Source organism: Litoribacter populi, from assembly GCF_007483685.1.
GTDB lineage: Bacteria > Bacteroidota > Bacteroidia > Cytophagales > Cyclobacteriaceae > Litoribacter > Litoribacter populi.
This window is the reverse complement of the sequence record NZ_VMKN01000001.1, coordinates 3,025,478-3,083,148: the sequence shown is the minus strand read 5'-3', so window position 1 is coordinate 3,083,148 and position 57,671 is coordinate 3,025,478. Positions and strand designations below refer to the sequence as shown.

At 41.4% G+C, this 57,671-nt stretch carries 49 protein-coding genes (2 of these 49 running past the window's edge); 29 read left to right on the top strand and 20 right to left on the bottom strand.

The window, feature by feature from the left end:
• From FPL27_RS13375 to hisIE, 9 genes are all read left to right on the top strand, one after another.
• Positions 1-589, top strand: partial view of a phosphoribosylanthranilate isomerase gene (locus FPL27_RS13375; RefSeq protein WP_143961566.1) — the 3' portion only. The gene continues 59 nt to the left of window position 1, outside the view; only the last 589 of its 648 coding nucleotides appear in the window; its start codon lies beyond the left edge, outside the window; it ends in the stop codon at positions 587-589.
• Entirely contained in the window at positions 579-1,760 is a 1,182-nt protein-coding gene (trpB, locus tag FPL27_RS13370; RefSeq protein WP_143961565.1) for a tryptophan synthase subunit beta, read from the top strand. Before FPL27_RS13375 ends, trpB begins: the two co-directional genes overlap by 11 nt.
• A gap of 157 nt (positions 1,761-1,917) precedes the next feature.
• Positions 1,918-2,733, top strand: coding sequence for a tryptophan synthase subunit alpha (gene trpA, locus FPL27_RS13365; protein WP_235893437.1), 816 nt, complete (start codon positions 1,918-1,920; stop codon positions 2,731-2,733).
• Positions 2,711-3,724 carry a 3-deoxy-7-phosphoheptulonate synthase gene (gene aroF, locus FPL27_RS13360; RefSeq protein ID WP_143961564.1) on the top strand — a complete coding sequence of 338 codons (1,014 nt, stop codon included), beginning with the start codon at positions 2,711-2,713 and terminating at the stop codon, positions 3,722-3,724. Before trpA ends, aroF begins: the two co-directional genes overlap by 23 nt.
• Before the next feature lie 475 nt (positions 3,725-4,199).
• Positions 4,200-4,994, top strand: coding sequence for a phenylalanine 4-monooxygenase (locus tag FPL27_RS13355; protein WP_143961563.1), 795 nt, complete (start codon positions 4,200-4,202; stop codon positions 4,992-4,994).
• A 243-nt stretch (positions 4,995-5,237) separates the two neighbouring features.
• Positions 5,238-5,819: an imidazole glycerol phosphate synthase subunit HisH gene (gene hisH / locus FPL27_RS13350; RefSeq protein ID WP_143961562.1), complete on the top strand. Its 582-nt coding sequence runs from the start codon at positions 5,238-5,240 to the stop codon at positions 5,817-5,819.
• 9 nt (positions 5,820-5,828) lie between these two features.
• Positions 5,829-6,551, top strand: coding sequence for a 1-(5-phosphoribosyl)-5-[(5-phosphoribosylamino)methylideneamino]imidazole-4-carboxamide isomerase (hisA, locus tag FPL27_RS13345; RefSeq protein WP_143961561.1), 723 nt, complete (start codon positions 5,829-5,831; stop codon positions 6,549-6,551).
• Positions 6,552-6,637: 86 nt separating this feature from the next.
• Positions 6,638-7,399, top strand: coding sequence for an imidazole glycerol phosphate synthase subunit HisF (gene hisF / locus FPL27_RS13340; protein WP_143961560.1), 762 nt, complete (start codon positions 6,638-6,640; stop codon positions 7,397-7,399).
• Between the two features lie 131 nt (positions 7,400-7,530).
• Positions 7,531-8,133: a bifunctional phosphoribosyl-AMP cyclohydrolase/phosphoribosyl-ATP diphosphatase HisIE gene (gene hisIE, locus FPL27_RS13335; RefSeq protein WP_143961559.1), complete on the top strand. Its 603-nt coding sequence runs from the start codon at positions 7,531-7,533 to the stop codon at positions 8,131-8,133.
• Between the two features lie 21 nt (positions 8,134-8,154).
• Here the strand turns inward: hisIE and FPL27_RS13330 are convergent, their stop codons facing one another.
• Positions 8,155-9,444 (bottom strand): S41 family peptidase, encoded by a 1,290-nt coding sequence (locus tag FPL27_RS13330; RefSeq protein WP_235893436.1) that lies wholly within the window; start codon positions 9,442-9,444, stop codon positions 8,155-8,157.
• Positions 9,445-9,655: 211 nt separating this feature from the next.
• Between FPL27_RS13330 and FPL27_RS13325 the strand changes: the two genes are divergently transcribed.
• Positions 9,656-10,321, top strand: coding sequence for a TetR/AcrR family transcriptional regulator (locus tag FPL27_RS13325; protein WP_143961557.1), 666 nt, complete (start codon positions 9,656-9,658; stop codon positions 10,319-10,321).
• Positions 10,322-10,323: 2 nt separating this feature from the next.
• Complete coding sequence (locus tag FPL27_RS13320; RefSeq protein WP_143961556.1) at positions 10,324-11,655, top strand: ABC1 kinase family protein; 1,332 nt, start codon at positions 10,324-10,326, stop codon at positions 11,653-11,655.
• A gap of 65 nt (positions 11,656-11,720) precedes the next feature.
• Here the strand turns inward: FPL27_RS13320 and FPL27_RS13315 are convergent, their stop codons facing one another.
• Both FPL27_RS13315 and FPL27_RS13310 read right to left on the bottom strand, forming a co-directional pair.
• Positions 11,721-12,368, bottom strand: coding sequence for a hypothetical protein (locus FPL27_RS13315; RefSeq protein WP_143961555.1), 648 nt, complete (start codon positions 12,366-12,368; stop codon positions 11,721-11,723).
• 83 nt (positions 12,369-12,451) lie between these two features.
• Positions 12,452-13,639: a PQQ-dependent sugar dehydrogenase gene (locus FPL27_RS13310; protein ID WP_143961554.1), complete on the bottom strand. Its 1,188-nt coding sequence runs from the start codon at positions 13,637-13,639 to the stop codon at positions 12,452-12,454.
• Between the two features lie 95 nt (positions 13,640-13,734).
• Here FPL27_RS13310 and FPL27_RS13305 point away from each other — a divergent pair, with 95 nt between their 5' ends.
• Entirely contained in the window at positions 13,735-15,663 is a 1,929-nt protein-coding gene (locus FPL27_RS13305) for an ABC-F family ATP-binding cassette domain-containing protein (RefSeq protein WP_143961553.1), read from the top strand.
• Positions 15,664-15,746: 83 nt separating this feature from the next.
• Positions 15,747-17,009 carry a type IX secretion system plug protein gene (locus FPL27_RS13300; RefSeq protein WP_143961552.1) on the top strand — a complete coding sequence of 421 codons (1,263 nt, stop codon included), beginning with the start codon at positions 15,747-15,749 and terminating at the stop codon, positions 17,007-17,009.
• A 147-nt stretch (positions 17,010-17,156) separates the two neighbouring features.
• Here the strand turns inward: FPL27_RS13300 and cas6 are convergent, their stop codons facing one another.
• From cas6 to FPL27_RS13275, 5 genes are all read right to left on the bottom strand, one after another.
• A complete protein-coding gene (cas6, locus tag FPL27_RS13295; RefSeq protein WP_235893435.1) occupies positions 17,157-18,044 on the bottom strand; it encodes a CRISPR-associated endoribonuclease Cas6 in 888 nt (295 codons plus the stop codon).
• A gap of 102 nt (positions 18,045-18,146) precedes the next feature.
• On the bottom strand, positions 18,147-19,244 hold the full coding sequence (gene ychF / locus FPL27_RS13290) for a redox-regulated ATPase YchF (protein ID WP_143961551.1): 1,098 nt from the start codon (positions 19,242-19,244) through the stop codon (positions 18,147-18,149).
• A 14-nt stretch (positions 19,245-19,258) separates the two neighbouring features.
• Positions 19,259-20,341: an AI-2E family transporter gene (locus FPL27_RS13285; protein ID WP_143962168.1), complete on the bottom strand. Its 1,083-nt coding sequence runs from the start codon at positions 20,339-20,341 to the stop codon at positions 19,259-19,261.
• 107 nt (positions 20,342-20,448) lie between these two features.
• Positions 20,449-20,787: a DUF3276 family protein gene (locus tag FPL27_RS13280; RefSeq protein WP_143961550.1), complete on the bottom strand. Its 339-nt coding sequence runs from the start codon at positions 20,785-20,787 to the stop codon at positions 20,449-20,451.
• A gap of 188 nt (positions 20,788-20,975) precedes the next feature.
• Positions 20,976-21,323, bottom strand: a complete 348-nt coding sequence (locus tag FPL27_RS13275; protein ID WP_143961549.1) for a 4Fe-4S dicluster domain-containing protein — start codon at positions 21,321-21,323, stop codon at positions 20,976-20,978.
• A gap of 157 nt (positions 21,324-21,480) precedes the next feature.
• On the opposite strand from FPL27_RS13275, the gene FPL27_RS13270 reads away from it, so the two are divergent.
• The 4 genes from FPL27_RS13270 (at position 21,481) to FPL27_RS13255 (ending at position 29,444) form a co-directional block, all read left to right on the top strand.
• Positions 21,481-22,500, top strand: coding sequence for an aldehyde dehydrogenase family protein (locus tag FPL27_RS13270; RefSeq protein WP_317129447.1), 1,020 nt, complete (start codon positions 21,481-21,483; stop codon positions 22,498-22,500).
• Positions 22,497-23,798 (top strand): short-chain fatty acid transporter, encoded by a 1,302-nt coding sequence (locus FPL27_RS13265; RefSeq protein ID WP_143961548.1) that lies wholly within the window; start codon positions 22,497-22,499, stop codon positions 23,796-23,798. Before FPL27_RS13270 ends, FPL27_RS13265 begins: the two co-directional genes overlap by 4 nt.
• 135 nt (positions 23,799-23,933) lie before the next feature.
• Positions 23,934-26,198, top strand: coding sequence for an aconitate hydratase (locus FPL27_RS13260; protein WP_143961547.1), 2,265 nt, complete (start codon positions 23,934-23,936; stop codon positions 26,196-26,198).
• Positions 26,199-26,477: 279 nt separating this feature from the next.
• Positions 26,478-29,444, top strand: a complete 2,967-nt coding sequence (locus FPL27_RS13255) for a PAS domain-containing hybrid sensor histidine kinase/response regulator (RefSeq protein ID WP_143961546.1) — start codon at positions 26,478-26,480, stop codon at positions 29,442-29,444.
• Here the strand turns inward: FPL27_RS13255 and FPL27_RS13250 are convergent.
• Positions 29,437-30,375, bottom strand: coding sequence for a tetratricopeptide repeat protein (locus FPL27_RS13250; RefSeq protein ID WP_143961545.1), 939 nt, complete (start codon positions 30,373-30,375; stop codon positions 29,437-29,439). The genes FPL27_RS13255 and FPL27_RS13250 overlap by 8 nt on opposite strands.
• A 143-nt stretch (positions 30,376-30,518) precedes the next feature.
• On the opposite strand from FPL27_RS13250, the gene FPL27_RS13245 reads away from it, so the two are divergent.
• The 3 genes from FPL27_RS13245 (at position 30,519) to FPL27_RS13235 (ending at position 32,160) form a co-directional block, all read left to right on the top strand.
• Positions 30,519-30,704 carry a CsbD family protein gene (locus FPL27_RS13245; RefSeq protein WP_143961544.1) on the top strand — a complete coding sequence of 62 codons (186 nt, stop codon included), beginning with the start codon at positions 30,519-30,521 and terminating at the stop codon, positions 30,702-30,704.
• 63 nt (positions 30,705-30,767) lie between these two features.
• The gene (gene arsC, locus FPL27_RS13240) at positions 30,768-31,106 is read left to right on the top strand and encodes an arsenate reductase (glutaredoxin) (protein ID WP_143961543.1); all 339 of its coding nucleotides are present in this window, start codon (positions 30,768-30,770) and stop codon (positions 31,104-31,106) included.
• Between the two features lie 58 nt (positions 31,107-31,164).
• The gene (locus FPL27_RS13235) at positions 31,165-32,160 is read left to right on the top strand and encodes a cation diffusion facilitator family transporter (RefSeq protein WP_143961542.1); all 996 of its coding nucleotides are present in this window, start codon (positions 31,165-31,167) and stop codon (positions 32,158-32,160) included.
• Positions 32,161-33,021: 861 nt separating this feature from the next.
• Here FPL27_RS13235 and FPL27_RS13230 read toward each other — a convergent pair.
• Both FPL27_RS13230 and FPL27_RS13225 read right to left on the bottom strand, forming a co-directional pair.
• Positions 33,022-35,049, bottom strand: a complete 2,028-nt coding sequence (locus tag FPL27_RS13230; protein ID WP_143961541.1) for a M3 family metallopeptidase — start codon at positions 35,047-35,049, stop codon at positions 33,022-33,024.
• A gap of 230 nt (positions 35,050-35,279) precedes the next feature.
• Positions 35,280-36,632 (bottom strand): M20/M25/M40 family metallo-hydrolase, encoded by a 1,353-nt coding sequence (locus tag FPL27_RS13225; RefSeq protein WP_143961540.1) that lies wholly within the window; start codon positions 36,630-36,632, stop codon positions 35,280-35,282.
• 69 nt (positions 36,633-36,701) lie between these two features.
• Here FPL27_RS13225 and FPL27_RS13220 point away from each other — a divergent pair, with 69 nt between their 5' ends.
• Entirely contained in the window at positions 36,702-37,223 is a 522-nt protein-coding gene (locus FPL27_RS13220) for a DinB family protein (protein ID WP_143961539.1), read from the top strand.
• A 2-nt stretch (positions 37,224-37,225) separates the two neighbouring features.
• Complete coding sequence (locus FPL27_RS13215) at positions 37,226-37,738, top strand: acyl-CoA thioesterase (protein WP_143961538.1); 513 nt, start codon at positions 37,226-37,228, stop codon at positions 37,736-37,738.
• A 4-nt stretch (positions 37,739-37,742) separates the two neighbouring features.
• Here FPL27_RS13215 and FPL27_RS13210 read toward each other — a convergent pair whose 3' ends face one another.
• Together FPL27_RS13210 and FPL27_RS13205 are read right to left on the bottom strand one after the other, a co-directional pair.
• On the bottom strand, positions 37,743-38,360 hold the full coding sequence (locus tag FPL27_RS13210; protein WP_143961537.1) for a DUF4230 domain-containing protein: 618 nt from the start codon (positions 38,358-38,360) through the stop codon (positions 37,743-37,745).
• A gap of 149 nt (positions 38,361-38,509) precedes the next feature.
• A complete protein-coding gene (locus FPL27_RS13205; protein ID WP_143961536.1) occupies positions 38,510-39,055 on the bottom strand; it encodes an HAD family hydrolase in 546 nt (181 codons plus the stop codon).
• A 117-nt stretch (positions 39,056-39,172) separates the two neighbouring features.
• On the opposite strand from FPL27_RS13205, the gene FPL27_RS13200 reads away from it, so the two are divergent.
• The gene (locus tag FPL27_RS13200; RefSeq protein WP_143961535.1) at positions 39,173-40,330 is read left to right on the top strand and encodes an acyl-CoA dehydrogenase family protein; all 1,158 of its coding nucleotides are present in this window, start codon (positions 39,173-39,175) and stop codon (positions 40,328-40,330) included.
• Between the two features lie 142 nt (positions 40,331-40,472).
• Positions 40,473-42,149 carry an AMP-binding protein gene (locus tag FPL27_RS13195; RefSeq protein ID WP_143961534.1) on the top strand — a complete coding sequence of 559 codons (1,677 nt, stop codon included), beginning with the start codon at positions 40,473-40,475 and terminating at the stop codon, positions 42,147-42,149.
• A gap of 15 nt (positions 42,150-42,164) precedes the next feature.
• On the opposite strand, the gene FPL27_RS13190 is transcribed toward FPL27_RS13195, so the two are convergent.
• Positions 42,165-42,722: a DinB family protein gene (locus FPL27_RS13190; RefSeq protein WP_143961533.1), complete on the bottom strand. Its 558-nt coding sequence runs from the start codon at positions 42,720-42,722 to the stop codon at positions 42,165-42,167.
• Positions 42,723-42,823: 101 nt separating this feature from the next.
• Here FPL27_RS13190 and FPL27_RS13185 point away from each other — a divergent pair, with 101 nt between their 5' ends.
• Positions 42,824-44,209: an exonuclease domain-containing protein gene (locus tag FPL27_RS13185; RefSeq protein ID WP_235893434.1), complete on the top strand. Its 1,386-nt coding sequence runs from the start codon at positions 42,824-42,826 to the stop codon at positions 44,207-44,209.
• Here FPL27_RS13185 and FPL27_RS13180 read toward each other — a convergent pair.
• Together FPL27_RS13180 and FPL27_RS13175 are read right to left on the bottom strand one after the other, a co-directional pair.
• Entirely contained in the window at positions 44,206-45,330 is a 1,125-nt protein-coding gene (locus FPL27_RS13180) for a pyridoxal phosphate-dependent aminotransferase (protein WP_143961532.1), read from the bottom strand. The genes FPL27_RS13185 and FPL27_RS13180 overlap by 4 nt on opposite strands.
• Positions 45,331-45,383: 53 nt before the next feature.
• Positions 45,384-49,481 carry a response regulator gene (locus FPL27_RS13175; RefSeq protein ID WP_143961531.1) on the bottom strand — a complete coding sequence of 1,366 codons (4,098 nt, stop codon included), beginning with the start codon at positions 49,479-49,481 and terminating at the stop codon, positions 45,384-45,386.
• 557 nt (positions 49,482-50,038) lie between these two features.
• Between FPL27_RS13175 and FPL27_RS13170 the strand changes: the two genes are divergently transcribed.
• Complete coding sequence (locus tag FPL27_RS13170) at positions 50,039-50,830, top strand: hypothetical protein (RefSeq protein WP_143961530.1); 792 nt, start codon at positions 50,039-50,041, stop codon at positions 50,828-50,830.
• 45 nt (positions 50,831-50,875) lie between these two features.
• On the opposite strand, the gene FPL27_RS13165 is transcribed toward FPL27_RS13170, so the two are convergent.
• From FPL27_RS13165 to topA, 4 genes are all read right to left on the bottom strand, one after another.
• A complete protein-coding gene (locus FPL27_RS13165; RefSeq protein WP_143961529.1) occupies positions 50,876-51,319 on the bottom strand; it encodes an OsmC family protein in 444 nt (147 codons plus the stop codon).
• A gap of 13 nt (positions 51,320-51,332) precedes the next feature.
• Positions 51,333-52,025, bottom strand: a complete 693-nt coding sequence (locus FPL27_RS13160) for a Sir2 family NAD-dependent protein deacetylase (RefSeq protein WP_143961528.1) — start codon at positions 52,023-52,025, stop codon at positions 51,333-51,335.
• On the bottom strand, positions 52,022-52,993 hold the full coding sequence (locus FPL27_RS13155; RefSeq protein ID WP_143961527.1) for a hypothetical protein: 972 nt from the start codon (positions 52,991-52,993) through the stop codon (positions 52,022-52,024). The genes FPL27_RS13160 and FPL27_RS13155 overlap by 4 nt, the downstream gene beginning before the upstream one ends.
• A 99-nt stretch (positions 52,994-53,092) precedes the next feature.
• Positions 53,093-55,417: a type I DNA topoisomerase gene (gene topA, locus FPL27_RS13150; protein ID WP_143961526.1), complete on the bottom strand. Its 2,325-nt coding sequence runs from the start codon at positions 55,415-55,417 to the stop codon at positions 53,093-53,095.
• A gap of 149 nt (positions 55,418-55,566) precedes the next feature.
• Here topA and FPL27_RS13145 point away from each other — a divergent pair, with 149 nt between their 5' ends.
• The 3 genes from FPL27_RS13145 to FPL27_RS13135 form a co-directional block, all read left to right on the top strand.
• The gene (locus FPL27_RS13145; RefSeq protein WP_143961525.1) at positions 55,567-56,043 is read left to right on the top strand and encodes a SixA phosphatase family protein; all 477 of its coding nucleotides are present in this window, start codon (positions 55,567-55,569) and stop codon (positions 56,041-56,043) included.
• 97 nt (positions 56,044-56,140) lie between these two features.
• Positions 56,141-57,421, top strand: a complete 1,281-nt coding sequence (speE, locus tag FPL27_RS13140) for a polyamine aminopropyltransferase (RefSeq protein ID WP_143961524.1) — start codon at positions 56,141-56,143, stop codon at positions 57,419-57,421.
• 8 nt (positions 57,422-57,429) lie between these two features.
• Positions 57,430-57,671, top strand: the start of a protein-coding gene (locus FPL27_RS13135; protein ID WP_143961523.1) for an agmatinase family protein. Its footprint extends 826 nt past the window's final position; the window shows 242 of its 1,068 coding nt (coding positions 1-242); the start codon lies at positions 57,430-57,432; the stop codon falls past the right edge of the window.

The following is a 57,671-nucleotide window of genomic DNA, read 5'->3' as shown; positions in this document are numbered from 1 at the left end:
CTGCAGTCCGGATCTGTTGGGGATGATTTTTTATTCCAAGTCACCCCGATTTATAGGGGATACAGTGCATAAAAACAACCTTTTCAGTTCCCATGCTCAAAAACGCATCGGGGTTTTTGTAGACAGTCCTTTTTCAGAAATATTGAAGAAGGTGCAGGAGTTCGAGTTGGACGGTGTACAGCTTCACGGTAATGAAGGGGCTGATTTTGTTAAAAACATCAAGGAGGCCTTGGATGTGACGGTCATTAAGGTTTTCCGTATTGGGAAAACACTTGATTTGGAAGTTTTGAGGCCATTTGAAGGGTTGGCTGAATACTTTCTCTTTGATACTGAGACGAGCTCTTTTGGGGGGTCGGGTGAAAGATTTGATTGGCAGCTTTTGGAAGGGTATGACCTCCAGACTCCCTATTTGTTGAGTGGGGGTATTTCAGCCGAGGATGCTGAGGAGCTGGTTGATTTTCAAAAGCGGAATCCCAAAATGGCCGGTATTGACATCAATTCCAGGTTTGAATTGGAGCCAGGCATCAAGGATGTGGACATGGTAAAGACATTTATGGAAAAACTTACAGGATACGAGAATGAAGATTGAGGTAGATAAAAACGGCTTTTACGGGAAATTTGGCGGAGCTTATATACCCGAGATGCTTTATCCCAACATCGAGGAATTGAAGGAAAAATATTTGGGGATAATTGAGGATGAGGATTTTAAAAAGAAATTCAGCGAGCTACTCAGAGACTATGTGGGAAGGCCGACGCCCCTATATTTTGCCGCTAGGTTATCAGAGAAATATAAAGCGAAAATCTACCTCAAACGGGAGGATCTTTGCCATACTGGCGCCCATAAGGTAAATAACACCATCGGGCAGATTCTTTTGGCCCAAAAGCTAGGTAAAAAAAGAATCATTGCAGAGACCGGAGCGGGACAACATGGTGTGGCCACTGCTACCGTTTGTGCCCTTATGGGGATGGAGTGTACCGTCTACATGGGTGAGGTGGATATGGAAAGACAGAAGCCAAACGTAGAGCGGATGAAACTTCTCGGGGCAACTGTAGTTCCTGCAACTTCGGGCAGCAAAACCCTAAAGGATGCTACCAATGAAGCCATGCGCCAATGGATCAATAATCCTGTGGATACGCATTATATCATTGGCTCGGTAGTAGGACCGCACCCATACCCTGAAATGGTGGCGAGGTTTCAGTCTGTGATCAGTGAGGAGATCAAAATCCAACTTAAAGAAAAAGAAGGAAGAGAAAACCCAGACATCGTCATCGCCTGCGTAGGTGGTGGGAGTAATGCAGCTGGGGCATTTTATCATTATTACAATTCACCTGATGTCAGACTTGTGGCTGCCGAAGCTGCTGGTTTGGGTATCAGCAGCGGAAAGTCTGCCGCTACTACTGTGCTTGGTAAACTTGGGATTCTGCATGGTAGCAGGACTTTGCTGATGCAGACGGAGGATGGGCAGGTGGTGGAACCGCACTCCATTTCAGCAGGCTTGGATTACCCTGGTATTGGTCCCGTTCACGCCCATCTTTTTGATGTGGGAAGGGGAGAGTTTGTGGCTGTAGAAGATAAGGACGCGATGAAGGCAGGTGTAGAGCTAAGCAAGCTTGAGGGAATCATCCCCGCCATCGAATCCGCCCACGCCATACACGCCCTCAACCAGATTAAATACGGCCCCGATGACGTTATCGTGATCAATCTTTCCGGCAGGGGGGATAAGGATTTGGAGACGTATATTAAGTGGGGGGAGTACTAAGTACGAAGTACTGCTTCATGGCGAGATGAAGGTGGCTTGTACGCGGCAAAATGGTAGAATAGAAACGCAAAATGCTAGTAAAAGGCCAAAATTATATAAGAAAACAGTGAATGATGCAATGTACATAGTACATAGTACTTAGTACCCAAAAAGATGAATGATGAAGACTTCGAGAATAGACCACCTTTTTAAAGACAAGCAGGAAAACATCCTTGCTATATACTTTACAGCCGGATATCCAGAGTTGGAGGATACGGTGCCGGTGATGGAGGCGATAGAGGAAGGTGGGGCAGATATAATTGAGGTGGGGATGCCTTTTTCCGACCCGGTGGCTGATGGGCCGACTATACAGGAGAGCAATAAGATCGCCTTGGACAATGGCATGTCGCTGAAAAAGCTTTTTGAGCAACTGGCTAAAATGAGAGAAACTGTCACCCTTCCGGTAATCCTGATGGGGTATCTGAATCCCATTATCCAGTATGGAGTGGAAGAGTTTTGTAAAAAATGCCAAGAGGTTGGCGTGGATGGACTCATACTGCCTGACCTGCCTATGCAGCAGTATTTGGAGGAGTATAAGGATATTTTTTCCCAATATGGGTTGAAAAACACATTTTTGATCTCTCCACAAACAAGTGAGGAGAGAATAAAAGCCATAGACCAGAACTCGGACGGGTTTATCTATATGGTTTCTTCTCACAGTATCACGGGCGCTAAATCCGGGATTTCTGAGGAACAGGAAAGGTATTTTGAAAGAGTGGCGGAACTGGGCATACAGAATCCAAGGCTTATCGGTTTTGGAATCAGTGACCATGAGTCATTTGGCAAAGCTTCCAAACATGCGCATGGAGCAATTATAGGGAGTGCTTTTATCAAAGTGTTGAACAATGCTGACAGGGCCAACCTAAAAAGGGACATCGGCAATTTTATCAAAGGAATAAAAAACGGAGAATATGATTATACAAGTAAAGCCTGACATCTCGGACTCCCAGAAGGATAAAATTATCCTGGAGGCCAATCAGAGCGGCTATAAAATAACCGAGGTTAAAACGCAGCTTTCAACCTACCTCATCGGCATTGGTAAAGCCAATTTTGACATCCGCAAACTTGGACTGCAGGAGGGTATCCAGGATATCCATATCGTATCTGACGATTATAAGTTGGTGTCCAAAAAATGGAAGGCCAAGCCTACTTCCATCGACCTTGGCGACGGTGTGCGAATCAAGGACGGGGATATGGCGCTAATGGCCGGACCTTGTTCCATCGAAACAGAAGAGCAGATAGTTAAAACCATTGAGCACCTGAAAGCCTGCGGGATACAGATCATGCGTGGAGGGGTTTACAAACCCAGAAGCAGCCCGTATGCATTTAGAGGTTTAGGCATCGATGGGCTTAAACTTTGGTATCAACATGCCAAGGCAGCGGGTATCAAAATAGTGACTGAGGTGATGCAGGTTTCCCAGATCGAGGAAATGTATGATTACGTGGACATCTACCAAGTAGGGGCTAGAAACACACAGAATTTCAACTTGCTTGACGAACTCGGTCGTGTAGATAAGGCCGTGATGATCAAAAGGGGGATTTCAGGGACTATTGAGGAGCTGTTGCAGTCGGCTGAGTATGTTTTTTCAGGAGGTAATGAAAAGCTGATCCTTTGCGAACGTGGGATCAGGACCTATGAGAAAGCCAGCCGAAATACCTTAGACCTGAACGCTGTTCCTATCTTAAAACACAAATCTCATCTTCCTGTGGTAGTGGATCCATCTCATGGTATCGGAATTCGGCAGTTTGTTCCCCAAATGGCCTTGGCAGGGGTGATGTGTGGTGCAGATGGGATTATCTTCGAAACTCACGAGACTCCGGACCTAGCCTACTCTGATGGACAGCAAACCTTGGATTTTGACCAGAGCACGAAACTGGTGAAGCAGGTTAAGGAGGCGTTTGAATTGAGGAAGTCGTTTTTGTAAATGGTTGTCCGCTGCGCTGTTGTCACCCGTAGCCCCGCTTCGCAGGGACGGGTTTGTTGTCAAGTTGTCATTGTTCTATTCGGGGTTGTACGGGGAGGGATGAAGGTGGCTATTGTGGTCCCTGCCTCAGCTCACCCTTAAGTAATTTTCCTGCTGGGCGCCAAGGTAGAACAATGAAAACCCTGACAACAGTCCCGGGAAGGCGCAGCCGACCCACGGGGCGGACAACAGCGAAGCGGACAACCCCGCATCAAAAAGCTTGCATAAATAGCAATATCTTCTTACTTTAGGGACATGAATCAGACCTATCACAGCTATAGCCATCATCATACTTCCTTTTGGGGATGAATGTTTGCTATTGCCTGTGAGTAATAATATCAAGCCTAATCCCTCATTGCATGGATTGGGCTTTTTTTATTTAAACTTAGCTATTGGATGAACGTTGAATTAATATGAACATAAACCCAATTAAGAAATGACTGCAAAACCGAAAGACTGGGTCTTTACCGACCCGAGGTTACAAGACATGAGGCAGGAATACGATGCCTACACGGAGGAGGATTTTGAGGTATGGAGGATTCTTTATGAAAGACAGATTGTCAACCTTCCTAAGGCCGCTTCCAAGGCATATCTGGAGGGTATAAAGGAAATCAACTTCACCGCCGACAAGATTGCTAATTTTGAGGAGGCCAACCAAAGACTCGCCAAATCCACCGGTTGGGCCATCCAAGTGGTGCCTGGTCTGATTGACGATGACCTTTTCTTTGGATTATTGAACAACAGACGCTTTCCTTCATCTACCTGGATGAGGAAAATGGAGCAGTTGGATTACCTGGAGGAGCCGGATATGTTTCATGATGCTTTTGCGCATATGCCACTTTTGACCAACCAGCCATACGTGGATTTTTTGGAGAAATTGAGTGGGATAGCATTGAAGCACATCGATGACCCTTGGGCCATACAGCTTCTATCCAGAATTTATTGGTTTACCATCGAATTTGGTTTGATCCGGGAAAACGGGGAACTGAGAATTTACGGTGCTGGAATCCTGAGCTCAGCAGGTGAGACCAAGTTTAGTCTTTCCGATGAGCCGGCTCATTATGAGTACGACGTTGAAAAAATCATGAGCACAGCCTATTGGAAAGATAAATTCCAGGACAAATACTTCATCATAGAAGGATACGAGCAGCTATATGAGTCTTTGCCAGAGATTGAGCGTGTCCTAGAAAAAATGCTCGCCGAAACCCCTGAAGAAGAAAGAAAGTTTTAAGCGCAAACGCTTAATGTCTGGAGAACCTCGGAATGAAGACAATTTCGAGGTTCTTTTGGTAAGGGAATTAACCGCAAAGACGCAGAGAGGCGCAGAGAGAAATTTGACTAATTTTGCGAAAGGGAATATAACCCGGTTTAAATAAAAAATAAGGTTAAAAAGGTACCAGAAAGCGGTAAAACTTTCGATGTACTTGGTACCTGGTACTTCGTACTTAGTACCCATAAAAATTTTCTAAAATAAATGAAAGTAGCAATAATAAAATACAACGCCGGTAACGTAAGATCGGTGCTGTATGCGTTGGAGAGGCTGGGGGTGGAGGCTGTTCTGACAGATGATTTTGAGACCATCCAGAAAGCCGACAAGGTGATCTTTCCCGGTCAGGGGGAAGCAAGTTCGGCGATGAAATATTTGAAGCAAAGAAATCTCGACCAACTTATCAAGGACCTCAAACAGCCCTTTTTCGGTGTTTGCCTAGGGCAACAACTGCTCTGTGAACATACAGAGGAAAATGACACCGAATGCTTAGGGATTTTCCCGATCAAGGTGAAGAAGTTTCCTGCTTTTGAAAAGGTCCCTCACGTGGGCTGGAACTCCCTGGAAAACATGGATTCACCACTGTTTAAGGGATTGGATGAGGAGCCTTATACCTATTACGTGCATAGCTATTATGCCGAACTTTCCCCATATACCATTGCCACAACCCATTACATGCATGACTTTACGGCCTTGATACACAAGGAAAACTTCTACGCCATTCAGGCTCACCCGGAAAAAAGCGGAAAAGTGGGAGAAACAATTTTGAAAAACTTTTTAGCACTTTAATTTATTATAATGGAAATCATTCCTGCTATTGATGTCATCGGAGGCAAGTGCGTGCGCTTGACCCAAGGTGACTATAGCCAACAGAAAACCTATCACGATTCCCCATTGGAAATGGCCAAGAGATTTGAACAGGCCGGTATCCGCAGACTTCACCTTGTGGACCTTGATGGGGCCAAGCAAAAACAGATCGTCAACAAACAAGTTTTGGAAGACATTGTCCAAAACACTTCATTGAAGGTGGACTTTGGTGGAGGGGTCCAGTCTGATGAGGACATTGCAATGGCCTTCAAAGCTGGGGCAAGTCAAATTACCGGTGGCAGTGTAGCTATCCGCAAACCAGACCTTTTTGACCGTTGGATTCAAAAATACGGAGCAGAGAAAATCATTCTAGGTGCCGATGCCAAGAATCGCAAAATCGCCATTGGTGGCTGGGAGGAAAGCACGGAACTGGATGTGGTGGAGTTTATCGCAATGTATAAAGAAAAGGGACTGAGCTATGTGATTTGCACAGATGTGGCCAAGGACGGTTTGCTGCAAGGCCCTTCATTGGAGCTTTATGCGGAGATTTTGAAAGAAGTGCCAGGAATAAAGCTGATTGCCAGTGGTGGGGTTTCCAATTTGGGAGATCTGGAAAAATTGGCCGAATTGGGCGTTTGGGGTGCAATAGTCGGAAAAGCTTATTATGAAGGAAGGGTGACGTTGGAGGAGCTTGCGGCTTTTGGGAAGGAATGAAGGATAGAGAATGATGCCTGTTCGCCGTGGCGGGAATTCGTAATGAAGAATGATGAATGAAGAATGATGAATAATGAAGTGGACATATGTTGACTAAAAGGATAATACCCTGCCTGGATATCAAGGAAGGCAGGACGGTAAAGGGGGTAAATTTTGTGGAGTTGAAAGACGCCGGGGATCCGGTCGAATTGGCAAAGATCTACTCCGAGGAGGGAGCCGATGAACTGGTTTTCCTTGACATCACTGCTACCGTGGACAAGCGAAAAACTTTGGTGGAACTGGTAGAAAAAGTAGCGAAGGCCATTAATATACCTTTCACCGTGGGTGGAGGGGTGAGTACTGTGGAGGATGTGAAGGTGCTTTTGGGCGCCGGAGCGGATAAAATCAGCATCAACTCAGCCGCTGTGAAAAATCCGGGAATCATAGATGAAATGGCTGCTGAATTTGGGAGCCAGTGTATCATTGTAGCTATTGATACAAAAAATATGGACGGGATAGATTTTGTGCATACCCATGGAGGGCGAAAACCCACCATTTTGAAAACACAATCCTGGGCTCAGGAGGTTTCGGATAGAGGAGCCGGAGAAATCCTGTTGACCTCAATGGATCATGATGGTACCAAGAATGGTTTTGCTAATGAGATCACAAGCGAACTTTCCTCTATGTTACCAATTCCGATAATCGCTTCCGGTGGGGCAGGAAAGATGATCCATTTCTGGGATACCTTTACAGCAGGTAAGGCTGATGCGGCTTTAGCTGCGAGCATCTTTCACTTTAAGGAGATTGGTATACCGGAATTGAAGGAGTATTTGGATGGTAGGGGAGTGAGCGTCAGGCGGACCCTTTAACACCCACTACTTCATCATTCGGCGTTCATCATTCGCTATTCATTATTCGATGAATTCAATTATGAATGATGAATAATGAATAATGAATTATGAAGTGTACTTAGTACCAAAATAAATTTTAACACATAAATATGAGCTTAAATATAGATTTTGAAAAAGTAAATGGTCTAGTGCCAGCAGTGGTGCAGGATGCGTTTAGCAATAAGGTGCTGATGCTGGGCTATATGAACCAGGAGGCTATAGACAAAACCTTGGAGACTGGGAAGGTTACGTTTTTCAGCAGAACTAAGGAGAGATTGTGGACCAAGGGGGAGACCTCTGGGAATTTCTTGAATTTGGTGAGCATGGAGCAGGATTGTGACAGGGATACTCTTTTGGTAAAGGTGGAACCAGTTGGACCTGTTTGCCACACTGGGGCTGACACTTGTTTCAAAGAAGAAAATAAGTCCAAAACTGCCTTCATTGACCACTTAAGGACTGTTATCAAAAACCGTAAGGAGAACCCAAGTGATAAAAGTTATACTTCATCGCTTTTCCAGAAAGGAATCAATAAAGTGGCTCAAAAGGTAGGAGAGGAAGCGGTAGAGATCGTGATCGAAGCCAAAGATGACAATAAAGATCTTTTTATGGGTGAGGCGGCGGATCTACTTTTCCACTATTTGATCTTGCTGGAAGCAAAAGGCTATACTCTCGATGAGGTAATGGAAGTGTTGATGGAAAGACATAAAAAGTAGGTTTTATAACCCTGTTTTCTATTAATATGCAGGGAATTCTTTTTGTAGTCCCGTGAAGGAATCGATCATTTCCCACGAAGGTTGGTAAGTGATAATTCTGGCTCCAGGAGATTGCACACTTCCGGTCCGAATGAATTCTAAAGCGGCCCTGTATCTCCTTTCCTGCGGATTACCCCAGTCTTTAGAGGGATCGTCGCCAACTGGGAAATTAACAGGGAAGCCTTCGAAATATTCAGCCCTGCCATCTGCATTCGCAGATGCAAAGGTGATGGGGACCAATTCCACATTGTTTTCTTTAAGTGTTTGATTATAGTTTGAGAGCGGAAATGATCCAACAGGCTTACCATAAGTATCTGCTCCTATCAATATAACCTCCATATATGGTGTTAAACAGTTGATCAGGAGTTCACTTGCAGATGCCGAGCTACGGGAAGTGAGTACAATAAGTCTATTAAGGTTAAGGTTGCCCTTTTTCTCAAATTTCTTGCTGCTGTTTTGAGTACTTTTTGAAGTATTGAGTGTGTTGGTGTACATGGTCTTGCCATTGGCCTGTACAGGCACCAGGTAATTCAAGATTTGTTCGGTTACCCCCACGGACCCACCACCGTTATACCTTAAATCAAGAATGAGCTCGTCAATATTTTGGGACAGAAAGTAGTTTACGGTTTGATCCACTTCTACACTCGAAGCCGGGGAAGTACCTGCAGTTGCTCTGAAACTGTTGTAGACCCAGTATCCAATGTTTTTTTCATCCATTCTGACCACGGAGCGGTGAAGAACGGAGTTGCTTTGATATTCGGCCTTACCAAGGGTTTTAGTCACTTCTGTGCCGTCGGGCATGAGAAGCTTGAAACTGTTGGTAATCCCAGCTTCATTAGGCCCCAAGTTGAAGTTATAACTTCCATTTGACTGCTTATAAGAGGAAATAGGCTTGCCGTTAACCTCCAGTACTCTCCAGCCCCTTCGCCAGTTATCCTTTCCTGCTGGGGCTTCTTTATAAATGAAAAGTAGATAGAGATGCTCATTTTCATCAAAACCCCAACCAAAACCATGGCCAGCATTTTGTCCCGTAAAAGCCCTGGTAAAGGCATCGGGGGTAGTTAAATAGGACCAGCGGTCCAGTGCACCGTATTTAATACCATCCAATAGTTCTTGGTTAGTAGAAAACTGGGTAGGGTTTGTACCTTGGGGGAGTTTGTCATTCCAAAAATACCATTCCTGCATACTTCTGAAAATAGCAGTTTTAACCCTATCCTCCGTAATCTGAGGATTTTCCTCTTCTGGGGTACATGAAGCAATCAGAAGTGCCATGACCAACCAAAAATTCCATTTTTTAACCCATGTTTCCATACAATTTCAGAAGAATATAATGAGGTGGAATAACTTAACGAATAAAGCCTTTAAATGTATAAAAAAATTTTATTTGATTAACCAACTATAACACTTTTAAGTGCATTATTTTATCTACTCTACAAACTTCTGACAGTATAATCCTGTTTAGCTTGTGAAGAATCAAACACTTATGGAAAATCAAGAAGAGAATAAAGTAGAGCTTACCGACAGAAGAACTGAAATAGTGGAGGCTTATGTACATTATGTGCTGGAACATGGCAGAGAGCCGGTTTCGGTTTTCAAGTTTGTAAAAGGTCTAGGCATGAAGGAGGAAGAGTTTTATGAATACCTCACCTCGTTTGCCTCAATCAAAGCGGCTGTTTGGGAAAAAATCATTGATGACACCATTCAGGTCATGGAATCCCAGGATGTATATCATGAGTATTCTGCACGGGAAAAAATGCTTTCTTTTTATTTCACCCTGGTGGAAGAACTTAAAAAGCACAGGAGTTACCTGCTGAGCATGTATGAAGACCATTTAAGTTTCAAGCGCAATGTGCCCATGGAACTTAAGGGCTTTAAGGATCGATTCAAAGCCTTCTCTGCGGATGTGATTCTGGAGGGTAAGGAAAATGAAGAGATTGCCGACCGTTCCTTTATTTCGGATAGATATGAAGATGCGCTTTGGTTAGAGACCTTGTTTATCCTTCAGTTTTGGTTGAAAGATTCTTCCCCAGGTTTCGAGAAAACAGACGTGGCCATTGAGAAATCGGTGAGCCTTGCTTTTGACCTGATGGGCAAAAGTGCGCTGGACTCCTTTTTGGATCTGGCCAAATTTATTTACCAGTCCAAATAATTATGAGTAATAAAAGCGATAATTTAAAAGAGCAGGAACATATTCCCACTTCCAAGGTACAGCGTGCCACTAAGTTTTTCAAAACTGGGGCCAAAGTTGGGGGGAACTATGTGAAGCATTACGCCAAGAAGATGGTGAATCCGAATTTGACCAAGGAGGACCTTCATACCAGTAATGCCGAGGATATTTATAGCTCTTTAAGTGAATTGAAGGGGAGTGCTCTTAAGGTAGCACAGATGATGTCCATGGATAAGAATATTCTTCCAAGGGCTTATCAGGATAAGTTTATGATGGCTCAATACAGTGCTCCGCCATTATCCTACCCTTTGGTGGTAAGGACATTTCAAAAAAGCCTAAACACCACTCCTGAAGCTTTGTTTGACAGTTTTACCAAATCAGCCGTGAATGCTGCTTCTATGGGGCAGGTACATCAAGCTGAAAAGAATGGCAAGAAATACGCAGTCAAGATCCAGTATCCTGGCGTTGCGGAAAGTGTGAGTTCTGACCTTAAGATGGTCCGTCCTTTTGCTTACCGCTTGCTTAACATGAACGAAAAAGAACTTGACCACTACATGGAAGAGGTAGAGGAAAGGTTGCTCGAAGAGACGGATTATGTGCTGGAGGTGGAGCGCTCGGAAGAAATCAGCCAGGCTTGCAGTGAAATCCCAGATTTGGATTTCCCGACTTACTATCCCGAGTGGAGCAGTGATCGGATTATTACCATGGACTGGATTGAGGGCAAGCATATCAAAGAGTGGTTGCTGACTGACCCTTCGCAGGAAGAAAGAAACCGGATTGGGCAGGCGCTATGGGATTTTTATAACCATCAGATTCATAATCTGAAGAAAGTTCATGCTGATCCCCATCCCGGTAATTTCATAATCCAGAAAAATGGAAAATTGGGGATAATTGATTTTGGTTGTGTGAAAGTTATTCCGGAGGACTTTTATCATGGGTATTTTTCCCTGATCAAAAGTGACCTCCTGATCAAAGAGGAGGAACTGGATAAGATTTTCTTTGACCTTGGTTTTATCAGCGATAAAGATACTGTGGATGAGCAAAAGTATTTTAAAGGAGCTTTCAGGTCTATGATTTCTCTTTTGGGAAGGCCATTCCATTCAGAAACCTTTGATTTTGCTGATGAAAGTTACTTCATGGAGATCTTTGAAATGGGTGATAAAATCGGGAATGATAAGATGTTCAAAAAATCCAGGCAGGCCAGAGGATCCCGTCACGGACTCTATATCAACCGGACGTATTTTGGAATATATAATCTACTCCATCAGTTGGGGGCAAATATCATCACCACCAAGCCGGAGTGGTTGAAAATATAAAACACAGGCCTTCTATTATAGAAGGCCTTTTCTTTTTTTTTAAATTATAAACAAAAGTTTCGGATCTATCTAACCAGACCCTCTTCCCTTAGTTGGACTTTAATAGCATCCACATATTCTCGGGCAAACCCAGCGTCACTTGTTGGGTTAAGCGTTTTTGACTGGGCACTCCATACCAATTCAAGAGAAGATGCATCGTATAAGTTTGTTTCAATGAAATAATTTCGGTCGGTTTGGTAATACCCTTGATTCCAAGCCGTGCCGTACCAATGGTCAAAATAGCCTGGGAAGGAACCGTAATGTCTGAAAGTTCCTCCAGGATGATACATGCGGCCACCCGCTCCTCCAGGTACAAATCTTTCTTCCTCATCAATATCTATCAAAGTAATGGTCAAGATGCTTTCACATTCTGTTTCTTGAATAATCTTCACCAACTGGTCCCTTTCTGGTTGGCCTTCATCAAAAAAGGTGGGCTTAAAAGTATCAATGCTTTTAGTAGTCGTAACATTTCTGCCTTCTAATCTATTGGCAAATTCACCTTCCAAATTTTGCCGTAAGGAAAGGTCATCGACAATTGCCGCAAGAAAAATGCTGTTATAACTCTCCATGGATCTGTCACTATCTCTCCATGACGCGGTCACTTCAGTGGTAGGTCTACAGGAAGCCAAACATAGGAGGAGCGTTGCGGCAGTAACGATTTGAGGTAGTTTCATTGTTAGGTTTTTTAGTGGTGGTTATAAAATAACAAAGCCTGTTCCATTTGGGAACAGGCTCAATAATTAAAGTTATATTCAGTCTAATCTTGGTAGCTAATGCGGTAAATGCAATTAGCCATGTCATCGGATACCAGCAAACTGCCATCCTCCAATTGAAGGACATCCACTGGGCGACCCCAAACTTCCTGGGATTCATCATCAAGCCATCCCTCGGCAAAAACTTGATGCTCGGCTATTTGGTCGGTGCCGATTAAGGATACGGTGCTGACATTATAGCCAACTTTAGTGCTTCTATTCCATGAGCCATGTTTGGCTAGGAAGATAGTGTTGTTGTAATCCGAAGGGAACATATCACCGGTGTAAAACCTCATACCCAAGGGAGCTACATGTGCCCCAAGGTTAACTTTTGGCTTTGTGTAATCTTCCTTGCTTCTACCTTCACTTCCAAATTCAGGGTCTTTTACATCTCCAGAATGCCAAAATGGATATCCGAAATGCATTCCTTTTTGTGGTGCATGATTGAGTTCACAATCCGGAACGTCATCGCCCATCATATCTCGGCCGTTGTCAGTAAACCAAAGCTCATTGCTTTCTGGATGCCAGTCAAAACCTACCGAATTTCTCACACCATGGGCAAAAACTTCCGGTTCAATATTATCCGCATCTACATCAATTCTCGTGATCGATGCATAAATTTCCTTCTCCGGATTACAGATATTGCACGGCGCTCCTACAGGGATATAAAGTTTGTCATCTGGGCCGAATGCTATATATTTCCAACCATGGTGCTTATCCGTTGGGTATTGGTCATATACCACCTCGAAATTGGGATTAGCTAGGCTGTTTTCAATATTCCTGAAACGCAAAACCCTATTAACTTCAGCTACAAATAAATCCCCGTTTCGGAAAGCTACTCCATTAGGCATGGTCAGATCCTCAGCAAGGGTGTATCTGTAGTCCGCCTTGCCATCACCATCCTCATCGAGAAGGGCAAAAACCTTGTCGCCCTGCCGATTGCCCACAAAGACGACCCCGTTGTCGCTTTTGGCAAGGGAACGGGCATTTGGTACCCCAGCAGCCCACACCTCGATTCTGAAGTTCTCGGGTAATTTTATCCTGTCCAGATGAACTTCAGCCACTGAATCAGCGAGGGAAACTCTGTTGTCACCTTCTTCAGCCTGCACTCGGGATGTTTGTTTTGGATTGTCACAACTTGCTGCCACCCCGGCCAGCAAGAGAGAAGCAATCCATAATTTTGGTTTTATCATGGTTTTTTTGAATCGGTTTGAAAGTTCAATATAAGAAAAAAGCGAAAAATATGCGGTCTTTCCTTTATAAGCGGAAGAATCCTTATTTTTACAATATGATTTCAATTAACAATTTATCTTATTTCATCGGCGGCCGCGCCTTATACGAAAATGCTTCGCTCCATATCAAGCCTAAAGACAAGATAGGGCTGGTCGGACTGAACGGAACAGGCAAATCCACTTTGCTCAAAATCATCTCTGGAGACTACCAGCCCAGTAGTGGAGAGATTCAAAAGTCGAAAGATTGTACGATTGGCTTTTTGAATCAGGATTTGCTTAGTTACCAATCTGAGGACAGTATTTTGGAAGTAGCTTTGGAGGCGTTTAAGGATACTTTGGCTTTGCAAAGTGAAATTGATGCCGTGTTGAAGAAGATGGAAACGGATTATTCAGAAGAAATCATCAACAGATTGGCATTTCTGCAGGAAAGATTTGAAGCCAATGAGGGGTACACCATCAAAGCCAAAGCTGAAGAGGTGTTGGAAGGAATCGGCTTTGCTACAAAAGACCTCAGTAGACCCTTGAAAACTTTTTCGGGTGGATGGAGAATGCGGGTGATGCTAGCCAAACTCCTTTTGGAAAAGCCCTCTCTGCTCATGCTCGATGAGCCTACCAACCACCTTGACCTTCCATCAATACAATGGGTAGAAAATTACCTGAAGACCTATGAAGGGGCTGTGATCGTAGTCAGTCACGATCAGGATTTCCTTGACAACTGCATTGAAACTACCGTGGAAGTTTCTCAACATACCTTGACGGCTTATGCCGGAAATTATACTTTCTATAAATCCGAGAAAAAGGAGAGACAGGAAATTCAGCAGAACGCCTATGAAAATCAACAGCAGATGATCAAGCAGACGGAGCGTTTCATTGATCGTTTCCGGGCTAAGGCATCCAAATCCAATCAGGTTCAGTCCAGGGTAAAAGCCTTGGAAAGAATGGATAAAGTCCATGAGGTGGTTGATGATAATCTGGCGGTGAATTTTAAGTTTAAGTTTTCCCAGCAATCCGGAAGGGATGTGGTGGTGCTGGATAATGTTTCCAAAGCTTATGGGGATATTCAGATTTTAAAAAATTCAACAGCCAGAATTGAGAGAGGGGACAAGATCGCTTTGATTGGCGCCAACGGTAAAGGTAAATCTACATTGCTTAGGATTATAGATGGGACCGAACCTATAGAAGGGGAGCGATCGGAGGGATTTAATGTTATAAAAGCCTTTTTTGCCCAGCATCAGCTGGAAGCTCTGAATGTTAATAATGAAGTTCTCCAGGAAATGTTGCAGGCAGGAAGCAAGAAGACGGAAATGGAGTTAAGGAATGTGTTGGGTTGTTTTCTTTTTAGCAACGAAGATGTGTTTAAGAAAATCAAGGTGTTGTCAGGAGGGGAGAAGAGTAGGGTTGCCCTGGCAAAAACTTTGATTTCTGAAGCCAATTTCTTGCTTTTGGATGAGCCTACCAACCACTTGGACATGCAATCCGTAAATATTCTTATACAAGCCCTTCAGCAATATGAAGGTACATTTATAACCGTATCTCACGATAGACATTTCATTCGTGGTGTGGCCAATAAAATTTGGTACATCGAAAACCATGAGATCAAGGAATACCTGGGTACATACGAGGAATATGTGGACTGGAAATCTGGTCAGGTAGAAAAAGAGGTCGTACCAACGGCGCAGGCAGCTCCTAAAGAAAAACCGGCGCCAAAGAAAAAGTCTACTTCCATGTTCGAGCAAAATGAAATAAAGAAAATTATCCGCCAGCTTGAAAAGGAACTGGAACAGGTGGAGGCTAACATTGCTCAGATAGAGGTACAAAAGGCAAGCCTTGAAAATACCCTTGCAGATCAGAGTCTCTATGAGCGACCCGAAGAAATGGAAAAGGTGAACAAGGAATACCATGCCGTAGTGGAAAAGGAAGCTGTTTTAAATACCGAGTGGGAAAATCTCGCTGAAAAAATCGAGCAGCTCCAGGATCAGGTTTAATTCCTGTTGAATGACCGATGACCGATGTCGGAAGTTCCAACTTCGGTCTTCGCTCTCCGGTATTCCGCCTAAAAAAACAAATAATGATAAAAAACTACCTACTACTAATCCTCTTCCTTTATAGCAGCACAGCTTTCGGCCAGCAGTTGGAAGATCAGGTATTTGAAGAAAACATCCAATCCGTAAGACTCTATCCAAAGACCCAAGAGTTTTCCAGTCAATTCAACTCATCTGTCATTTCGATGAACAACCCTGTTCCATTAGTTTTGGAATTTGATGATCTGGCCTATGATGCAGATATGTATTCGGCCAAAATAATCCACTGCAATGCAGATTGGTCACCTTCTGATTTGAGGGATAATGATTACCTGGACCAGTACAATGAATTTAACGTCAATGATTACGATTATTCTATCAATACCAGGATTCCCTATATTCACTATACATTCAGGGTTCCGCGATTGAAAAGATCAGGTAATTACGTGTTAAAGGTTTACAGGGGCCGAAATGAGAAGGAAGCAATTTTGACAAAGAGGTTTATGGTCTTTAACAACCAACTGCCCGTCGGGGCCAGCATCGTACCGCCCAGCCGAACCGAAGACCGGAGAGAAGGTCAGCAACTCAACATAAATGTAAACTTTAATAACCGGGAACTGGTAGATCCAAGATCAAACATTAAAGTGGTGGTCCGCCAAAACCAACGTTGGGACAATGCGATATATGGGCTGACACCTACTTTTATCAGAGAGGACCAGAAAATGATCGAGTATCAGCTTTTTGATGGTAGTAATGTTTTTGAAGCTGGGAACGAGTTCAGGTTTATAGATCTGAGGTATGTCCGTACTAGGGGTCAAAATGTGGCAAAGATTGAAATGGAAGAAGATGTAGTATTTGCCCAAGCTGGAGTGGATAAGAAAAGAAAAGGGCGGGCTTATGTGGAATATCTAGATATCAACGGCCAGTTTGGAATCATAAACGTGGAGCGGGAAAATCACCATTTGGAAAGTGAGTACATCTTGGTCACGTTTAACTTGGAATCAGATGGTCTGCCGGATCCTCCGGTAATTTTGGGGGCCTTGAGCAATTGGGGAAAAGAGCCTGAAGCGCAGATGGAGCTAAATCCAAAAACCAAAACCTATCAATCCACCTTGCTACTCAAGCAGGGCTGGTATGATTACCAATATGGGATTCCCAATGGGCAGGGTTTTGATATGGGAACGATTGAGGGCAACCATTTCCAGACTGAAAATGAATACGAGGTATTTATTTATTACCGGGATATGGGGTCAAGGTATGATGAGTTGATTGGATACACAGTCGTCAATCCAAATAAGAGGAGGATATAGTAAGGGACCGAAGACCGGAGACCGATGATCGACGACCGATGCCGAAGAAGCCTTAGATTTTGATTTCAGCCGTTCTTTTGCTGACATGGCTTACTGGTAATAATCAGATAGGAAAAAAAAATCCCGGCTAAGCTGCCGGGATTTTTTTTAATCTTCTTCTTCTTTATTTTTCTCCTCCGCTGTTGGAGAAGTTCTAGGAGGCCTATTGGAGTCCTGTGATTTGTAAGGGACAAAGCCCTCACGCTTAAACTTGTAAGGCTCTGTTCTTTGGCTAGGCGCATTGTTTGCAAGGTCAAGCATACCAAACCCTTTGTGGGTGAATGCTCCAAGACCACACTTGAATACGAAATCCTGCACCTCAGGCGCTGCATACAAAGTAAATGGAAGGGTGTATCCTCTCACTTCATACTTGACATCCATGTCATACACAGAGTAGATTCTTGCGAATTTCTTCTGCTGCTCGCGTAGCTTATTTACATAATTCATATCTGGGACCACCTGGAATTTGTAGAATGATTCCATTTGTTCCTGGGAGTACCAGCCTGACCTTTCCATTCTGGTAAGGGTGGATTCATAAAGCAGGTCCGAAAACTCATCGGTGTCTGGGTTGATGAATCTTTTTCCTGAGTCGTCATTAAAGGAAGGGGTAAGCAAAACGAGCGGAGAGATACAAACAAATTTGTTTGAAGTCTCCAAGGTCGGTTCGATTTCCTGTTCAGTGTACTCCGGGGAAATGATGAGATTTCCTAACTCAATTTTAGGCGTGTTAAACACTTGCTCTAGCAGATAATCCAGAAAGTCTTCATTGGGTGATGAAAGCACGAGGGTAACTAAGCTTGAGTAATAGTGTAAGCCACTTCTACTTACTTTGGTCTGTCCTTTAAGACCAGAGAAATTGAAGTAATTGTAGTTAAAAAACTCTTCTCGTCCACCTTTGACAATGAGGCCTTTAAGGAACTGGGCCAGAATGTACTGGTGATGAAAGGGTAAATAAGCTCCTTTGTTTTTCAACGAAAATATAAGTCTTATTCTCACGATTATAAAAATGAAAAGTTAAACAATAATTAAATTCTACTAATTAAATAAAGATTAGTCTATATAGTTGGCTCAAAATTAACAATAAAATTCTGAAATCCATTACACGTTAAATCTAAAATGCATTATATCTCCATCCTTTACTACATATTCCTTGCCTTCTATGGATATTTTGCCGTTTTCACGACAGGAAGCCTCAGACTTGTACTGTTCATAATCATTTAATTTGATTACTTCAGCCTTGATGAAGCCTCTTTCAAAGTCTGTATGGATCACTCCAGCGGCTTGGGGAGCCTTCCAACCCTTCTTAATTGTCCATGCGCGCACTTCTTGAACGCCTGCGGTGAAGTAGGTGATTAGATCTAGTAAACTGTAAGCACCGGCAATAAGTTTATTGAGGCCGCTTTCATCCAATCCGTATTCTTCAAGAAACATTTGTTTCTCTTCTGCGTCATCAAATTCAGCAATCTGTGACTCAATTGCCGCACACAGCACGATTACTTCTGCGTTTTCATCCTTCACATTCTCTTTCAGTTGAGTGACATACTCGTTTCCTGTCTGAAGGCTTCCCTCATCTACATTGGCAACATAAAGTACGGGCTTGATTGTCAATAAATGAAGGTCTCTTACAGCTTCGAGGTCTTCTTTTTCCACCTCGATGGCACGGGCATTTTTCCCATCTTGAAGGCCTTTTTTGAACATCTGTAATGTTTCCAACTCTTTTCTGGCTTTCGCATCACCTGACTTTGCGATTTTTTCTATACGTTGGATTTTTTTCTCTACCGACTCCAAGTCTTTTAACTGAAGCTCAGTGTCAATCACTTCTTTATCAAAAATAGGATCCACAGAACCCGCTACGTGTACCACGTTGTCATCTTTAAAACAACGGATCACATGAACGATTGCATCAACCTCACGGATGTTGGCCAAAAACTTATTACCAAGACCCTCGCCCTTACTGGCACCTTTCACCAATCCGGCGATGTCCACAAATTCGATCACGGTCGGCATTACTCTTTGGGGATTGACCAAAGATTCTAATATCTGCAGTCTTCTGTCCGGAACGGTCACTACGCCCACATTGGGCTCAATGGTACAGAAGGGGAAATTGGCTGCCTCAGCCTTTGCACTGGATAATGCATTAAATAATGTCGATTTGCCTACGTTTGGCAAACCCACGATTCCACATTGTAATGCCATGGATCTTTTTACTATTAAATTTTAAATATCTGGTATTCTTTATAACCTTTATAAAACTCCTTGAAAGATACCCGAAAGATCGTATATACTGGGATTGCGAAAATCATTCCAAGAACACCTGCAATTTTTGCACCCGCAAAGATAATAACAAATATTTCAAGTGGATGTGCTTTTACAGATTTCGAGAAAATAAGCGGTTGAAGTATAACATTATCCGCCATTTGCACCACGGCAAATACCGAGATGACCTTTATTACAAACCAAGAGACATCTGCCCCACTGTTAAAGTCACCGGTGGAAAGCCCCACCAAGATCCCAAAAATACCACCCAGCAAAGGTCCGGCATAGGGGATGAGATTAGCTACAGCAGCAAAAATTGCAATGGTGAAGGCATATTCTACTCTTACAATGCTCAGCCCCAATGAGGCCATGGAGAATATTGCGGTCATCTGCAGCAACAAGCCGATCAAATAATTGGACAACAATTGCTCTACCTGATGAAAAGTTGATACTGATATTTCAAAATACTTGTTAGGCACTAATTGGATTATATTCCTTCTCAGAAGTCCGTTTTCCAGCAAAAGGAAAAAAGATATAAAGGCAATCGCCAAAAGGCTGATCAGAAAGGTGGAGGTGGTGTTGATCACACTATTGATAAACCCTTGGATGTTGATCTCGCTAAAACTCAACATGAGGTTGTTTCTCACGGTGCTAATGAGGAATCCTGGCTCATTTTTTACCAAATCCCAGCGGATCAAGATTTCCTCGATCCTGCCGACAGGCCTTTGAATCTGGTCATAAAGGAAATCAATATCCAAATCGCTGATGATTCCGATCTGTGCCCTGACTAGGGGGATGAAAAGCAAGCTGATTAGAAAAAACACCACCAAGATGGATAGATATGAAAACAGGATGGCCGTCCACCTTGGAATATGTTGTCCGAAAATGTGAAAATTGTTGATCCGGTTAGTCAAGGGGCGAAGAACGGCGGCCAGCACCAGGGAAAACAAAAAATAGAGGGTGATATTGGAAAAATACCAACCCAATAGGATAAAAATCAACAGGATAATTAATATGGTGATCAGGAGCCTATTTATCATGACGTGGAGTTATAAATTCTTATACGGATAGAACAAAAAAAAGGCCTATCCTATAGGGAATACCCAGGATATGGCCTTGTTTTAGAATTTATGCAAAGGGGAGATTATTCCCACTTAAGCTCTTCACCAAATTCGTTGGCGCTTACTTCCTCTGGCTGTTGGTCAAATTGTGAAAAGTCAATCTCAGGCATCAAGTCATTCTTCACATGATCGACAGCTTCCTGAAGAGCATCTACAAATTTGCCGAAATCTTCTTTGTATAGGAAAATCTTGTGCTTTTCGAATACAAATTGGTCATCTCTAGTCTTCCTTTTACTTTCTGTGATAGTAAGGTAGTAATCATTCGCACGGGTTGACTTCACGTCAAAAAAGTAAGTTCTTTTACCTGCTTTTACTTTTTTTGAGAAAATCTCCTCTCTGGCATTTCCGTTATTCTCTTCCACTGTCCAAAATTTTTGTTTAATCGAAATGAATTAAATTCGAGACAATTTAAATCATTATACTTATTAAAATCAAACCATTTAGGTATTTTTTTTTAAAAATAAGGTTTGGTATGATTGTAAATGGTTAAAATTAAGTGTTTTATAAAGCTTAAAATAAAAAAGAGTGGATTTTACCACTCTTTTGTTAATTACTCTCCGTGCATGAATTTTTTCTTGGCAAGAAGCTCTTCCTCAGTCTCTCTGCGGTCTGGGTCGTCCACGCAGCAGTCCACAGGGCAAACAGCCGCGCACTGGGGCTCTTCATGGAAACCTATACACTCGGTACACTTGTCCGATACTATATAATAAAACTCATCCGATACAGGCTCCTGTTTTTCGTTGGCATCCACTACGGTGCCATCCGCCAGCACTACCTCTTTCAAGTTGGTTCCTCCGCCCCAAGTCCATTCAATTCCGCCTTCATAGATGGCGGTGTTTGGGCATTCAGGTTCGCATGCACCACAGTTGATGCATTCGTCGGTTATCATTATGGCCATTATTCTCTAATTTTTTTTCAAATCTAATAAGCAATTAACAATCTCCCAATAATAATGTTAGTGTGCTAACTAATTTATAATCGTTCTTAATGAAATGCCGCGCCGCCTATGTGGTTTAGGGGTTTAATTTTTATCTTTGCTTCCCTAAATTAGCGATATGATGACCCTCCAAGATAGAATACAGGCATTTGTAAAACTGGGCAAACGCCTCGAAAACCTTTCAACCGACGAATTTGAAACATTGGCCAGAAGGGTTGAAAACAACAATAGCTGGTTTTCTCAAGAGCAGACCAGATTGGCATTGAGGGGGTTGCAGATTTTTCTACAGGAGAAAGCACTTACTGAGTGGCTGGAAAAATATGATCTGGAAAAGGTTCATGCTCCACGCAAAGTAGGGGTGCTTATGGCTGGTAATGTGCCCGCTGTCGGTTTTCATGATTTTATGAGTGTGTTGCTCAGTGGCCATGAGTTCCACGGAAAGCTAAGCTCAAATGATGAGATACTCATGAAATGGCTTGCCGACCAACTTGTGGCGGCTGAGCCAAGATTTGCTGACTTGATCCATTTCGAACCCATGCTAAAAGGGAAGGATGCCTATATCGCCACAGGAAGCGACAACTCTGCGCGCTATTTTGAATACTATTTTGGCAAGTATCCCAACATTATCAGAAAAAACAGAAGCTCCGTAGCGGTATTCTCGGGAAATGAAACTGAGGAGGATTATTTGGCTTTAGGAGAAGATATCTTCCAATATTACGGCTTGGGCTGTCGCAATATCTCAAAGCTGTTTTTACCTAATGAAGAACAGTTGCAGGATTTTTTGAAAGCTATTCAGCCTTTTGAAACGGTAATCACCCACCATAAATACAGAAATAATTACGATTATAATAAGTCTATTTACTTGGTAAACCAGCAGCCTCATTTGGACAACGGCTTTTTGTTATTGACAAAAGGGGAGGGGTTAGTTTCACCAATCTCGGTACTTTATTATGAAACATATAAAGATGAGGCTGACCTTACTGAAAAGCTTTCAGTAAACCGAGAGAAAATCCAATGTGTGGTAAGTAAAGAAGGAAGTGTTGCAGAGAGTTTGCCGTTTGGAGAGGCCCAGTGCCCGGGATTGGAGGAATATGCCGACAATGTGGATACCATGGCCTTTTTGATTGAACTGAAATGAAGCAGGGGTTAAGACTCTCATTTCCGACCCCTTTTGAAATTGCCCTTTTGCTGACAGCTTTCTGTCTGGCTGGGGCAATTTTGTTTACTAGGCCTGCCACGGTGGGCGTGGCTACTTACACTATGGAAGTGTTGGGCTTTTGGAAAATGGGGTTTTGGGAGCTGTTGGAGTTTACGCTTCAGATGGTTTTGATTTTGGTTTTCGGCCATGCCTTGGCTATTTCTCCAGTAGTAGACAAGGGCTTGGTCGCTATGGCTAAGTATGCAAAAGATAATATTACCGCAGTTCTTTTGACTGCAGGGATCACGCTTTTGGCAGGTTATATTAATTGGGGTTTTGGGTTGATTTTGGGAGCATTGTTTGCGCGAAAAATAGGAGAGCACAGTCAGGCAAACCAAATTCCTATCAACTATCCTTTAGTTGCCGCCGCAGGATATGTAGGTATGTTGGTTTGGCATGGTGGGTTTTCAGGTTCGGCCCCCTTGAAAGTAGCGGAGCCAAACCATTTCTTAATTGATAAGATCGGGGTAATAGGAGTGGGAGAGACTTTGCTGAGTCCATTCAATTTTACCATTAATGCAGTGTTGGTTTTAGCCATCCTTTTGACATTCTATTTTTTGGCTAAAAGCAAAAAGACAACCACGACTCTCCCCGAACGGTCGGAAGTTTCAATTCTTGAGAAACCCAAGAATTACCTCGGCCTAATAGTGGGCTTGGTGATACTGGGGTTGAGCTTGGTGGATTTTTTCAGTATTCCGCACGAAGGGCTGGGATTCATCACCCTTAATTTCGTTAACTTTTTCTTATTGGGGATCGGCCTATGCCTGCATAGGGATCTGAACCATTACGTAAAGGCCATACAAAATGCGCTTGGCGGGGCCACGGGGATAATATTGCAATTCCCTTTTTATGCTGGGATTTTAGGGATATTGAAGTATTCAGGACTTCTGGTGTTGGTAGCGGCTTTCTTTGGTGAGAATTCTTCCGCATCAACATTTCCGGTTTGGACTTTTTTCAGCGCGGCACTTATCAATTTGTTTGTACCCTCCGGGGGAGGTCAATGGGCGGTGCAGGGACCTGTGGTGATGGAAGCGGCAAAGACTTTTGGACTTTCTTATGCTAAAGTTATCATGGCTTTGGCTTACGGGGATCAATTGTCCAACATGTTGCAACCGTTTTGGGCATTGCCGCTGTTGGCCATTACGGGAGTTTCGGCTAAGGAAGTAATCCGATATACCGCAGTAGTGTTCCTAGTGGCCGCGATAGTCTTAGGAGTAGGGGTTTACCTGATGTTTTGATCGGATTGGCGGTCTTTTATACATTTTCTAAATAAGAAAGGCAAGCATTTAATCCTTCAATTTTACCTCTATTTTTTTATCTTTGCCTGAGATTAATTTGAAACTAAATAAATTCTTTAAATAATTCATTTCAAAATGGCATTTGATATAGAAATGATCAAGGCAGTGTACGCAAAATTCCCAGAGCGTATAGAGGCTGCAAGAAAAGCGGTGGGTAAACCATTGACTTTAACTGAAAAGATTCTTTATGCCCACCTATCACAGGGGGAAGCTACAGGAGCATTCGAAAGAGGTGTATCTTATGTGGATTTCCAGCCTGATAGAGTAGCCATGCAGGATGCAACTGCTCAAATGGCTCTATTGCAGTTTATGCAAGCAGGAAGAGACCAGGTCGCTGTGCCTTCCACAGTTCATTGTGATCACTTGATCCAAGCTGAGGTTGGCGCCACAGCTGATTTGGACAAAGCTAAAGACAAGAACAAAGAGGTATATGATTTCCTTTCCTCTGTTTCCAATAAATACGGACTAGGCTTCTGGAAGCCAGGTGCAGGTATCATTCACCAGGTAGTGTTAGAAAACTATGCTTTCCCAGGTGGTATGATGATCGGGACCGATTCTCACACGCCAAATGCGGGCGGTCTTGGTATGGTAGCCATCGGTGTAGGTGGTGCTGATGCTTGTGACGTAATGGCGGGATTGGCATGGGAATTGAAATTTCCAAAGCTTATTGGAGTAAAACTTACAGGTAAACTTTCTGGATGGGCGTCGGCAAAGGATGTAATCTTGAAAGTAGCAGGTATTCTTACTGTTAAAGGTGGAACCGGTGCCGTAGTTGAATATTTCGGTGATGGTGCAAGAAACCTTTCTGCTACTGGTAAAGGTACGATTTGTAACATGGGTGCTGAAATCGGTGCTACTACTTCCATTTTTGGCTATGATGAGAAATCTGAAGCTTACCTAAGAGGTACCGACAGATCCGATGTGGCTGACCTTGCCAATGGCGTGAAAGAACATCTTACAGGTGATGTCGAGGTGTACAACAATCCTGAGCAGTATTTCGACCAGGTGATTGAAATCAACCTTTCTGAATTGGAGCCACACATCAATGGTCCATTTACTCCAGATTTGGCTTGGCCTATCAGTAAATTTGCTGAGGCGGTTAAGAAACATGACTGGCCAACAAAATTAGAGGTTGGTTTGATCGGTTCATGTACCAACTCTTCTTATGAGGATATTTCTCGCGCAGCTTCTTTGGCACAACAGGCCGTTGATAAGAATCTGAAAGCGAAATCTGAATATACAATTACCCCAGGTTCTGAGCAGGTAAGGTTTACTGTTGAGAGAGATGGTTTCCTAGATACTTTCGGTTCTATGGGCGGTGTGGTTTTGGCCAATGCTTGCGGACCGTGTATCGGACAGTGGGCTCGTCATGGTGCTGAGAAGAAGGAGAAAAACTCCATCATTACTTCTTTCAACCGTAACTTCGCCAAAAGAGCTGACGGTAACCCAAATACCCACTCATTTGTGGCTTCTCCGGAAATCGTAACGGCCATGGCTATCGCAGGTGATTTGACCTTCAACCCCTTGACGGATACTCTTACCAACGAAAATGGTGAGCAGGTGAGACTTGACGAGCCTACAGGTTTGGAGCTTCCAACCAAAGGTTTTGCGGTAGAAGATGCAGGTTACCAAGGTCCAGCTGAGGACGGAAGCAGGGTAAGTGTAATTGTGGATCCTCAGTCTGATAGACTTCAGCTGCTTGAGCCGTTCCAGCCTTGGGAAGGTACTGATTTGAAAGGCCTAAAGCTTTTGATAAAAGCAAAAGGAAAATGTACCACTGACCACATCTCTATGGCAGGTCCATGGTTGAGATTTAGAGGTCACTTGGATAACATTTCCAACAACATGCTTATCGGTGCGGTCAATGCGTACAATGACGAGACCAACACCGTGAAGAACCAGTTGACAGGTGAATATGGTGAAGTTCCGACCGTTCAGAGACATTATAAGCAACATAACATAGGTACTATAGTAGTCGGTGACGAAAACTATGGTGAAGGTTCTTCAAGAGAGCATGCTGCTATGGAGCCTAGATTCTTGGGGGTTAGAGCAATATTGGTGAAATCTTTTGCCAGAATCCACGAAACTAACCTTAAGAAGCAAGGAATGTTGGCTTTGACGTTTGCAAACCCAGCTGATTATGATTTGATCCAAGAGGATGACAACATTGATATCGTAGGTTTGGAGAGCTTTGCTCCTGGCAAATCTTTGACTGTGGTACTCAATCATGCTGATGGTTCTAAGAATGAGATTGAAGTATTGCACACTTACAATCAGGGCCAAATTGGTTGGTTTAAAGCTGGTTCTGCATTGAACTTGATTAAAGAGAAAAACGATTAAAGACGGAAGACGGAAGACGGAGGATCTCGGAGTAGGGAATGTTTCCAATAATGATAAAAAAAAAGCCGCCCAAATTGGGCGGCTTTTTTTGTGGTTATTCTGGTAAAATATACCTATACAACATTTAATTAGAGATTTGGAGATTAAAAGTGTGATAATCTTTGGAAACCGTATGGTAAAGGTCTAAAAATAAAATATGAGGTATGATTTGTTTATTTCAAATAATTGAGCAAATTTGTATGAAATACAAAATTCAGTTTTTGAACTACAAATAAACAGATGGAAAACAAAGGGATCCATTCTACTTTTAAAAAGATCATCGATGCCTCATCGGACTTGATCTTTATGGCAGATGGAGAAACACCTTTTACGATTTTTTATGGTAATGCGGCCTTTAAAGAAGCGGTAGGGTATAACCTTGAAAAGGAATCACTGCTTGGCTTAGGGGTAGATATCACCAGTTTTGAGAATAACGATAGGGTTACTTTTCAAGTAAATGAGCGCCTGTTTTCTTTTGATTTTGAAAGAAATAAGGGCTTGGGAGAGAATTATTTACTTTTCCATAAAGGCAAAAAATTAAGCAGCAGTCCCGAACCGATTAATACCTCTCCCTTACCGCTCTTTGAAAACAGCCTGGATATTTTTGGTATTGGAGAGGGAACTTCCTTTTATTGGGTGAGCAATTCTGTTACAAATTTGCTTGGTTACCTTCCTTCGGAATTTGCAAATACAAGCTTAATATTATTTGTTCATCCCGAGGACAGGGAAAGTTTCAGGGCTTCACTTCAAGAAGTGAAAGCTTTGAATAGTTCCACCTCATTCTCTTACAGATTTAAATCCAAATCCGGCGCTTATAAGTGGTTGCAATGGAATGTTTCTTATAAACAAGATAAGTTACATGCCGTGGGCCGTGATATCGATAATCTCAAGTCCCAACAACTTGCCTTGGATTCCCAAAACCAGCTGTTCAAAATGGGGGAGTTGGCAGCCAAGTTTGGAGTATGGGAAGTGGATTTGCTTACATACAGCACTTTCTGGAGCCAAGAAATTTTTGATATATACGAGTTTCCCACTGGTAATCGATATGATATTTTTGAGTGGATACAATTCTGCGTTCCTGAATGCAGGACTAAGCTTAAGTCAGCTTTTGGAGAATTACTTGAAAGCGGGAAATGTTTCGAAACCAAAGTTCAGATTTCCACCCAGGACAACAACTTCAAATGGGTCAAGATCATTGGTAAGGGGGAAACTGAGAATGGAATTTTGAAGAAAGCTTTTGGTACCCTACAGGATATTACGCAAGAGGAGCAGGTGATGGTCGATCTTGGCCTATTCAAAGAAATCTTCAACCTTACTCCTGATGCTGTACAGGTAGCTGATCTTGATGGGACCATTATTTTTCAGAATGAGGAAGCCAAGGAGAGAATTGCCAAAGAAGGTGGGGAGAAGAACTTGTTGAATCTGCGTGTGCTTGAGCCGGCATTTAGAAAGTCAGGGGCTTGGGAGAAGCATTTGGAGAACCTGAGAAAACAAAAATCCCTATTATCTCTTAGTGAGCATCCAACCAAGGGAAAGGAAAGTATTCCGGTGGAACTCAATACCAAGTTGGTAAAACTTGGAGGCAAAGAATATGTGCTGGCAATGTCAAGGGACATCTCCGACAGAATTATGCTAGAAGCCTCTTTGAAGGAGTCACACCAATTTTTGCAAAGAGTCACAGATCAAATGCCAGGTGTGCTTTATCAGTTGGTTTGCGGTGAAGATGGAAAACTCCAATTTCCTTATATCAGTAGCGGCATAAACAGAATATTTGGGATCAGTGAGGAAGAATTTGAGCAGCATGGTGGCTTTGAGGCTGTATTGAACAGGATACATCCTAAGGATGTGGAGGAATTTGTAGAAGGAATACTGCAATCAGCTCAAAATTTCAAGGCATGGCACGGTCAGTTTAGAATCTTATCCGAAAACGGAGAGAATTACAAATGGGTGCAGGCTAGCTCCATTCCCGAAAAGCTTTCCAATGGGGAAATTACCTGGTACGGTTATTTTACCGATATCACGGAAATTAAGCAGACAGAATCAAAACTCGAGCAGGCTAAGCTCGCAGCGGAGCAGGCAAGCAAAACCAAGTCTGAGTTTTTATCGATGATCAGTCATGAAATACGTACCCCATTGAATGCCATTTCTGGATCGGTTTATTCCCTTTTACAGGAGAATTTGCCAAATAGCGTAGAGTCCTCTCTGAAGACTATCAATTTTGCCACCGAGAATCTGATCACCATAATTAATGACCTATTAGATTTTCAGAAAATTGAGTTTGGTAAAATGAAGCTCATGCAATCACCATTCAAGGTGAAAAATCTGGTGGAAATGGTAGTTAATGGATTGAGTTATCATGCTAAAGATACGGGGAATGAGTTGAACATGAATTTCATAGGCAATATGGATTTTGATGTATTGGGTGATAAAGTGAGAATAGGACAAATCCTGAACAACTTGCTGACCAACGCTTTGAAATTTACCAAAAAAGGTAAAGTGGATGTGAATGTTGCTTTTGGTGGGTTTCGAGATGGGTTTGCCGATTTCAATTTTGAGGTGGTTGATACAGGTGTGGGGATTCCCGAAGAGTTTCATTCTAAAATATTCGATGATTTTGAGCAAGTAAACAGTTCTTTCAGCCGCAAATATGGAGGGACCGGTTTGGGGCTTTCCATTACCAAAAAGCTGTTGGATAAAATGGGCAGTCGAATCCAGTTGGATTCGAAAGTTGGGGAAGGCAGTCGCTTTTATTTTGTGTTGAGTTTACCCCTGGCTGATAAAGAAGAGAATTTAACAGACAACAATATGGACAAGATAAGCGAATACAACCAAGACACCCCAACCGAGACGTTGGAAATATTGGTAGCGGAAGACAATGAGGTAAATGCTTTAGTTTTGGGTAAGATTATCAAAAAATGGGGCTATCAGTTTGACCGTGTGAGCAATGGATTGGAGGCAGTGGATGCGGTAGGGAAGAAGAAGTATGATATTGTGTTGATGGACATACAAATGCCTGTTATGAACGGGTTTCTTGCCACAGAAACAATCAAATCTATTTCTAATGTGCCTGTGATTGCCTTGACAGCAGCCAACCGAGCCGAAATCCAAGACCAGATTGCCATGAATGGTTTTGATGGATTTGTGTCCAAACCAATTAATGCGAAAGTATTATTGACAGAAATCAAACATCTTATTCGGGTTAATTAAGTTCCTTTGCTTTTTCTAAATAATCTGCGGTCAATGGTATCGAGGGATCCTTCTGTTTGACCTCTTCTAGATATTGTAGGGCTTGGGTTTTTTGGCCTGCGTAGAAATAATAGATTCCCTTGTTTCTTAAAGCATAAAGGTTTCTAGGGTTTTGCTTGAGGCTAAAGTTGATGTCTTCAAGACCTTTTTCCAATTCACCTGTTTTAATTCGATACAATCCTCTGTTGTTGTAGAAGTACGGTTGTCTTGAATTAAGTGAAATGGCTTTTTCTACAGATTCCAGGGCCTTTTCGTATTCCCCACGTTCAAATTCGATCATGGATTGAAGGTTGAAAATATTGGACTCTTTTGGCGCAAGGCTAAGGGCACTTTGCAGGTCCATTTCTGCAAGATCATAATTGTCCAGATAAAAATATATGGTAGCCCTATTAACCAACAGATCTGGGTTTTCTGGGTTGAGTCCGAGAGCGGTTTCAAAATCATTTAATGCTTCTTCATGTCGTTTTACGGCTTCGTTAGCCAGTCCCCGCAAAAAATAGCCTCTGCTTTCGTTTTTTTCAGCCTTAATCAATCTGTTGGCGTCTTCCAAAGATTTATAATATTCTCCTTGATCCAGGTAGGCAAGGCCTCTTTGGTGAATGGCGTCAGTATAACTGGGATTGGCCCGGATGGCGTTAGAGAAATCCTGAATTGCAGCGGTTAGGTTTGCTGTTTTATAATTGGCAATTCCCCGATTGTAATGGGCTTCGGCGAAATCGTTGTCTATTTTCAAGGCCTCATCGTAGAATCGAATAGCCCCAGTATAGTCGTTTTCTTGTATCTGATTGTTTCCTTTGAGTAAAAATCTACCCTTTTTGTCCTCTGGACTGTCACAGGCTGAAATTGATAAGACTAAAGTGAAAAGAAATGTCAGTGGGAAATTAAATCTCATAAGGTTACCTAATTTGCGATTTACTGCAAAGTTAAGAAATGGTTTCCAATGGTCCTGACAAATTTACAATTTGACATAAGAGTGTGGAATAGTTTTTGGGTTATATGCTATGTTTTTAATCATAAACACTAAATATAACCACTATGGCCAATTTGAAATTAAAAGGAACTTGGAATGAGCTTAAGGGAAAGTTGAAACAAACATATGGAGACTTGACCGATGACGATTTGACTTATGTAGAGGGAAAAGAGGATGAGCTTTTGGGCAGGCTTCAGAAAAAAACTGGGGAGACCAAAGAAAATCTCAAAAAGACCCTTTTTGACGAGTAGCATTCCCAAGCCGGTTTATCCGGCTTTTTTTGTACCTTTAACTTTCGAGTAAAACTATTTAGAATGAAGATATTGCATAACCCCCGCTGTGGCAAAAGCAGAGAAGCGTTGAAGATACTGGAGGAGAATAATGTCAAGCTAGAAGTGGTGAAGTATTTGGAATCACCATTAAGTGAAGAGGAGTTAAAGTCACTTGTGAGTAAGCTAGGGGTGGAGCCTATTGAGCTTGTAAGGACGAATGAAAAAGTGTGGAAGGAGAATTTTAAAGGAAAAGACCTTTCTTCAAATGAGATTATTAAAGCCATGGCTGACAATCCAATTTTGATAGAAAGGCCGGTAGTCATAAATGGAGATAAGGCGGTAATCGGGAGACCTCCCGAAAATGTGAAATCCTTAATCTAATTAGCCCTCTTTTTGAGGGATTTTTTTTCGGTAATATTATCCATTTGATCGTATTTAAGTGTATTCAGAAAGGAAAAAGTGGATTGTTCTTTCGGTTGCGGTAAGCATTCTATTGCTTATAGTGAAATTCTATGCCTATTATTTGACTAACTCCACAGCTATTCTGACAGATGCATTAGAGAGCATAGTAAATGTTATAGCTTCAGGATTCGCCTTTTACAGCATTTACCTATCTGCTCAGCCCAAAGATGATAACCATCCTTACGGCCATGGAAAGATAGAGTTTTTCAGTGCTGGAATTGAGGGTACCCTCATAATGTTGGCTGGAATTTTTATTATTTATAGGGCTGTTTATGGTTTTTTTATTATCGAACAGCTTGAGAGTCTTCCTGCCGGTATGTTCCTAGTCGGGGTAAGTGGTTTGATTAATGGGTTTGTAGGAACGGTGCTTTTTAAGAAAGGTAAAACACTGCATAGTCTGACATTGGAAGCTGATGGGCGCCATTTGCAGACAGATGCTGTAAGCAGTTTGGTGCTTTTGGTAGGGGTGGGGGTAATCTACTGGACAGGAATATATGTCTTGGATAGTGTGTTTTCCCTATTTTTTGCTGTCTACATTATTTACAATGGATATTTATTAGTTAGGAAGTCAGTGGCTGGCTTGATGGATGAGACCAATCCCATCGCCATGGCTGATGCTGTAAAAGTGCTAAATCTAAGCCGGAAAAATAACTGGATAGACATTCATAATATGCGTGTACAACAGTATGGGCCAGATAAACATATCGACCTTCATTTAACGTTGCCTTATTATTATGACCTAAAAAAAGTCCATGACGAGGTGGAGGAAGTTGAGGATGTACTGAAGGATGATCTTCCAGGTTATATTGAAGTATTTGTCCATGTGGACCCATGTGTTCCCTTTAAATGTTGTCACTATTGCCAAATTGCTGACTGCAAGGTTCGAGAACATGAAATGGTCAAAAGAGTAAGATGGAATGCTGTAAACATGGCCAAAAATCAGAAGCATTACCACGATCTGTCGAAGCGTTAAAAAAGTTTAAATTTTATACTTAAGGTATTGAAAATTAAATTTTTACCCCTTCAACTCAGATTTCTTTGAAATGTTCTTGTCCAGTCTTGCTTGTTATTTTTTAACTATTGACAAATTCAGCTGTTTTTGTTATATTTAATATTAAAAATACCCAATATCATTGAAATGATTTGGAAGGTTAGGATGAAATCATAAAGATATTTTGTTTTTGATGACTAAAATTATTGATTTTAAACCTGAATTAATGTATCTTGCATTAAAATAAGTAACCGGTCTAAGGATCCATAAAACGTTAAAGGTCATGAACGAGGAAAAGCAATTCAAGGTATTTATAGCTTTGTCCGCAATTATTTGGGCTATTATCATCGGCTTTATAATTGTGATCTAACAAGCTATCGATTTGTTCACTTGTACTGTCGCCATGCAGTTCACAAATTAAACTTTTTGATATGGTTGAAAATTACACACAGGAAAGGATGCTTTTGCATCCTTTCTCTTTTTTTAGCGATATTGAAAAAAATCACCCATTTTTTTATACTAAAATCGGGGTAAAAAGCGTTTAAAAGGCTTTTTGATAAATTAAACGGCTTAAAAGTGTATTTTGTACCTATAAAAGTTGATTTTAAACAATCTTTATTGTACCTTGCATTCATATTAAGAAATCAACTAACAACAAACTATAATATCATGAACGAGGACAAAAAATTCAAGGTGTTTTTAACCTTATCAGCAATTGCCTGGGCCGTAATTATCGGATTCATCGTAGTAGTTTAATTTTCAAACCTTTATTTTTTACGTATGGTATAAAAATTTTACTCAGAACAAGATAAAAGGGGATGATCATTCATCCCCTTTTATTTTTTATACTAACCCAGCTCTCCTTAATAAGGCATCAGGTTTGGGCTCTCTGCCTCTAAACTGCTTATACAAATCTAGAGGGTGTCTACTTCCTCCTTTAGAAAGGATGTTTTCCTGGAAAGACTTGGCCACTTCGTTATTGAAGATACCTTTTTCCTGGAAAAGCTCAAAAGCATCTGCATCTAAGACCTCAGCCCATTTGTAGCTGTAGTATCCTGCCGCATACCCCCCTTGGAAAATGTGGGAGAAGGAGGTACTCATCAGTGTACTTTCCACAGGTTGCAGCAGCTCTGTTTGGCTCATAGCCTGTTTTTCAAAGCTTGGGATATCAGTAATCTCATTCGGATTAGTGCTGTGATAAGCCATATCCAAAAGCCCGAAGCTAATTTGACGAATAGTCTGATAGCCTTGATGAAAATTACTGGAAGCCTTAATTTTTTCAATCAGTTCCTCCGGTATTCTTTCTCCTGTTTCATAATGCTTGGCAAATAGATCCAAACATTCCTTCTCATAACACCAGTTTTCGAAAATTTGGGAAGGAAGCTCTACAAAGTCCCAATATACGCTTGTGCCTGAAAGAGACTCATACTTGGTGTCGGCTAACATACCATGCAGGGCGTGACCAAATTCGTGAAAAAGAGTTGTCACCTCGTTAAAGGTGAGTAAGGATGGTTTGGTCTTAGTAGGCTTTGTGAAGTTGCATACAATACTTACATGAGGACGTTGATTCTTCCCAGCTTTAACTTTCTGTCCCCTATAACTTGTCATCCAAGCTCCATTTCTTTTTCCCGCACGGGGGAAGAAGTCTGCATAGAATACCGCCATATGGTTGCCCTTGCCATCTAAAACTTCATAAGCGGTCACATCAGGGTGGTAAACCTGAATATCTTTATTTTCTCTGAAAGTGATACCGAAGAGCTTTTCTGCTGTGGTGAAAACTCCCTTAACTGTACTTTTGAGTTCAAAATACGGTCTTAATAATTCATCATCAACTGCATATTTTTCCTTCTTGAGCTTTTCTGCATAGTATGCAAAGTCCCATTTTTCCAATTTATCTAACCCGTCAAGTTTTTTAGCGAATTCTGTCAACTCTGCTACTTCTCTTTCTGCAAATGGTTTGGCTTTGACCATAAGTTCATTTAGGAAATTCAGCACGCTTTCTGGACTTTTTGCCATCCTCTCTTCCAGTACAAAGCTGGCGTATTTGTCATAGCCTAAAAGCTTTATCCGGTCATTTTTAAGTTTCAAAAGCTGCTTGATAATCTCTTTGTTGTCCAGATCGTCGCCTTTGGAGGCTTTGGTGTTATAGGCGATAAACAGTTCTTTTCTCAATTCCCTGTTTTTTGCATAAGTCATGAAGGGCACGTAGCTCGGAAAGGAAAGGTCAAATACCCATTTGCCATCGTGTCCCTTTTCGCTTGCCGTATGCGCTGAAGCTTCCTTTATGGAGTCGGGCAGTCCCTCAAGTTGGGCTTCTTGATCGATTACCATTTCATACTTATTGGTCTCTGCTAATACATTTTCACCAAACTGTAGGCTAAGCTGGGACAGTTCTTTGTCTATTTCCCTAAGTTTAGTTTTATCCTCTTCGTTGAGGTTTGCCCCGTTTCTTATAAATGATTTATAAGTTTTAGTCAATAGCATTTCCTGCTCTTCATCGAGAGAGAGCTCACTCTTCTTACTATATACAGCATTAACCTTTTCAAAAAGGTCTTTGTCCAAAAGGATGTCGTTGCTGTGAGCTGTTAGGAGTGGGGAGATTTCTCTGGCTAATTTCTGGATCTCATCGTTGGTTTCGGCTGAATTAAGATTGAAAAAGATGGAGGCGACTACGCTAAGTTTTTCGCCTGCGTTGTCCATGGCCTCAATGGTGTTTTCAAAAGTAGGAGTGGGGTTGGCTTTTATTTTTTCCACTTCCTTTTTAGAAAGCTTTATAGCTTCTTCAATAGCCGGCAAAAAATCCTCAGTTTTAATTTTCTCAAAAGGTGGTGTTTGAAAAGGAGTATTAAATTCTTCCAATAATGGATTCATATATAGTTGATTATTTGGTTTCTGGTTTTAGGCTTGCCGCTTTTTCCTGCCACTGCTGGTCTTTATTATTTCATCAAAATAAATGACCTGAAGAAGCGGTTTGTTTTCTATTTGTAAAAATACAAAACTCTGGACAAAGCAGGGTGTTTTCGAGATAGTATAAAAAGTGAATTAAAAGAGCACTATTTAAAAAAAAACTGCTCCAGTTTTTTTGGAGCAGCTTTTCTATTTTATCTTCTCAAGGGTTTTGGAAATACAGCGAGGCTTTCATTGCCCTTATCATCCACTGCCTGTACGGCAAAGAAATAATTGTCTTTGGAATAGGGAACGGTCAATTCAAGGTCTTCGGTGTAGAATTTTTTCTCCCACATTGATTGATCGGTTTCCCTCATGAGTACATAGTATCCCTTCGGACTGCCTGTTTCAGGTTTCTCCCATTTCAATGTGCTGGTGTTTACTAATCTACTTACATCTATGCCCACATTTTTTGGAGCAGCAGGTGCAGTGGCCAAGCTTGCCAAAGTGGCTAAATTTACAGCAGTGATTTTTCTCAGGTATTCATAATCTACCAACTCGGGCAGGTCACCGTACTGTTGACCATCTTCCTCACGAACGTCCTGGTGATGGTAGTGGTAGTTTTCGTTGAATTCGGTCATTCTGATGGCAGTGAAACCTTCTCTTGCAAACGGAGTATGGTCACCACCTCTCAAAAATCGGTCGTTTCTGTAGATAAGTTTTACTTCTAATTGATCTACGTATCTATCCCCGATTTCTTTTATATACCTGGCCAATTGACGGGATTTGCTGTCATTTTCACCATTAGTATACCTTCTCATGGCAGCCATTTCCTCAGATTCCAAAAGAGGAATGCCCTCACTGAAAACCCTAACCCTGGTGTTATCCTTGATATGGGTTTCACTGGAATAGCTATTGCCTACCATATCATTGTTGAGCATTGCCACAAGGTTCCATCCTTCATCTTGGGCTTTCTTGGCCATGTGGGTGGCTCCGATCAGTCCCTGTTCTTCTCCGCTCACTGCCATGAAAATGATAGTTGCTGGGAACTCCATTTTGCTCAGTATTCTTGCAGTTTCGATAACAGCAGCTACACCTGAACCGTCATCATTCGCCCCGGGGGCATCAATCTCGGCATCCATTACGTCAGACGCCCGGCTGTCCAAGTGGCCACTTATCAGAAATACACGGTCGTCATTAGGATCGGTTCCTTTAAGAGTGGCTACCACATTGCCAATTTCGGAAGTCTCTGGAATTCTTCTTCCATCACCTTCTACCGTGAACATATCTATTTCAGAGGAAAGCCTTCCACCTGCATCTGCTTCAAATGATTTAAATTTTTCAAGTACATAGTTCTGCGAAGGGACGATGCCGCGGTCATCTCCTTGTGTTCCGCTCAGAGTGTGCCGAGTTCCAAAACCCACCAAGTCCCTGACGTATTGTTCAAGATTTTCTGCCTTCACATCTTCGACCATTTTTTCAATTTCTGGATTTCGGTTGATCATTCGGGTTTGGGCCGAAAGGTCCAAGGCCAAAAGAAATAAGGCGAGCGCAATTATTTGCTTCATAATTTCAATAATTAGTTAGGAATAAAGTCTAAATTTAACCTTTTGATCTTCTCATGAAAGTTTTCTTATATGAATGAGCGCATAAAGCCCAAAGAAGGTGAATATGATATTTACTTTGATCGCTACCTCAGACTACTTCCTGAGGGAACTGTACTGATGGACCTCATGGTAAAACAGATGGAAATAGTGGATGAGGAATTTATGGAAATGGATGAGAAATGGCTGAGGACTCCTTATCAGGAAGGTAAGTGGTCACCAAAAGAAATGCTACTCCATATCACCGATACCGAGCGGGTGATGAGCTATCGGGCCCTTTGTATCGGAAGAGGAGACCTGCAACCTTTGCCGGGGTTTTCGGAGGATGATTACGCTAGGTATTCCCATGGCAACGTGCTTTCTATCGACTATTTGGTAGAGGATTTCAAACAGGCAAGAAAATCCTTGCTACTTTTGGGACACAGTTTTTCTGAGGAAGACTGGCAACGCGTCGGGTCAGCTAATGGTAAGGCAATTTCCCCGAGGGCTATTGTCAATATTCTAGTTGGCCATTTCATCCATCACATCAATATTTTGAAAGAAAGATACCGATAGACATGTTCGAATATAATCCGGAAAAACATTATCCAAAGGAAACGGAAAGTAGGGTAGTTATCAGATTCCAAGATTGTGACCCACTTCAGCATCTTAACAATGCCAAATATTTCGACTATTTCTTCAACGCCAGGGAGGATCAGGTTCCTAAGCTTTATGGTGTTGAGATGATCGATTTCATTAAAAAATATAAAGCAGCGTGGGTGGTCTACAATCATAACATCAGCTATGTGCGACCAGCTAAAGTAGGAGAGTGGGTTCGAATCATGACCAGAATTCTATGGTATGACCACAATACGGTGCTAGTGGAGTATTACATGACCGATGATTCCAGAAAGGAGTTAAAAACTGTTCTTTGGACCACCTTGAAATATGTAACAATTAAAGAAGGAAAGCTGACAAGTCATGACGGAGCTGTTGTGGATTATCTAAAGGCTACTTCCGAAAATCTGGACATCTCAGAAATGGAACTGAAGCAAAGAGTGAAAGCTATTAAGCAAAAGCTTCAGCAATAGAAGATTATCTCAACCGAATATTCATTAACATGTCTTCCGACTCCACGGGCTGTTGGTCGTACACTAGCGTCCAACCCATGGAGTTGGTGAGGATGTAGATCTTTTGAAGTTCAGAAATAAGATTTTGGTGGGCCCGTTTTTTAAGATCGCTTTTGTCGATTTTCTCATTAATGACATCATCGACTGCTCGCCTTATTTTATTTAAATCATCTGCTTTTAGGGGGTTCCAGTAGTCTTGAGTGACATCATAATACTCTAAATCAGGGTAAATATGTATATTGGCCTCAGGAATGTAATCAAGGTAGACGATTCGATTTTCCTCGTCGACCTGAGTCTGCAACTTACTCAAATCATATTCTACCGTAACTTTTGCATTTACCACTACCAGAACCTTCTTATTGGCCGGAAAGATTCTGAAAAAATTCTGTCTGGTATTTTTGTAGTCCATAACCTGGCTATAATGACCTTCAACGACAATTAGTTTTCCTACATTTTTGATCTGCTCTTGGATCATGGAGGAGTTGATTTCCGTTTGTTCTTGTTTCTCATTTTTATTGATGAAAAATAAAACTCCAAAACCAATTATTAAGGTGACAACAATTCCGAGTAGAAATCTAATCATTTGCTTGGGGGAAATAAGCCAGGTATTAATACTTTATATTTTAAACTAATGTTTTTCCAAAAAGGAAAATTCAAAGTTAACAAAATTTAGGACAGTGGCTTTTACTACTTTTTTGAGATCGGCCTCACTCTCGGTACCCACAACTCCGATCACTTTTGCCCCTGATTTTGACCTGCTTCGATTCCTGAGAAACTATCTTCAAAAACCACACATTCTTCTGGTTGGAGATCCAATGCCTGTATGGTTTTAGTGTAAATTTCGGGGTGGGGCTTGCCGTGGGTGACAAATGTTTCATCCAAAATCGTGTCGAAATAGTTTTTAAGGCCCAGTTTCGAAAGTGTGAATTCCACATTTGGAGGATATGCAGCGGTGGCCACAGCGGTTTTGTAACCTTTTACTTTAAGAAGTTTTAGAAACTCGGTTAAACCTTCGGTTTCATGGATAGTTGAAAGAATAAGGCTTCTGTAAAGACTTTCTTTTTCCTCTTTAAGAACTTCAGTTTGTATATGGGTGATTTCTGGGAAAAGGTATCTCAATGCCTGACCAGTAGTTCTACCATTGAAGTGAGCCGAAAATTCAGCATCTGTTACTGTTCTGTTGTGATTTTTAAGAAATTGCTTCCAGGCAGCAACATGATATTGGTGGTTGTCGAGAATGACCCCATCCATGTCAAAAATGACCCCTTTGATACTCATGATCCAAATTAATTTTTTAAAAATTATATAATTCTACTATATTACAAAGTCAATTGTTTAATTCATACTGTTGAAATGAATAATATTCTGTTTTGTAATTAATAAACCCGAAATATAATGAATAATTTGCCTAGGACTATTTTTAATGAGGAACATGACATGTTCCGTCAATCATTGAGAGACTTTATTGCCAAAGAGATCACACCCAATAATTTGGATTGGGAAAATAACAAAATGGTTTCAAGGGAATCTTGGCTGAAACTTGGAGAAAACGGATTTCTTTGCCTCCAAGCCCCTGAGGAGTATGGGGGGTTGAATATCCAGGATTTCAGATACAATGCAATTTTTACAGAAGAGCTAGGCCTTAGTGGTTGTGCCGGACCAGCGATTGGTTACCCACTACACAGTGATATTGTATTCCCATATATTTTGCATTATGCCACCGAGGAAGCCAAGGCTAAGTACGTTCCAAAAATGGTTTCGGGAGAATATATATCAGCAGTTGCCATGACAGAGCCAGGTGCTGGTAGTGACCTTCAAAATATACGTGCGACAGCAGAAGATAAAGGAGATCATTATTTAATTAATGGTTCTAAGACATTCATTACCAACGGTTATTTGGCTGATGTGGTGGTAGTGGCAGCTAAGACAGACCCTACTTTGGGTGCAAAAGGAATAAGTCTTTTTATAGTTGATAAGGATATGAAGGGCTTTACTAAAGGCGTTCCGTTTGAGAAGGTCGGTTTGCATGCTCAGGATACCTGTGAGCTGTTTTTTGAAGATGTAAAGGTTCCGAAGGAAAATCTTATGGGCAAGCCTGGTGAAGGTTTTAAATACCTCATGACGGAGCTGGCTCAAGAAAGATTAATAGTAGCACTGGCCGCTCTTTCTTTAGCTGAATTCACCTTAAAGTCGACTATAGATTATGTGAAAAGCCGTCCAGCTTTTGGCAAAACCGTTGCTGATTTCCAGAACACGAGGTTTAAGCTTGCCGAGATGGCAGCCAAACTTGAGCAAGCAAGGATTTATTGTGACCAGTTGGTGATTTTGCACAATGACCGTAAAGTGGATGCGGCTATGTCCTCTGCGGCAAAAATGATGATGACGGACCTGCAGTGTCAAGTTGCCGATGAGTGTGTGCAACTACATGGTGGATACGGTTATATGTGGGAGTATCCTGTTGCCAGGGCGTATGCAGATGCCAGAGTACAACGAATTTATGCAGGTACCAATGAGATAATGAAAGAACTGATTGCCAGAAAAATACTAGCATAACTGAAAATATCATAGAGTGTTTCGAAACCACTTTTCTGTAGTAGGAAAAGTGGTTTTCTTTTTTTTAACACAAGTTTTATTTTATATTAGTATAAAATAATAAAACCGATCTTAGATTACGTAAATCCAAATAACTATTAATATGCAAGATTTCCCATGGTTTAAGCAGTACCCACCCTCGGTGGCCAAAGAAGTTGACGTAAATGCTTACAACAGTTTAGTAGACCTTTTTGAAGAAAGTGTCAAAAAATATGGAAATGGAATTGCCTATGAATGCATGGGTAAAAAGCTCACTTTTAAGGAGGTAGACGAGCTTTCCAAGAACTTTGCGGCTTACCTGCAAAATGAGCTGAAAATGAAAAAGGGGGACAGGCTCGCTATTCAGATGCCCAACTTGTTGCAGTACCCGATTGTGATGTTTGGAGCTCTACGAGCAGGGATGATTGTTGTAAATACCAATCCGCTTTATACTCCAAGCGAAATGAAGCATCAGTTTAATGATGCTCAAGTGGATACCATTGTGATTTTAGCAAATTTTGCTGCCAACTTGGAAAAAATCAGAAACGAAATTAAAGCTAAGCATATCATAGTTTCCCAAATTGGAGACATGCTAGGCAGTCTAAAAGGGGGAATTGTCAACCTTGTGGTGAAGCATATCAAGAAAATGGTCCCTCCATATCAATTAGATGGAGCCTTAAAACTAAAAGATGTACTGAGCAAAGGTTCCTCTCTATCCTTCCGTCATGAGGAAATGGTAGCCAGCGATGCGGCTTTTCTTCAGTACACCGGTGGAACTACTGGGGTATCGAAAGGGGCTGAATTGACCCATGCCAACATCATTGCCAATATGCAGCAGATTTCTGCTTGGATGACTCCTAAACTGAAAGAAAACAGGGAAACGGTCATCACCGCCCTTCCTCTCTACCATATTTTCGCTTTGACGGTTAACTGTTTGGCGATGCTGAAAATCGGAGCGCACAACGTTTTGATTACTAATCCACGAGACATGCCTGCTTTTATCAAAGAAATGAGCAAGCATAAATTCAGCGTCATTACTGGTGTAAATACTCTGTATAATGGGCTGTTGAATCAAGAGGCTTTCCGGAATTTGGACTTCAGTTCATTGAGAGTTGCAGTGGGGGGAGGAATGGCCGTGCAAAAGGCTGTTGCTGAAAAATGGAAGAAGGTGACAGGGGTGCCAATTGCCGAAGGCTACGGGCTTACGGAAACTTCACCTGTGGCAACTTGTAATCCCATCGACGGTACTGAGCGGATTGGGTACATAGGTGTGCCACTTCCAAATACGGAAATCAAAGCCATAGATGAGGAAGGAAACGAAGTGGCGACTGGCGAGAAAGGAGAACTTTGTATAAAGGGTCCCCAGGTAATGCGTCGCTACTGGAATAAACCCGAGGAAACCAAAGAGGTTTTTGAAGGGGAGTGGTTCAAAACCGGTGATATTGGCATAATTGAAGCCGATGGATTCGTGAAAATCGTGGACAGAAAGAAGGAGATGATTCTTGTTTCGGGCTTCAATGTATATCCAAATGAAGTGGAAGATGTGATTTCCGCCCATGACAAGGTATTGGAAGTGGGGGTGATAGGAATTGCAGATGAAAAATCAACTGAAAAAGTGGTAGCTTATGTGGTTCCAAAAGATAATGGACTCACTGATAAGGAAGTTATTGCCCATTCTAAGCAGCACTTGACAAATTACAAGGTCCCTAAAGAGGTTTATTTTGTAAATGAATTACCGAAATCAAATGTAGGTAAGATTTTACGAAGAAAAATAAAAGAAATGCACAAAGGAAAAGCCTAATAAAAAAAGCCCCAATTAAGGGGCTTTTTTTATTACCTGTTTTACTTCAAGTGCCTGGTTAAAATGTCTGTCCTCATGGGCAACCATAATGTCAAATGCCCTGTCTAAAGTATAAGGTAACATCTTATTTATAGGCGAGTTGATCACGATATTTTTATCGAAATAAGGTGCCATTTTGGTAATCCAGCTTTTCAATTCCTGTTGGTGCTTGGTGAATTTTTGGACAATATCTTGATGAGTGCCACCAATTTTTGGCTCCCAAGAAGTAAACGTTTTGATTTTTTTCTTTCGACCTTCTGAAACCGATTTGTAGATAAGGTTACCGATTAGGTTGTAAATAAATTTAAAATTACCTGACCAAGGTTTTCGGTATTTGGCATCCTTCACTTCCTGGAAAATGGGGAAATAGGAGGAATTGACTTGGATCAAATGCTGAATGTTTTCTCCTATGGACCAAACCTCGGGGGAAGGCTTCCAGTAAATTTCCTCCAGACTCATCTGTCCGAATTCTCGTTCAAATTCTGCTGTTATTCTATCAATTTCCGATACCCATTCCGTTCCTTTTTGGCTCATTTTGCTATTTGTTAATTTTAGTTATAAAGTTACAAATTTAGCTTTAGAATTCTAAGGCAGACAATTGCTGTCAGTGACTTAAAAAACTCGGTGAAAGTGAAATGATTAATAGGCGCTTGGCGTTACCTTCGGAGATGGTTTTTGCGATTGTAGATATTGAGACAACAGGTGGGACCGCTCAGAGAGGTGGTATTACGGAAGTAGCCGTGATAGTGCATGACGGCAAACAGATTTTGGATACCTTTCAAACTTTGGTAAACCCGCAGAGATTTGTACCTGGATTTATTACAGGACTTACAGGCATTGATAATGAGATGGTTCAGGATGCACCCACTTTTGCAGAAATAGCGGAGGAACTTTATAGTTTGCTTGAAGACAAGGTTTTTGTAGCCCACAATGTTAATTTCGATTATAATTTCCTTCATTATGAGTTTGGGAAGGTTGGTTTGACCTTTCGAAGACCTAAGCTATGCACTGTTAGACTAAGCAGGAAGGCATTTCCTGGGCATACCTCATATAGTCTGGGTAGACTCTGTGAATCGAGAGGTATAAGGATCAAGGACAGGCACCGCGCTTATGGCGATGCCGCGGCTACTGCGATCCTGTTTGAACAAATATTTGCCTTGGATAGCAGTATCATCGACAGCTCGTTGAAAAGAAATTCTGGTGAGGCATTTCTACCTCCTCATATCAATAAAGAGAAATTTGATGGTCTTCCGCAACGACCTGGGGTATATTATTTTTTCAATAAATCAAATGAAGTGGTATATGTTGGGAAAGCTATTAATATCCAAAGCAGGTTTAAAGGGCACTTTACTGGAAAAAGTCGAAATGACCTGAAAAGTGAAATCCATGATGTAAGCTACACTGAAACGGGGAGCGAGTTTTTAGCTTTGCTCTTGGAGGCGTTGGAAATTAAACGCTTGTGGCCAAAGTATAATCGGGCGCAGAAATGGCCTAGCCAATCATGGGGGATTTATAAATATGAGGATGGAAATGGCTACTTGCGATTTCAGGTAGGGAAAGTGCAGAAAGCAGTCAAACCCTTGATGACTTTTTTCTCTCATGCTGAGGCTTGGGCTGAAGTTCAAAATGGAGTTCGGACATTTGGTTTTTGCCCCAAACTTGCCGGAATCCAAAAATCACCTCAAGAATGTTATGATTATCCAATCGGCAAGTGCGAAGGGGCTTGCATTGGAAAAGAAATGCCTGATGCTTACAACTTGAGGATAAATAATTGGCTTAACCAATTTGGCTTGGAGTCCAAGCAACTCTTGATTAAATCAGCAGGTAGGACTTTGGATGAAAAGGCTGCTATACTTTTCGACAATGGTGTGTTAAAGGCCTATGGATTTATTGATCAAGATTTAGAAGTGCATCCGGAAGGCATCATGGATTACCTAACACCAGTAAAGCCGGTTTTGGAAACGGGGTTAATCCTTAGATCTTTTCTCAGTAGAGAAAAATTGGATATGACTCTAATTTAAACATAGACGCTCCGAATAGCTTTGGTGAACCTTTCCATCTCATTGGGCGTGCCTGTGCTGATGCGGCACCACTTCGAAAAAGGGGGAAATTCCCTACCTACCATCACACCTTCATCACGCATTTTTTGTAAAAATTGATCTATATGCATACCACTTTCAAAGAATACGAAGTTGGTGTGACTTTCCAAATATCTTAGATTGAGATCGTTTAAAGTTTGATAGATAGAGTCTTTGGCTTCTTTATTTTTGCGCAAGCTAAAGTCAAAAAACTCTTTATCATCCAAGGACTCCTTGGCTGCTTCCAAAGCAAGCACATTTGTGAATGCCACCACATTTTCCCGGATTTTATGGGCTAAATCGGGACGAGCCACTATATAGCCTATCCTCAACCCAGCAAGGCCGAAGACTTTAGAAAATGTCCTGCTCACAATTACATTTTCTCCTTCCTTCACCAATTTGACCATTGAAGGATAATTGGGCTCTTCAATAAATTCAAAATAAGCCTCATCTGAGAATACAGTGGTGTGTTTGGAGGTCTCCCTGCAAAATTTTTCAAATGCAGCTGCCGGCAATAAAGTACCAGTGGGGTTGTTAGGGTTGCAGAGGAAAACCATTTTGGTAGCTGGACTGATCCTCTTTTGCATTTCCGTAAGGTCATGCTGAAGGTTCTCATCTACATCCACCCAGTTGACGTCGGCTCCCCACATCTGGGCATAGCTCATCATTGCTAAAAAGGTAGGTTTGGAAGCTATTATTTCCCCACCGTTTCGGGTAAAGGTTATGCCGGCTACCTTAAGCGCCTCTGTCGAACCGCCTGTGATTACAATATGGTCCTTGGGCACTCCTTCTCTTTCGGCAAGTTTATCGAGAAGTTCATTTTGGTAGCTATAGGGGTATCGGCAACCGTCATCAAAGGATTTGAACATTCTGTCTCGGACTCTTTTTGATGGGCCGTAAGGATTCTCGTTAGAGCTTAGTCGGGCCAATTCATTAAGTGGTCTGGGGTTGAACTTAGAAATCTCCTCTGCGGAAAGTTGAGGAATGATGCCTAGTCCGGAAATGAAAGAAGCACCGCCTGTGAGGGCAGCGCTTCTTAACCATTGTCTTCTGTTAAATTTCATGATTAAGGATTTGACTATAATTTAGCAAAACCTAAGATCATCTCAAATCAAATCTACTCTTCTTTTTTGGCTCTCAATAAAGTCAAGACCTCATCGATTTCATTTTGGGCTTTTGTGATCAGGATTTTTATTTTCCTATAATCGAATTCCTCAAGTCCTTCAAGTTCCAATCCAATTTCAAATAGCCAATTAAGACCAGCTGAAGATGCTGTGCCCTTTAATTTGTGACCTGCGGAATTGATGTCAGAAAGATTTTGCAAGGATAAGCTTTCATTCAGCTCCACCTTTGCATTTTCAAGCTCTTTTATGGTAATGTCCATAAATGCTTGCATCAGGTCTGGATTGTTTTTAACATAACCCTCCAGTACTTTTATGTCAAAACGCTCACTATTCATGTCTTCTGTTTCTGTTACCTGTTCTGGTTCCTCTTTTTTGTCATTGCTTAGGGGCAACCACTTATGAAGAGCCATCTCCAAGGTCTCTTCGACCACGGGCTTGGCTATGAAGTCATCCATTCCTATATGTAGGCATTTTTCTTTTTCACCTTTCACATTACCTGCCGTAAGGGCAAGGATAGGGGTTCTATTTCCGGATTCTATTTTTCTTATAGCCTCGGTAACCTCATAGCCATTCATGATGGGCATCTGAATGTCCAAAATAATAAGGTCAGGGTGTTTGGTTTTAAAAAGTTCAAAAGCGATCTGTCCGTTTGGTGCTTCGAAAATGGTGGAATTAGGCAAAATTCTTTGAATTATAGTTTTAGCCAAGAACATGTTGATCTGATTATCTTCAGCTATCAACACATTGTACTTAGAATCAAAACTTGCATCTGTTGTACTTTCTTCTATTTCCTTTTGCTTTTTAAGTTCCGATTTATGAAGTTTTGAAAGTGAATTATAAAGATCATTCATCTTGATAGGCTTAACCAGTCTATTGGTTACGTGTAGTTCCTCACATTCTCGAATAACCCGCTCATCATCAGAGCTGCTGTAAAGCAAAATGATGGGCTGCTCATCTTCAATACTGCCAAAATTACTTCTGATTTTGCGGATAGTTTCCAATCCGTCCATATATGGCATATGGTAATCCATCAAGATAACATCAAAATCATTACTTTTTCCCATCATTTGTAATGCCTCATACCCACTTGACGCTTCTGTGATATCAATTCCTTTTAGCCTCAACATTTCATGGATAATTGTTCGGTTGTTGCCATTGTCATCCACAACCAACGCTTTTTTGATGTTTTCCACATCCATAAATTCGATACATTCCCCTTGGTCAGCTTGCACTTTAAGGTCAAAGTAAAATGTGCTTCCCTGGCCGTGTTCACTTTTGAGGTTTAACTGGCTGTTCATCAAACTCAGGAGTTGATTTGAAATTGCTAGCCCTAACCCAGTACCACCATATTTTTTGGTGGTAGAGCCATCTTCCTGAGAGAATGCCTCGAATATCTTCTCCTGCATTTCTCTTTTGATTCCTATACCAGTATCTCTCACCAGGAAGCGAAGAGTACATTCCTCCTCCTCATATTCAATAACTTCTATTTTGAGCTCTACTTCTCCGACTTCAGTGAATTTCACAGCATTGCTCAATAAGTTTATCAAAACCTGTCTGATCCTTACCTCATCGGTATGGATAAATCTCGGAACATCTAATGAAATGTTCAGAAGCATTTCTAAGTACTTGCTTTGGGCTTGATAGCTGATTATATCGGCTGTCTGGCTTGCCATTTCATACACATCAAAACGCTCTAAATCCAACTCAAGCTTGCCAGCTTCGATTTTGGAGAAATCCAAAATGTCATTTATAATACTCAATAGTGCGTTTGCAGAATTGTTTACTATACCGAGATATTGGGATTGGGTGGGGTCTAGGTTGGTCTTCATCACCAAGTCGGTAAATCCGATGATCCCATTAAGTGGAGTTCGGATTTCATGGCTCATGTTAGCCAGAAATTCCGATTTTGCTATGTTGGCGGATTTTGCCTGATCAATCGCTTTTTCCATGGAAAGATCCATGTTTTTTCGCTCAATGGCATTGGCAATGGTTTTGGCGAAACTTTTCAAAAGTGAGACCTCAGCTTCTGACCAGTCCCTTTCCTCATAGCACTCATCATAGCCTATAAATCCCCAAAATTTGTCACTATAGAAGATCGGAATAACCAAAATCGATTTGATTTCCTGCATTTCCAAGAACTCCCTAAGTTGTGTGTTATCTTGAATATCACTGAGCTTTGCCAAGAACACTTTATTTTGACTCAGGGGTAAAAAGAAATCCTCAAAGTCTTTGTGATAAATGTTTTGTAATTCTTTGTTGTCAAATTGAGGAGAACAATTTGTCGCAGCATATTCAAAAGTTTGGGAAGCAATCAGATCGCCTTTTTCATCCTTGGAGTTTTCAAATAGGTAAACCCTACCGACTTCCACAGTCTGGCCAAGAATTATTAATGATCGTTCAATGGCGTCTTCAAACTTTCTGTTTGATAACAACTGGTCAGTGGCCAAGGAGATGCCTTTCAGCATTTTTTCCTTGTTTTCTATTTCAAATTCTGACTTTTTCTTACTAGTAATATCCTGAAAAGTACCATAAATACGGGTAACTTTTCCGTCTTGCATTTCACACTGGCACTTGGTTCTAATCCACTTGGTCTTGCCTTTATAAGTGACAATTTCCAGTTCCAAGTCAAATGGAATACCTTCCTCTTGGGCTTTCATCCAGTTTTCTTGTATGATCTCTTGGGATCTTCCTGCTCTATAAAAATTCAACCCCCCCTCCAAAGTAACCTGAAAATCGTCAGGTACTTCGTGAATCTCACGGGTGATGTCAGACCAATACATAGTGTCGGATTCAATATCTACATCCCAACCGCCCACGTGGGCCACCCTGTTGGTCTGCTCCATCATTTTCTGGGTTACCAAAAGTTTTTGTTCTGTTCTTTTGGTGGCAGAAATGTTTTGGACCGTCGCAAATACAAATTTTTCCCCAGTGGATGGATCCTGGATCACAGAAGTATTAACCAAGACAGGAAACCGTTCCCCGTTTTTCTTTTGATAAATAAGCTCAAATACGTTTTCATCAAGCTCACCTTTGATAGCCTTTGTGAAAAAGAAGCTGTTCTTTTTCTGCATATCCTTGGGCCAATAGCTGTAGGGGGGAGTTTGTCCCAATAGCTCCTTTTCAGTGAAGCCAGTCATTTTGCAAAGTGCCTTATTAACTCGTACTTTTTTGCCACTTCTGTCCGCCATGGCAAACCCTTCCAACATACCTTCTACGATGGAATTTAAAAAATCTTTCTGCTGCTTAACTTCTGCTTTATTCTTTAGGTCCTCTGTTACATCACGGCCCACAGCCATAATATCACCCGTTTCAGGATCTGAATTTGCATGCCATTGCAAAGTTTTATACTCACCGGATTTGGTTAAGGTTCTTTGAAGGTAGTTTATAGTTTTTTTTCCGCGTTGGATTTTTTCCCACTCTTCATACGCTCTGGGCAAGTCATCGGGATGTACTATGGTGCTTCCCTCATTTTTGATTTTTTCTTCATCCCAGCCAGTAATTCCCATATAGGCTTGATTGATGATTTTGTTTTTTCCATCCTTGTCAACAATAGCCATGATGTCAAGGGAGGATTTGAAAAGTGCTTCATATTGCAAAAGCTGCTTTCTTTTATTGTTATCCAGTATAGCGGTGATGACTTGTTTTGCTAAAAGTTTTAAGGCTTCGATCTGATGATCTTCCAAAGTTCTTGGTATCTTATCCATCACGCTTAATGTGCCCAACACATGGCCTTTTGGAGCGAGCAGAGGTACCCCGGCATAAAATCGTATTTGAGGCCCATCAGTCACTAATGGATTGTCTTGAAATCTTTCATCCTGACTGGCATCCTCGATAATCACCATCTCTTGGTGTTTGATGTTCTCGAGACAAAAAATGTTTTCACTGCCGGTTTCAGTGATGTCGATTCCGATTTTGGACCTAAAAATCTGCTTATCCTCCCCGATCAGAGATATGACCGCCATAGGTGTTTGGCAGGTTAAAGAAGCTATTTTGATAAGCCTATCAAACTCAGTTTCCGAATGCGCATCAAGCACTTCGTAGGATTTGAGCATCTCTAACCTTTCAGTTTCGTTAATATTGTTATTGGTCATTTCTGATTTATATATTTGATAATCAGTGGGGTTGGGTTATAGGTCCCTTAAATTATCTATGGTAATACCTTTATAATAATAATCAAATATTAAATTTGAAAATTTATATTAATTCGCTAAAATAAGAACAATTCGTTTTTATAAAAAGGTTTTTCTTTTATTCTTACCTTTAAAAATATTTCTTGACCTACTTTTTTCTCAACAGGGTCCCATAGTTTTCTCTTATAACTCTTATAGGTCAAAATATTTAAACGGCATTTTCAGCCAAATAGGTTTCTTTATAGCCTTTTTTGCTACTGAGGTTTCCCAATTAATGATTTTGTTGTTTAGTATGTTAAATTTTGTGCCAAAAGACAACTGGTCACAGAATTAGCTAATGAATACGATTTTTTTTCCTGCACAGCAGGTATGTGAGGTCAATGGAATATTTGGCAAGTAATTTGATTTCAATATCTTATTAATAATATTATTTATTCTGCTTTATTTTATATAAACCGAATAAATTCTTATCTTAAAGATATGTTTGTAAGAAATTTTGTGTTTTAAAGGATGCGTTTATGAGAAAGTTAACCCTATTATTATTGGCCCTAAGCCTGAATGTTGTACTAGCATTTGGGCAGGAACGGAAATATTTGGTGTTTGAGTTTATGAAAGTAGAAACCGGCAACACTATAAACTATATGGATCATAAGGACTTTTTGGAACGTATATATCAAAAGGCGGTTGAAAAAGGGGATATAACCGGTTGGGATTTTTGGTCGCTGAAATCTGGAACCGATAGTGGAGAGTTTCAGTATGTGACAGTGACCTATTATGATGATCCGGTTAAAATGATGACCGGTATATCTCTGCCCAAAATGGTGGAGTACGGGAGGGATGTATATGATACCTTTGATGATAATCAGATGATCCAGATGTTAAAAGATGCCGAAGCTAGTAGAGATCTGGCTGTGCGGTCTTATATGGAAGAAATCGCCCGTACAGATACTGAATTTGAAATGAAGCCTGGTGTTTTAGCGTCTTTTGACCTCATGAAAGCAGTTGAGGGTAGGTTTGAAGATTATGAACAAGCTGAGATGGAAGTTTTTCAACCTTTCCATCAAAAAAGAATTGATAACGACTTGATGGGCGGATGGAGGTTGCTTCGAACAGCCTTGCCTTTTGGAAGTGAAGCAAAATCTACCCACATGACGATGAATTTTTATAGGGATTATATGCAGTTTTTCAACTCAATGGAATACGAAGACTTAGAGGCATCTGAAGAGGACAAGGAGGCGGTAGAAAAAGGTCTGCAGTCACGAGATCAAAAATGGGTGTATCTGGCTACCTTGGAAAAGGCTGTGAGATAATATTCAGACCTGCCAGTTTTTTAACCTGGCAGGTCTTTTTATACATTATCCCTCAAAATCAATATCCAACGAAATAGGTACTGCCTTTAACGCTTTGCTAATTGGACAGTTGTCTTTAGCGATTCGTGCCACTACCTCAAAATCCTCTTTGCTCATTCCTTTTACCTTCCCTTTTAGCTTTAAATGAATTTCTTGTACTCCAAAATCATCGCTTCCTTTTTCTTTTTCTAGTGTTACGGTAGCCACTGTGTGAAGTTCATCAGCATCAAAACCTTTGTTTGCCACCTGGAAACTCAAGGCCATATTAAAGCAGCCTGCGTGAGCCGCAGCCAGCAATTCTTCAGGGTTGGTTCCCTGCTTGCCATCCTCGTTTTCAAAACGCATTTTGGTGGAGTATGGGGTGTTGTCAAAAAATCCACTAGGAGAGGAGAGTTGTCCTTTTCCTTCTAGTCCGTTGCCTTTCCAAATGGAGGTTGCTTTTCGTTTCATGGTATAAAGTGATTTATAGTTCTAAGTTGATTAAAATTTCTTTTAGCTTGCCAGTGCCCGTACTGGCTGGACTTTCAATTGCGGTCAAGTTTTTCACATAGCTGACATGTGGCACTTTAATGTCCACAATGTATTTTTTGATCTCTGGACGCGTATAGCCTAACAAACTTGCGGCGGGATATACCACCAAGCTGGTCCCGATAATGGCAAAAATATCCGCGTCTGCTGCAATATCAATAGCTTCTTCCATTTTGGTGACAGCCTCTCCAAACCATACTACAAAAGGTCTCAATTGCGATCCTTTTTCACATTTGTCCCCATTGTTCAATTCCCAGCCATCCATGTCATAGACTAATGACGGGTCAAGCGTGCTTTGTGATTTAAAGAGTTCTCCGTGTAAGTGTATGACTTTTGTCGATCCGGCCATTTCATGGAGTGGATCAATATTCTGAGTAACAATGGTGACATCAAAATGTTTCTCCAGTCCAGCTAGGTGAAAATGAGCTGCATTAGGTTTGACAGTTGTTGCTTGTTTTCTTCGTTGATTGTAAAATTCGAGCACCAGTTCAGGGTTTTTTTTCCACCCTTCAGGAGTGGCCACTTCCATCACGTCATGTCCTTCCCAAAGTCCATTAATATCCCTAAAGGTCTGAATGCCACTCTCGGCGGAAATTCCAGCCCCTGTAAGCACTACTAGTTTTTTCATGATTGATCCAATACTTTTTTCTCCATTTGTTTTTTAGCAATCTGGCTGATTCCTACAGCCAATCCTAAAAATAGGATATAAGGAATCAGGAGTGCCACATAGGAAAAATAGCTCAAATCTTTGATCATGGCAAAAAAGAATGCTGAATACCATGAAACCATACTGATTGCACCGACTGCAAATGAGACTTTTTTGAGGGTGTTGTTTTTTTGGAGGTCTTTTTTCAAAAGGGAAATTTCCTCCAAAGCTGGTGTAATATACAGATTCAAGGCACCACCATTTAAGATGACCACTATCATTACGGTCATTTTCATCATAAATCGGTCATTGGCCAAGTAGCCTTCGATGTCGGTGAGGAAAAGTGCAACTCCGCTTACAATCAGCAAAATTAAGCCAATGATGATGATTTGACTGATAATATGCATAATCACAGCTTCTTGAGCATTGATCTTAAAGTTGCGAAGAAAATGGAAGATCATGATGTCAATGATAGTTGTACCGCCCAAGCCCAGTACCATTCCCAAAAGATGGACGGTCAATGTATATTCTCTAGCTTCTTGGAAAAGTTCGATTACTCCTGACATCTGTTGATATATGAAAAAACTAATAACCCCATTAAGTGCAAGCATTCCGACCGAATTCCATTTGAATTGAGCCACTTCCGTAAAGCTCATCAGGATTTTGTAAATGAGCAATAGCACGATAGCCATGGAAATCATAAACATGGCCAGGTCCAGATGATTGATAAATGCCTGCACAAATAATTTGACGGTGTATACTAATGCGGTAAAAGCGAAAAAACCAATTATGATTTTCTCGTAGGGGATTTTCAAAAAGTACATGCCCTTTATATGGTCTCTAGGGTCATCTTCCTTTACTTCAACTCGGTCGCGTTTCTTATAACCGTAAAAAGCCAATCCTAAACCGGCAAATGAACAGATTAATATAATGATGTAGTAGAGTTGCATAGAATTATGGTAAAAAGTCCAAATTATAATTATAAAAAGCAATTGGCATTCCAATAAGCCAAGAAAACAAAAAAGCTTCCCCAATCGGGGAAGCTTTGATCACTTTTTCTTCTTAGCAAATTTGCCTTTCTTCTTTTTTTCAGGCTGATTTTCTATAATATGCAAGGTCTCCTCATAGGTAAGCTCTTCAGCTTCTTTATCCTTGGGGATCTTGTAATTGTTCTTGTTAAACTTGATATAAGGACCCCAGCGGCCATTTAAAATCTGAATCTCTGGATTTTCCTCGAAAGTTTTAATATGCTTTTTGGCGTCAGCTTCTCTTTTGTCTTTGATCAGCTCTATAGCTTCTTCTTCAGTGATACTCAATGGGTCAAGTTCTTTACCCAAAGACACAAACTTGCTGTCGTGTCTTATATAAGGGCCAAACCGTCCTATTGCCGCAACAATCTTCTTGTCTTCAAAATGCCCCACATCTCTAGGGAGTTTGAACAATTCTAGAGCATCCTCCAAAGTTATGTTTTCGATAAACTGACCTTTCTTAAGGCTGGCAAATTTCTTTTCCTCGTCGTCCTGCTCGCCAATCTGCACCAACGGGCCAAACTTGCCCAGTCGCACAATTATCGGTTTGCCGGACTTTGGATCAATTCCCAGGTCTCTACTGGAATTCACATCGGCCCGGCTGACATTTTCAGTCTGCTCTACCTTGCTATGGAATACCGTGTAGAAGTTTTCGATCATTTCTTCCCACTCTTGCTTCCCTTGGGCAATGTCGTCAAATTCTTTCTCTACTCTTGCGGTGAAAGTATAGTCGATGACATTTGGGAAATGCTCCACCAAAAAGTCATTTACCACCATTGCGATGTTAGTCGGGAACAATTTGTTTTTATCCGAGCCGGCGTTTTCGGTTTTGGTGGCTTTGGCAAATTTGCCGTTATTGATTTTCATCTCCACATAATCTCTAGGAGTGCCATCTCTGGATTCCTTGATTACATAATTCCGTTTCTGAATGGTGGAGATGGTCGGGGCATAAGTAGATGGACGTCCAATGCCCATTTCTTCCAGCTTTTTGACCAAAGATGCCTCAGTGTAGCGTGCCGGTGGTCTGGTAAAGGTCTGCTTGGCCTTCATTTCGACAAGGTCTAGCTTTTGACCAATAGCCAATGGAGGTAGCAAGCCTTTGTTGGTGCTTTCTTCATCTTCAGGTTCTTCGTCAGTACTTTCTAAATAAACCTTTAGAAAGCCCTCAAATTTGATTACCTCACCACTTGCAGAAAGTGTCTGTTGAGCATTAGAGATACCGATGGTGACATTGGTTTTTTCCAATTGAGCGTCGGCCATTTGAGAAGCAATTGCTCTTTTCCAGATAAGTTCGTAAAGCCTTTGCTCATTTCTGTCATTTCCGGCATCGTGTTCAGCAAAGTTGGATGGCCTAATGGCTTCGTGAGCCTCTTGTGCACCTTCCGATTTGCCGCTGTATTTTCTGGCCTTGTGAAATTCCTTTCCATAGGCACTTTCAATCTCATTTTGCGCCTTTTGCATAGCCTCCTCCGAAAGGTTGACACTATCAGTACGCATATAGGTAATCTTACCGGATTCATATAGCTTTTGGGCTACAGTCATCGTCTGTCCAACCGAAAAACCCATCTTTCTACTCGCTTCCTGCTGAAGAGTAGAAGTGGTAAAAGGAGGTGCTGGAGTCTTTTTGGCGGGTTTTTTCTCCAAGTTTTGGATAGAAAATTCCCCGGTAAGACAAGTTTGAAGAAACTGCTCAGCCTCTTCCTCGGTTTCAAATTTCTTAGGTAGTTCTGCGGAAAGCGGTTTGCCATCTACTAAAAATTGGGCAGTTACCCTATAGGCTGCTTTTGCGTTGAACTTGTCGATTTCTCTTTCCCTTTCCACGATAAATCTCACGGCTACGGATTGTACCCTACCAGCGGAAAGCCCGGCTTTGATTTTTTTCCAGAGCACAGGTGAAAGCTCAAAACCCACGAGTCTGTCCAAGATTCTGCGTGCTTGCTGGGCATTGACCAAGTCAATGTCAATGGTACGTGGGTTTTCAATTGCCTTCGAAATGGCGCTTTTGGTGATTTCCCTAAAGACGATTCTTTTTGTGGAGTCATCCTTCAGTTTTAAAACCTCTTTCAAATGCCAGCTGATTGCCTCTCCTTCACGGTCGTCGTCACTCGCTAGGTAGATGGTCTCTGCATCCTTAACCAAGCTTTTGAGCTGTTTGATCACATCCTTTTTGTCTGGAGTGACCTCATAGGTAGGCTTGAACTTATTTTTGATATCAATGGCCTTGTCACCCTTGGGGAGATCACGGACGTGACCGTAGCTCGAGGCTACTTTGAAGTCCTTGCCTAGATAGCCTTCAATGGTTTTGGCTTTGGCAGGTGACTCGACTATGACTAGATTTTTTGGCATAAGTTTATGGATTAAGTTGGTCTTTTGGGAAGCCACAATAAAAATGTAAAATTAGACCCGATATATTTCATGTCCAAATCCCTGACCTTGGTCTTTTTTGTGGCACGATAATTTGCTATAATATGCAAATATGAATTATTTCAACACCAATGACAAAGTTAATCTACATTTTAAGACACGGGGAGGCCGAATATGGAGGAGGTTTTTCGGGCGATTTCAAGCGGAATCTAACTGAAAAGGGGCGAACCGACATTCAAAGGGTAGGGAGAATCCTGAATTCACAGTATTCCAAACCTGATCTAATGATCCACAGTCCTGCTACCAGGACGAGTCAAACCACGCAAGTTATTCAGGAACATTTTCCCGCTTCAGTGATTATAAAAAAAGAAAACATTTATGAAAGTTCCCTTACCAATCTTTTGGAAAACATTAAAAGTGTGGATGATGACAAATCAAAATTGATGCTCGTCGGCCATAATCCCGGATTGATAGAACTAGTCAATTATCTTACTGATCATCCCATCTATTATCTTCAGCCCGGAAACTGTGTGGTGATGGAACTGCATATCGAGAAATGGTCCTTTTTATCAGGCAATTGCGGCGGAATTCCGGCTGTGATTCAATAGGTTATTCAACCGGGAAAAATATAATTCTTTAATAAACCGCAAAATTTTATTTTTTTTGTAGGATTAATACTTTAGAAAAAATAAAAAATAATCAGTTATGAGCGCATTAGGACGTCATATCATAGTGGAATTTTACGATTGTAATCCGGAGATTCTAAATGATGTGGTACATATACAGAATAGTATGGAGGAGGCAGCCGAGGAGGCGAGCGCCACGATAATCAACTCTACTTTTCACCATTTTTCACCCTATGGTGTATCTGGTGTGGTGGTGATTCAAGAAAGCCACTTGGCGATACATACCTGGCCAGAATATGGATATGCATCCGTGGATTTGTTTACCTGTGGGGAGACGGTCAATCCATGGGTTTCTTATAACTATTTGAAAACAGCCTTTGAGGCCGCTCATGGTTCTGCAGTGGAGTTGAGAAGAGGGGAAATGGCTCAGCTTACCCATAAGGATTTTGATATCAATCAGATGAGAGATGAAAAATCTGCTGAGGAAGGTGGCCCAATGAGAACCAAAGATGTGTGGTTTACGGAAAGAAATGACAACATCGCACTTTCCATGAAACATGACGGCAAACTCTATGAAGAGGAGTCCGAATTCCAGAAAGTAGAAATTTACAAGACCTTTGCATATGGCAACATGCTGACTTTGGACGGCATGGTGATGACGACTGAGAAAGATGAGTATGTGTATCATGAGATGATTGCACACGTACCAATGCAAACCCACCCAGACCCTAAGCGAGTTTTGATAATTGGCGGTGGTGATGGCGGTACAGCAAGAGAGATCTTGAAATATGAGCAACTGGAAGAGGTAGTCATGGTAGAAATTGACGAAAAAGTAGTTGAAGCTTCTAAGCAGTTTTTGCCAACCATTGCTTCAGCATTTGATAATCCAAAGCTAAATCTTAAAATTGAAGACGGAATCAAATATGTGAACGAAGCTGCCGATGAGTCATTTGATATAATATTGGTAGATAGCACTGATCCGGTTGGTCCTGGTGAAGGACTGTTTACTGCGGAATTCTATACACAAGTTCACAGAATTCTTAAAAAAGATGGCATCATGGTGACCCAATCTGAGTCTCCAAGATTCAATGAGAAGGTGTTTGTAGAAATTTATGATTGTTATAGAGAGATATTCGGGAATGAGAATGTACATTGTTACTTGGTGCATATCCCAACTTACCCTACTGGCATGTGGTCGTTTTCATATAGTGCAAAAGGAAATTGCTCCCCTAATGATGTTCAAGAAAAGGCCCAGGAGTTACTTCCTTCCTTCAACTTGAATTATTATAATCAGGATATTCACCAAGCAGCTTTTGTATTGCCAAATTTTGTTCAGAAAATGATTCAGCCAAAATCTTAATTTAATTTATGTCTGCAAAAAATCAAATTATTGACAATTTTGATCCCAATGGAGTGGGAGAAGGAGGGACCCTTTTTGGGTTGCCCTTTGATGAGGACACTGCTGAGCTTATAGTGATACCAGTGCCTTGGGAAGTTACAGTTTCATACAATCCAGGTACCGCAGATGGACCAGAGGCAGTATTGGCTGCTTCACCCCAATTGGATCTATACCAAGATGATATCAATGATGCCTGGAAAATGGGTATTCA

What these genes read in the sequence shown, in the direction of transcription:
- trpB (WP_143961565.1), top strand. Translation starts at nt 579, where the DNA reads ATGAAGATTGAGGTAGATAAAAACGGCTTTTACGGGAAATTTGGCGGA.
- trpA (WP_235893437.1), top strand. Translation starts at nt 1,918, where the DNA reads ATGATGAAGACTTCGAGAATAGACCACCTTTTTAAAGACAAGCAGGAA.
- aroF (WP_143961564.1), top strand. Translation starts at nt 2,711, where the DNA reads ATGATTATACAAGTAAAGCCTGACATCTCGGACTCCCAGAAGGATAAA.
- FPL27_RS13355 (WP_143961563.1), top strand. Translation starts at nt 4,200, where the DNA reads ATGACTGCAAAACCGAAAGACTGGGTCTTTACCGACCCGAGGTTACAA.
- hisH (WP_143961562.1), top strand. Translation starts at nt 5,238, where the DNA reads ATGAAAGTAGCAATAATAAAATACAACGCCGGTAACGTAAGATCGGTG.
- hisA (WP_143961561.1), top strand. Translation starts at nt 5,829, where the DNA reads ATGGAAATCATTCCTGCTATTGATGTCATCGGAGGCAAGTGCGTGCGC.
- hisF (WP_143961560.1), top strand. Translation starts at nt 6,638, where the DNA reads ATGTTGACTAAAAGGATAATACCCTGCCTGGATATCAAGGAAGGCAGG.
- hisIE (WP_143961559.1), top strand. Translation starts at nt 7,531, where the DNA reads ATGAGCTTAAATATAGATTTTGAAAAAGTAAATGGTCTAGTGCCAGCA.
- FPL27_RS13330 (WP_235893436.1), bottom strand. Translation starts at nt 9,444, where the DNA reads ATGGCACTTCTGATTGCTTCATGTACCCCAGAAGAGGAAAATCCTCAG.
- FPL27_RS13325 (WP_143961557.1), top strand. Translation starts at nt 9,656, where the DNA reads ATGGAAAATCAAGAAGAGAATAAAGTAGAGCTTACCGACAGAAGAACT.
- FPL27_RS13320 (WP_143961556.1), top strand. Translation starts at nt 10,324, where the DNA reads ATGAGTAATAAAAGCGATAATTTAAAAGAGCAGGAACATATTCCCACT.
- FPL27_RS13315 (WP_143961555.1), bottom strand. Translation starts at nt 12,368, where the DNA reads ATGAAACTACCTCAAATCGTTACTGCCGCAACGCTCCTCCTATGTTTG.
- FPL27_RS13310 (WP_143961554.1), bottom strand. Translation starts at nt 13,639, where the DNA reads ATGATAAAACCAAAATTATGGATTGCTTCTCTCTTGCTGGCCGGGGTG.
- FPL27_RS13305 (WP_143961553.1), top strand. Translation starts at nt 13,735, where the DNA reads ATGATTTCAATTAACAATTTATCTTATTTCATCGGCGGCCGCGCCTTA.
- FPL27_RS13300 (WP_143961552.1), top strand. Translation starts at nt 15,747, where the DNA reads ATGATAAAAAACTACCTACTACTAATCCTCTTCCTTTATAGCAGCACA.
- ychF (WP_143961551.1), bottom strand. Translation starts at nt 19,244, where the DNA reads ATGGCATTACAATGTGGAATCGTGGGTTTGCCAAACGTAGGCAAATCG.
- FPL27_RS13275 (WP_143961549.1), bottom strand. Translation starts at nt 21,323, where the DNA reads ATGGCCATAATGATAACCGACGAATGCATCAACTGTGGTGCATGCGAA.
- FPL27_RS13270 (WP_317129447.1), top strand. Translation starts at nt 21,481, where the DNA reads ATGATGACCCTCCAAGATAGAATACAGGCATTTGTAAAACTGGGCAAA.
- FPL27_RS13265 (WP_143961548.1), top strand. Translation starts at nt 22,497, where the DNA reads ATGAAGCAGGGGTTAAGACTCTCATTTCCGACCCCTTTTGAAATTGCC.
- FPL27_RS13260 (WP_143961547.1), top strand. Translation starts at nt 23,934, where the DNA reads ATGGCATTTGATATAGAAATGATCAAGGCAGTGTACGCAAAATTCCCA.
- FPL27_RS13255 (WP_143961546.1), top strand. Translation starts at nt 26,478, where the DNA reads ATGGAAAACAAAGGGATCCATTCTACTTTTAAAAAGATCATCGATGCC.
- FPL27_RS13250 (WP_143961545.1), bottom strand. Translation starts at nt 30,375, where the DNA reads ATGAGATTTAATTTCCCACTGACATTTCTTTTCACTTTAGTCTTATCA.
- FPL27_RS13245 (WP_143961544.1), top strand. Translation starts at nt 30,519, where the DNA reads ATGGCCAATTTGAAATTAAAAGGAACTTGGAATGAGCTTAAGGGAAAG.
- arsC (WP_143961543.1), top strand. Translation starts at nt 30,768, where the DNA reads ATGAAGATATTGCATAACCCCCGCTGTGGCAAAAGCAGAGAAGCGTTG.
- FPL27_RS13230 (WP_143961541.1), bottom strand. Translation starts at nt 35,049, where the DNA reads ATGAATCCATTATTGGAAGAATTTAATACTCCTTTTCAAACACCACCT.
- FPL27_RS13225 (WP_143961540.1), bottom strand. Translation starts at nt 36,632, where the DNA reads ATGAAGCAAATAATTGCGCTCGCCTTATTTCTTTTGGCCTTGGACCTT.
- FPL27_RS13220 (WP_143961539.1), top strand. Translation starts at nt 36,702, where the DNA reads ATGAATGAGCGCATAAAGCCCAAAGAAGGTGAATATGATATTTACTTT.
- FPL27_RS13215 (WP_143961538.1), top strand. Translation starts at nt 37,226, where the DNA reads ATGTTCGAATATAATCCGGAAAAACATTATCCAAAGGAAACGGAAAGT.
- FPL27_RS13210 (WP_143961537.1), bottom strand. Translation starts at nt 38,360, where the DNA reads ATGATTAGATTTCTACTCGGAATTGTTGTCACCTTAATAATTGGTTTT.
- FPL27_RS13205 (WP_143961536.1), bottom strand. Translation starts at nt 39,055, where the DNA reads ATGAGTATCAAAGGGGTCATTTTTGACATGGATGGGGTCATTCTCGAC.
- FPL27_RS13200 (WP_143961535.1), top strand. Translation starts at nt 39,173, where the DNA reads ATGAATAATTTGCCTAGGACTATTTTTAATGAGGAACATGACATGTTC.
- FPL27_RS13195 (WP_143961534.1), top strand. Translation starts at nt 40,473, where the DNA reads ATGCAAGATTTCCCATGGTTTAAGCAGTACCCACCCTCGGTGGCCAAA.
- FPL27_RS13190 (WP_143961533.1), bottom strand. Translation starts at nt 42,722, where the DNA reads ATGAGCCAAAAAGGAACGGAATGGGTATCGGAAATTGATAGAATAACA.
- FPL27_RS13185 (WP_235893434.1), top strand. Translation starts at nt 42,824, where the DNA reads ATGATTAATAGGCGCTTGGCGTTACCTTCGGAGATGGTTTTTGCGATT.
- FPL27_RS13180 (WP_143961532.1), bottom strand. Translation starts at nt 45,330, where the DNA reads ATGAAATTTAACAGAAGACAATGGTTAAGAAGCGCTGCCCTCACAGGC.
- FPL27_RS13175 (WP_143961531.1), bottom strand. Translation starts at nt 49,481, where the DNA reads ATGACCAATAACAATATTAACGAAACTGAAAGGTTAGAGATGCTCAAA.
- FPL27_RS13170 (WP_143961530.1), top strand. Translation starts at nt 50,039, where the DNA reads ATGAGAAAGTTAACCCTATTATTATTGGCCCTAAGCCTGAATGTTGTA.
- FPL27_RS13165 (WP_143961529.1), bottom strand. Translation starts at nt 51,319, where the DNA reads ATGAAACGAAAAGCAACCTCCATTTGGAAAGGCAACGGACTAGAAGGA.
- FPL27_RS13160 (WP_143961528.1), bottom strand. Translation starts at nt 52,025, where the DNA reads ATGAAAAAACTAGTAGTGCTTACAGGGGCTGGAATTTCCGCCGAGAGT.
- FPL27_RS13155 (WP_143961527.1), bottom strand. Translation starts at nt 52,993, where the DNA reads ATGCAACTCTACTACATCATTATATTAATCTGTTCATTTGCCGGTTTA.
- topA (WP_143961526.1), bottom strand. Translation starts at nt 55,417, where the DNA reads ATGCCAAAAAATCTAGTCATAGTCGAGTCACCTGCCAAAGCCAAAACC.
- FPL27_RS13145 (WP_143961525.1), top strand. Translation starts at nt 55,567, where the DNA reads ATGACAAAGTTAATCTACATTTTAAGACACGGGGAGGCCGAATATGGA.
- speE (WP_143961524.1), top strand. Translation starts at nt 56,141, where the DNA reads ATGAGCGCATTAGGACGTCATATCATAGTGGAATTTTACGATTGTAAT.